Annotated in this window: 56 protein-coding genes and 2 pseudogenes (2 of these 58 running past the window's edge); 42 read left to right on the forward strand and 16 right to left on the reverse strand. The window is 39.1% G+C overall.

Features of this window, described 5'->3' with window-relative positions:
- The 10 genes from V179_RS0123775 to V179_RS0123820 all read left to right on the forward strand — a co-directional run.
- Positions 1-271, forward strand: partial view of a MetQ/NlpA family ABC transporter substrate-binding protein gene (locus tag V179_RS0123775; RefSeq protein WP_034302379.1) — the final stretch only. Its footprint begins 587 nt before the window's first position; the window shows 271 of its 858 coding nt (coding positions 588-858); its start codon lies off the left edge, out of view; its stop codon occupies positions 269-271.
- Between the two features lie 1,075 nt (positions 272-1,346).
- Positions 1,347-2,132 carry a Fe-S cluster assembly ATPase SufC gene (gene sufC, locus V179_RS0123780; RefSeq protein WP_028393687.1) on the forward strand — a complete coding sequence of 262 codons (786 nt, stop codon included), beginning with the start codon at positions 1,347-1,349 and terminating at the stop codon, positions 2,130-2,132.
- A 15-nt stretch (positions 2,133-2,147) separates the two neighbouring features.
- Positions 2,148-3,455 carry a Fe-S cluster assembly protein SufD gene (gene sufD / locus V179_RS0123785; RefSeq protein WP_028393688.1) on the forward strand — a complete coding sequence of 436 codons (1,308 nt, stop codon included), beginning with the start codon at positions 2,148-2,150 and terminating at the stop codon, positions 3,453-3,455.
- Positions 3,455-4,684: a cysteine desulfurase gene (locus V179_RS0123790; RefSeq protein ID WP_028393689.1), complete on the forward strand. Its 1,230-nt coding sequence runs from the start codon at positions 3,455-3,457 to the stop codon at positions 4,682-4,684. Before sufD ends, V179_RS0123790 begins: the two co-directional genes overlap by 1 nt.
- Entirely contained in the window at positions 4,674-5,102 is a 429-nt protein-coding gene (gene sufU / locus V179_RS0123795) for a Fe-S cluster assembly sulfur transfer protein SufU (RefSeq protein WP_028393690.1), read from the forward strand. Before V179_RS0123790 ends, sufU begins: the two co-directional genes overlap by 11 nt.
- A gap of 200 nt (positions 5,103-5,302) precedes the next feature.
- Positions 5,303-6,700: a Fe-S cluster assembly protein SufB gene (gene sufB / locus V179_RS0123800; RefSeq protein WP_028393691.1), complete on the forward strand. Its 1,398-nt coding sequence runs from the start codon at positions 5,303-5,305 to the stop codon at positions 6,698-6,700.
- A 99-nt stretch (positions 6,701-6,799) separates the two neighbouring features.
- On the forward strand, positions 6,800-7,648 hold the full coding sequence (locus tag V179_RS0123805) for a DUF72 domain-containing protein (RefSeq protein ID WP_028393692.1): 849 nt from the start codon (positions 6,800-6,802) through the stop codon (positions 7,646-7,648).
- Between the two features lie 170 nt (positions 7,649-7,818).
- Complete coding sequence (locus V179_RS0123810; protein WP_028393693.1) at positions 7,819-9,192, forward strand: bifunctional metallophosphatase/5'-nucleotidase; 1,374 nt, start codon at positions 7,819-7,821, stop codon at positions 9,190-9,192.
- 67 nt (positions 9,193-9,259) lie between these two features.
- Complete coding sequence (locus tag V179_RS0123815) at positions 9,260-9,565, forward strand: YunC family protein (RefSeq protein ID WP_028393694.1); 306 nt, start codon at positions 9,260-9,262, stop codon at positions 9,563-9,565.
- Positions 9,566-10,149: 584 nt separating this feature from the next.
- Positions 10,150-11,238 (forward strand): HD-GYP domain-containing protein, encoded by a 1,089-nt coding sequence (locus V179_RS0123820; RefSeq protein ID WP_028393695.1) that lies wholly within the window; start codon positions 10,150-10,152, stop codon positions 11,236-11,238.
- 525 nt (positions 11,239-11,763) lie between these two features.
- Here V179_RS0123820 and V179_RS0123825 read toward each other — a convergent pair.
- Entirely contained in the window at positions 11,764-12,741 is a 978-nt protein-coding gene (locus V179_RS0123825; RefSeq protein WP_028393696.1) for a M23 family metallopeptidase, read from the reverse strand.
- 199 nt (positions 12,742-12,940) lie between these two features.
- Here V179_RS0123825 and lipA point away from each other — a divergent pair, with 199 nt between their 5' ends.
- Complete coding sequence (gene lipA / locus V179_RS0123830; protein ID WP_028393697.1) at positions 12,941-13,858, forward strand: lipoyl synthase; 918 nt, start codon at positions 12,941-12,943, stop codon at positions 13,856-13,858.
- Between the two features lie 111 nt (positions 13,859-13,969).
- Here lipA and V179_RS0123835 read toward each other — a convergent pair whose 3' ends face one another.
- Positions 13,970-14,617, reverse strand: coding sequence for a YhcN/YlaJ family sporulation lipoprotein (locus V179_RS0123835; RefSeq protein WP_028393698.1), 648 nt, complete (start codon positions 14,615-14,617; stop codon positions 13,970-13,972).
- A 110-nt stretch (positions 14,618-14,727) separates the two neighbouring features.
- Here V179_RS0123835 and V179_RS0123840 point away from each other — a divergent pair, with 110 nt between their 5' ends.
- Positions 14,728-15,000: a YutD family protein gene (locus V179_RS0123840; protein WP_028393699.1), complete on the forward strand. Its 273-nt coding sequence runs from the start codon at positions 14,728-14,730 to the stop codon at positions 14,998-15,000.
- 245 nt (positions 15,001-15,245) lie between these two features.
- Here V179_RS0123840 and V179_RS0123845 read toward each other — a convergent pair whose 3' ends face one another.
- Entirely contained in the window at positions 15,246-15,533 is a 288-nt protein-coding gene (locus V179_RS0123845; RefSeq protein ID WP_028393700.1) for a hypothetical protein, read from the reverse strand.
- Between the two features lie 337 nt (positions 15,534-15,870).
- On the opposite strand from V179_RS0123845, the gene V179_RS0123850 reads away from it, so the two are divergent.
- Entirely contained in the window at positions 15,871-16,308 is a 438-nt protein-coding gene (locus V179_RS0123850; RefSeq protein ID WP_028393701.1) for a DUF86 domain-containing protein, read from the forward strand.
- A gap of 26 nt (positions 16,309-16,334) precedes the next feature.
- Entirely contained in the window at positions 16,335-17,102 is a 768-nt protein-coding gene (locus V179_RS0123855) for a TIGR01457 family HAD-type hydrolase (protein ID WP_028393702.1), read from the forward strand.
- 185 nt (positions 17,103-17,287) lie between these two features.
- On the opposite strand, the gene V179_RS0123860 is transcribed toward V179_RS0123855, so the two are convergent.
- Entirely contained in the window at positions 17,288-17,782 is a 495-nt protein-coding gene (locus V179_RS0123860; RefSeq protein WP_028393703.1) for a phosphatidylglycerophosphatase A family protein, read from the reverse strand.
- Between the two features lie 218 nt (positions 17,783-18,000).
- On the opposite strand from V179_RS0123860, the gene yutH reads away from it, so the two are divergent.
- From yutH to thrB, 5 genes are all read left to right on the forward strand, one after another.
- Positions 18,001-19,002 carry a spore coat putative kinase YutH gene (gene yutH / locus V179_RS0123865; protein WP_028393704.1) on the forward strand — a complete coding sequence of 334 codons (1,002 nt, stop codon included), beginning with the start codon at positions 18,001-18,003 and terminating at the stop codon, positions 19,000-19,002.
- Between the two features lie 81 nt (positions 19,003-19,083).
- Positions 19,084-20,052, forward strand: a complete 969-nt coding sequence (locus tag V179_RS0123870) for a 2-hydroxyacid dehydrogenase (RefSeq protein WP_028393705.1) — start codon at positions 19,084-19,086, stop codon at positions 20,050-20,052.
- Positions 20,053-20,330: 278 nt separating this feature from the next.
- The gene (locus V179_RS0123875; RefSeq protein WP_028393706.1) at positions 20,331-21,629 is read left to right on the forward strand and encodes a homoserine dehydrogenase; all 1,299 of its coding nucleotides are present in this window, start codon (positions 20,331-20,333) and stop codon (positions 21,627-21,629) included.
- Positions 21,626-22,690, forward strand: a complete 1,065-nt coding sequence (gene thrC, locus V179_RS0123880; RefSeq protein ID WP_028393707.1) for a threonine synthase — start codon at positions 21,626-21,628, stop codon at positions 22,688-22,690. Before V179_RS0123875 ends, thrC begins: the two co-directional genes overlap by 4 nt.
- 14 nt (positions 22,691-22,704) lie before the next feature.
- Positions 22,705-23,622, forward strand: a complete 918-nt coding sequence (thrB, locus tag V179_RS28630) for a homoserine kinase (protein ID WP_235179222.1) — start codon at positions 22,705-22,707, stop codon at positions 23,620-23,622.
- A 168-nt stretch (positions 23,623-23,790) separates the two neighbouring features.
- Here thrB and V179_RS0123890 read toward each other — a convergent pair.
- Positions 23,791-24,042 (reverse strand): annotated as a pseudogene (locus V179_RS0123890) (NifU family protein); the annotation flags it as partial.
- A gap of 135 nt (positions 24,043-24,177) precedes the next feature.
- Between V179_RS0123890 and V179_RS0123895 the strand changes: the two are divergent.
- Positions 24,178-24,510, forward strand: coding sequence for a YuzD family protein (locus tag V179_RS0123895; RefSeq protein WP_028393709.1), 333 nt, complete (start codon positions 24,178-24,180; stop codon positions 24,508-24,510).
- A gap of 141 nt (positions 24,511-24,651) precedes the next feature.
- Here V179_RS0123895 and V179_RS0123900 read toward each other — a convergent pair whose 3' ends face one another.
- Positions 24,652-25,719, reverse strand: a complete 1,068-nt coding sequence (locus tag V179_RS0123900) for an NAD(P)/FAD-dependent oxidoreductase (protein ID WP_028393710.1) — start codon at positions 25,717-25,719, stop codon at positions 24,652-24,654.
- 291 nt (positions 25,720-26,010) lie between these two features.
- Between V179_RS0123900 and V179_RS0123905 the strand changes: the two genes are divergently transcribed.
- Positions 26,011-26,247 (forward strand): YuzB family protein, encoded by a 237-nt coding sequence (locus tag V179_RS0123905; RefSeq protein WP_028393711.1) that lies wholly within the window; start codon positions 26,011-26,013, stop codon positions 26,245-26,247.
- 459 nt (positions 26,248-26,706) lie between these two features.
- Here V179_RS0123905 and V179_RS0123910 read toward each other — a convergent pair whose 3' ends face one another.
- On the reverse strand, positions 26,707-27,420 hold the full coding sequence (locus V179_RS0123910) for a DUF2225 domain-containing protein (protein ID WP_028393712.1): 714 nt from the start codon (positions 27,418-27,420) through the stop codon (positions 26,707-26,709).
- 187 nt (positions 27,421-27,607) lie between these two features.
- Between V179_RS0123910 and V179_RS0123915 the strand changes: the two genes are divergently transcribed.
- Entirely contained in the window at positions 27,608-27,970 is a 363-nt protein-coding gene (locus tag V179_RS0123915) for a HesB/IscA family protein (protein WP_028393713.1), read from the forward strand.
- A 612-nt stretch (positions 27,971-28,582) separates the two neighbouring features.
- On the opposite strand, the gene V179_RS0123925 is transcribed toward V179_RS0123915, so the two are convergent.
- Positions 28,583-29,578 (reverse strand): NAD(P)/FAD-dependent oxidoreductase, encoded by a 996-nt coding sequence (locus V179_RS0123925; RefSeq protein WP_028393715.1) that lies wholly within the window; start codon positions 29,576-29,578, stop codon positions 28,583-28,585.
- Between the two features lie 536 nt (positions 29,579-30,114).
- On the opposite strand from V179_RS0123925, the gene V179_RS0123930 reads away from it, so the two are divergent.
- From V179_RS0123930 to V179_RS0123940, 3 genes are all read left to right on the forward strand, one after another.
- Positions 30,115-30,597 (forward strand): NUDIX domain-containing protein, encoded by a 483-nt coding sequence (locus V179_RS0123930; protein ID WP_028393716.1) that lies wholly within the window; start codon positions 30,115-30,117, stop codon positions 30,595-30,597.
- A gap of 533 nt (positions 30,598-31,130) precedes the next feature.
- On the forward strand, positions 31,131-31,448 hold the full coding sequence (locus V179_RS0123935; RefSeq protein ID WP_028393717.1) for a YuiB family protein: 318 nt from the start codon (positions 31,131-31,133) through the stop codon (positions 31,446-31,448).
- Positions 31,449-31,590: 142 nt separating this feature from the next.
- On the forward strand, positions 31,591-32,277 hold the full coding sequence (locus V179_RS0123940; protein WP_028393718.1) for a 3D domain-containing protein: 687 nt from the start codon (positions 31,591-31,593) through the stop codon (positions 32,275-32,277).
- Between the two features lie 188 nt (positions 32,278-32,465).
- Here the strand turns inward: V179_RS0123940 and V179_RS0123945 are convergent, their stop codons facing one another.
- On the reverse strand, positions 32,466-32,945 hold the full coding sequence (locus tag V179_RS0123945; RefSeq protein ID WP_028393719.1) for a divergent PAP2 family protein: 480 nt from the start codon (positions 32,943-32,945) through the stop codon (positions 32,466-32,468).
- Positions 32,946-33,570: 625 nt separating this feature from the next.
- Between V179_RS0123945 and V179_RS0123950 the strand changes: the two genes are divergently transcribed.
- The 6 genes from V179_RS0123950 to kapD all read left to right on the forward strand — a co-directional run bounded on the left by V179_RS0123950 (position 33,571) and on the right by kapD (position 40,422).
- Complete coding sequence (locus V179_RS0123950) at positions 33,571-35,073, forward strand: leucyl aminopeptidase (RefSeq protein ID WP_028393720.1); 1,503 nt, start codon at positions 33,571-33,573, stop codon at positions 35,071-35,073.
- Between the two features lie 759 nt (positions 35,074-35,832).
- Positions 35,833-36,588: a GTP cyclohydrolase II gene (locus V179_RS0123955; RefSeq protein ID WP_028393721.1), complete on the forward strand. Its 756-nt coding sequence runs from the start codon at positions 35,833-35,835 to the stop codon at positions 36,586-36,588.
- Positions 36,585-37,685, forward strand: a complete 1,101-nt coding sequence (ribD, locus tag V179_RS0123960; RefSeq protein WP_028393722.1) for a bifunctional diaminohydroxyphosphoribosylaminopyrimidine deaminase/5-amino-6-(5-phosphoribosylamino)uracil reductase RibD — start codon at positions 36,585-36,587, stop codon at positions 37,683-37,685. The genes V179_RS0123955 and ribD overlap by 4 nt, the downstream gene beginning before the upstream one ends.
- A gap of 204 nt (positions 37,686-37,889) precedes the next feature.
- Positions 37,890-38,468, forward strand: a complete 579-nt coding sequence (locus V179_RS0123965) for a 5' nucleotidase, NT5C type (RefSeq protein ID WP_028393723.1) — start codon at positions 37,890-37,892, stop codon at positions 38,466-38,468.
- Between the two features lie 119 nt (positions 38,469-38,587).
- Complete coding sequence (locus tag V179_RS0123970) at positions 38,588-38,986, forward strand: hotdog fold thioesterase (RefSeq protein ID WP_034302387.1); 399 nt, start codon at positions 38,588-38,590, stop codon at positions 38,984-38,986.
- Between the two features lie 812 nt (positions 38,987-39,798).
- A complete protein-coding gene (gene kapD / locus V179_RS0123975; protein ID WP_028393725.1) occupies positions 39,799-40,422 on the forward strand; it encodes a 3'-5' exonuclease KapD in 624 nt (207 codons plus the stop codon).
- A 37-nt stretch (positions 40,423-40,459) separates the two neighbouring features.
- Here kapD and V179_RS0123980 read toward each other — a convergent pair whose 3' ends face one another.
- On the reverse strand, positions 40,460-40,846 hold the full coding sequence (locus V179_RS0123980; protein ID WP_028393726.1) for a kinase-associated lipoprotein B: 387 nt from the start codon (positions 40,844-40,846) through the stop codon (positions 40,460-40,462).
- Positions 40,847-41,142: 296 nt separating this feature from the next.
- Between V179_RS0123980 and V179_RS0123985 the strand changes: the two genes are divergently transcribed.
- The 3 genes and pseudogenes from V179_RS0123985 to V179_RS0123995 all read left to right on the forward strand — a co-directional run bounded on the left by V179_RS0123985 (position 41,143) and on the right by V179_RS0123995 (position 43,249).
- Positions 41,143-41,733 (forward strand): peptidylprolyl isomerase, encoded by a 591-nt coding sequence (locus V179_RS0123985; protein ID WP_028393727.1) that lies wholly within the window; start codon positions 41,143-41,145, stop codon positions 41,731-41,733.
- A 171-nt stretch (positions 41,734-41,904) separates the two neighbouring features.
- Positions 41,905-42,800 (forward strand): annotated as a pseudogene (locus V179_RS32585) (AAA family ATPase).
- Positions 42,801-43,024: 224 nt separating this feature from the next.
- The gene (locus V179_RS0123995; RefSeq protein ID WP_028393728.1) at positions 43,025-43,249 is read left to right on the forward strand and encodes a hypothetical protein; all 225 of its coding nucleotides are present in this window, start codon (positions 43,025-43,027) and stop codon (positions 43,247-43,249) included.
- Positions 43,250-43,344: 95 nt separating this feature from the next.
- Here the strand turns inward: V179_RS0123995 and V179_RS0124000 are convergent, their stop codons facing one another.
- Both V179_RS0124000 and V179_RS0124005 read right to left on the reverse strand, forming a co-directional pair.
- Positions 43,345-43,983, reverse strand: a complete 639-nt coding sequence (locus V179_RS0124000) for an NAD(P)-dependent oxidoreductase (RefSeq protein WP_028393729.1) — start codon at positions 43,981-43,983, stop codon at positions 43,345-43,347.
- Positions 43,984-44,063: 80 nt separating this feature from the next.
- Positions 44,064-44,474, reverse strand: coding sequence for an Rrf2 family transcriptional regulator (locus V179_RS0124005; RefSeq protein WP_028393730.1), 411 nt, complete (start codon positions 44,472-44,474; stop codon positions 44,064-44,066).
- A 250-nt stretch (positions 44,475-44,724) separates the two neighbouring features.
- Between V179_RS0124005 and V179_RS0124010 the strand changes: the two genes are divergently transcribed.
- A complete protein-coding gene (locus tag V179_RS0124010) occupies positions 44,725-45,477 on the forward strand; it encodes a TraR/DksA C4-type zinc finger protein (RefSeq protein ID WP_028393731.1) in 753 nt (250 codons plus the stop codon).
- Between the two features lie 617 nt (positions 45,478-46,094).
- On the forward strand, positions 46,095-46,610 hold the full coding sequence (locus V179_RS0124015; protein ID WP_028393732.1) for a superoxide dismutase family protein: 516 nt from the start codon (positions 46,095-46,097) through the stop codon (positions 46,608-46,610).
- A 121-nt stretch (positions 46,611-46,731) separates the two neighbouring features.
- On the opposite strand, the gene V179_RS0124020 is transcribed toward V179_RS0124015, so the two are convergent.
- Positions 46,732-47,901 carry a MalY/PatB family protein gene (locus V179_RS0124020; RefSeq protein ID WP_028393733.1) on the reverse strand — a complete coding sequence of 390 codons (1,170 nt, stop codon included), beginning with the start codon at positions 47,899-47,901 and terminating at the stop codon, positions 46,732-46,734.
- A 293-nt stretch (positions 47,902-48,194) separates the two neighbouring features.
- On the opposite strand from V179_RS0124020, the gene V179_RS0124025 reads away from it, so the two are divergent.
- Positions 48,195-48,455: a DUF1871 family protein gene (locus V179_RS0124025; protein ID WP_028393734.1), complete on the forward strand. Its 261-nt coding sequence runs from the start codon at positions 48,195-48,197 to the stop codon at positions 48,453-48,455.
- Between the two features lie 454 nt (positions 48,456-48,909).
- Here the strand turns inward: V179_RS0124025 and V179_RS0124030 are convergent, their stop codons facing one another.
- A complete protein-coding gene (locus V179_RS0124030; protein WP_051405115.1) occupies positions 48,910-49,728 on the reverse strand; it encodes an alpha/beta fold hydrolase in 819 nt (272 codons plus the stop codon).
- Between the two features lie 397 nt (positions 49,729-50,125).
- Between V179_RS0124030 and V179_RS0124035 the strand changes: the two genes are divergently transcribed.
- Both V179_RS0124035 and V179_RS0124040 read left to right on the forward strand, forming a co-directional pair.
- Complete coding sequence (locus V179_RS0124035; protein WP_028393736.1) at positions 50,126-50,629, forward strand: Lrp/AsnC family transcriptional regulator; 504 nt, start codon at positions 50,126-50,128, stop codon at positions 50,627-50,629.
- Entirely contained in the window at positions 50,626-51,792 is a 1,167-nt protein-coding gene (locus tag V179_RS0124040) for an aminotransferase (protein WP_028393737.1), read from the forward strand. Before V179_RS0124035 ends, V179_RS0124040 begins: the two co-directional genes overlap by 4 nt.
- Positions 51,793-51,918: 126 nt before the next feature.
- On the opposite strand, the gene V179_RS0124045 is transcribed toward V179_RS0124040, so the two are convergent.
- The gene (locus V179_RS0124045) at positions 51,919-53,262 is read right to left on the reverse strand and encodes a sodium-dependent transporter (protein ID WP_028393738.1); all 1,344 of its coding nucleotides are present in this window, start codon (positions 53,260-53,262) and stop codon (positions 51,919-51,921) included.
- A 289-nt stretch (positions 53,263-53,551) separates the two neighbouring features.
- On the opposite strand from V179_RS0124045, the gene yugI reads away from it, so the two are divergent.
- From yugI to V179_RS0124065, 3 genes are all read left to right on the forward strand, one after another.
- On the forward strand, positions 53,552-53,959 hold the full coding sequence (gene yugI, locus V179_RS0124050) for a S1 domain-containing post-transcriptional regulator GSP13 (protein ID WP_028393739.1): 408 nt from the start codon (positions 53,552-53,554) through the stop codon (positions 53,957-53,959).
- A 324-nt stretch (positions 53,960-54,283) separates the two neighbouring features.
- On the forward strand, positions 54,284-55,447 hold the full coding sequence (locus V179_RS0124060; RefSeq protein ID WP_028393740.1) for an iron-containing alcohol dehydrogenase: 1,164 nt from the start codon (positions 54,284-54,286) through the stop codon (positions 55,445-55,447).
- A gap of 188 nt (positions 55,448-55,635) precedes the next feature.
- The gene (locus V179_RS0124065; RefSeq protein ID WP_028393741.1) at positions 55,636-56,988 is read left to right on the forward strand and encodes a glucose-6-phosphate isomerase; all 1,353 of its coding nucleotides are present in this window, start codon (positions 55,636-55,638) and stop codon (positions 56,986-56,988) included.
- A gap of 87 nt (positions 56,989-57,075) precedes the next feature.
- Here V179_RS0124065 and V179_RS0124070 read toward each other — a convergent pair whose 3' ends face one another.
- Positions 57,076-57,671, reverse strand: the 3' portion of a protein-coding gene (locus tag V179_RS0124070) for a potassium channel family protein (protein ID WP_028393742.1). The gene runs 388 nt beyond the window's last position; 596 of the gene's 984 nt are visible here — the last part of the coding sequence; the start codon falls outside the window, past its right edge — the gene reads right to left on this strand; it ends in the stop codon at positions 57,076-57,078.

The following is a 57,671-nucleotide window of genomic DNA, read 5'->3' on the forward strand; positions in this document are numbered from 1 at the left end:
AGCGGCATTACTTCCACAGGTCTTTAATAATGGTGAAGGGGATGCTGTAGTTATCAATGCAAACTATGCATTAGATGCTGGACTTGATCCGATAAATGATCCAATTGCAGTTGAGTCAGCAAAAGACAATCCGTACGTAAATATTATTGCCGTTCGTGCTGGTGATGAGAAACGTGAAGACATTAAAGCATTAGTAGAAGTTCTACACTCAAAAGAAATTCAAGATTTCATTATGGAAAAGTATAAAGGAGCAGTTTTACCTGCTGAATAATAATTGTGAAGAAGGGTGTCCCAACAAATGGGCCAAGCCTCGACTGCTGTTTACAGTTTAAAATAAGTGCTGAATCACTTATAAACTGTTGAATAAGCTCGGGGTAAGGTCATTATGGGACACCCTTTTTTCGTAAATTTTGCAACTAGAACGGGATTAACAATCAGTGTGGGATCAAGAAAACTCCACTGATTGAAGTTTTACATTATATTGCATAGCATTGTTCCGTAATAGTAAGAATATTAGTTATATTCTCTAGCTGATCATGTGTAATCGGCTCTGTGACGGGTATATGGATTTTGAAAAGTAAATTGCTGAGATGTTACACTAAAATCCAATAAAAAATGGAAGGATTGATTCATTATCAACTCTCTAGAGTTAAACGTAACGAGCGAAATGGAAAAGGCGATGCAACAATCACACGGAATAGGCTACAGTGAGTATAGCAGGCGATTGGATATTCGGCTCCAGGTCGAGAAACGAAGAGAGAAGGATTATGAAGAAGGCAACCGAATCGTGAATAATCTGCAACGTCAGATATATTAATAATTCCATTTGATAAGTAGTCGAAAGATCGGTCGAAGTCCACGTAATGGATAACGGCCGGTCTTTTTTGATCTCTGTAAATATAATTTGTTTGAAGGTCATTGAGACGGGGATTTACGATTTAATAATATAGCTAAGCTACTTAGCTGGTATATGTTATAGATCATGCTCTAAACTGTTACCATTGTGATTAGATATGTGTAGCGTGCTACATGATTTTATCGAATGGTGGCGTTTTAAAGTCAGCCAGATTTTGTATGAATAATTACAATGAATCGAATCATTATTCATTTTTTTGGGAAAAATAAATGGATGTATGTAGGAAAACTCTTGTTATGGGCTTTACTTGCAATGTGTACCGGAAAACACTATCCTTTATAGTAGAAAAGCATTTTAATTAGTTGCTTACAGTTTAAATTTGATATAAGATTATAATGAGAATAAAGTGAGAATCATTTTAACGGTCATAGAAAAGAAGGTATCTTACTTTCTAGCTATAAAATAGGATTTAGATCACGGAGGTATTACTATGTCAGGTTCAACATTAACGATTAAAGATCTTCATGTTTCAATTGAAGGAAAAGAAATTTTAAAAGGTGTTAACCTTGAAGTCAAAGGTGGAGAAATCCATGCAATCATGGGACCTAATGGAACAGGTAAGTCTACTCTTTCTTCAGCAATCATGGGACACCCTAAGTATGAAGTAACTAGCGGAAGCATTACATTTGACGGCAAAGATGTTCTTGAAATGGAAGTTGACGAACGTGCCCAAGCTGGTCTTTTCCTTGCTATGCAATATCCAAGTGAAATCAGCGGTGTAACGAATGCAGACTTCCTTCGTTCAGCGATTAACGCACGCCGTGAAGAAGGCGATGAAATTTCACTTATGAAATTCATTCGCAAAATGGACGAGAAAATGGATTTCCTTGAAATGGATCAAGATATGGCTCAACGTTATTTAAATGAAGGGTTCTCAGGCGGAGAGAAAAAGCGTAATGAAATTCTACAATTAATGATGATTGAACCAAAAGTTGCAATCCTAGACGAAATTGACTCTGGGTTAGATATTGATGCTCTTAAAGTTGTATCAAAAGGGATCAATGAAATGCGTGGCGAAGATTTCGGTTGCTTGATCATCACTCACTATCAACGTCTATTGAATTATATCACTCCTGATTTTGTTCACGTTATGATGCAAGGACGTGTTGTTAAATCTGGCGGTCCTGAGCTAGCACAACGCCTTGAAGCAGAAGGATACGAGTGGATTAAAGAAGAATTAGGCATTGAAGACGAAACTGTTGGCCAAGAAGCGTAAGTAGGAGGATTTGCCATGACTACCGAAACAAAACTACCAGTTGAACAAGAGTATATCAGCTCTTATTCACAACAAAACAACGAACCAGCTTGGCTGACAGAACTTCGAGTTCATGCATTTGCAGGACTAGAAAATCTGCCGATGCCAAGACCTGATAAGACGAAAATAGATAAATGGAATTTCACTTCTTTCAAATCTCATACTGTTGAAAGTGAAGCATTCACATCATTGAATGACCTTCCTGAAGCTGTGAAATCACTTGTTGATTTAGAAGAAAGCAAAAACTTATATATCCAACGCAATAATACACCTGCATTTTTCAGCTTATCAGAAGAGTTGAAGGCTCAAGGAGTTATTTTTACAGATATCTTCACAGCAGCTCGCGAACATGGAGAACTTGTACAAAAGTATTTCATGAAAGACGGTGTAAATGCTGATGAGCATCGCCTTGTAGCATTCCATGCTGCGTTAATGAACGGTGGAGCATTTTTATATGTTCCGAAAAATGTTGAGATTAAAGAGCCGATTCAATCTATTTTCTTAGTGGATCATACAGATACTACATTATTCAACCATGTATTAATTGTAGCGGATGACAATAGTTTAGTAACGTATGTAGAAAACTACATTTCTACGGTTGAATCAGCATCTGGAATTGCAAACATTGTGACGGAAGTCATTGCTAATGCTAATGCGAAAGTCACTTATGGAGCTGTTGATACACTTTCTTCAGGATTTACTACGTATGTGAACCGACGAGGTGTAGCAAGTCGTGATGCTCGAATTGAGTGGGCGCTTGGGTTAATGAATGATGGAGATACGATTTCTGATAACACAACTTATTTAATGGGCGATGGTTCATTTGGAGATACGAAGTCAGTTGTCGTTGGCCGCGGGGAACAGAAGCAGAACTTCACAACGCAAATTATTCATTATGGAAAACGCTCTGAAGGATATATATTGAAGCACGGCGTAATGAAAGAGAGTGCTCAGACAATTTTCAATGGTATTGGAAAAATCGAACACGGAGCAACAAAAGCGAACGCAGAGCAGGAATCACGCGTATTAATGCTTAGTGAAAAAGCTCGCGGAGATGCGAATCCAATCTTACTTATTGAAGAAGATGATGTTACGGCAGGACATGCTGCATCAGTTGGTCGTGTAGATCCACTTCAATTATACTACTTAATGAGCAGAGGAATTCCAAAGACTGAAGCAGAGCGCTTAGTCATCCATGGTTTCCTTGCACCAGTAGTAAGTGTACTTCCAATTGAAGGTGTTAAGAAGCAACTAGTTGAGGTAATTGAAAGGAAAGTTAGATAATGAATCCATACGAAATTCGTAAGCTTTTCCCAATTTTAGATCAAGAAGTTAATGACCAGCCTCTAGTTTATCTCGATAGTGCTGCGACTTCACAAAAGCCTAGCGCAGTTATCCAATCCATTGAAGATTACTACCGCGGCTACAACTCCAATGTACACCGCGGAGTTCATACACTTGGAACAAAAGCTACGGATGCGTATGAAGGAGCCCGTGAAAAGGCTCGCAAATTCATTAATGCCTCACTGATGGAAGAAGTTATTTTCACGCGAGGCACTACAACTTCTTTAAATATAGTAGCGAAAAGCTATGGTGGCGCCAATCTATCAGAGGGTGACGAGATAGTCATCTCTTATATGGAACACCATAGCAACATCATTCCATGGCAGCAGATTGCTAAGCAGACGGGTGCTGTCCTGAAGTATGTTCCACTTCAGCTTGATGGAACAATCTCTATTGATGACGTTAAAGCAACGATCACAGATGCAACAAAGATTGTTTCAATCATGCATGTTTCAAATGTATTAGGTGTAATAAACCCAGTTAAAGAAATTGCGCAGATTGCTCATAGTCATGGAGCGATTATGGTGGTAGATGGTGCCCAAAGTACACCGCATTTAAAAGTAGATGTTCAAGATTTAGATTGTGACTTTTTTGCTTTCTCAGGTCATAAGATGGTCGGACCGACTGGTATCGGCGTATTATATGGCAAGAAAGAGCATTTAGAAAAAATGGAACCAGTTGAATTTGGCGGAGAGATGATTGATTTTGTAGGTCTATATGAATCGACATGGAAAGAGCTCCCTTGGAAATTTGAAGGGGGAACTCCAATAATAGCTGGTGCCATTGGTCTAGGAGCAGCCATTGACTTTCTTACTGAAATTGGCTTAGACAATATTGAGGCTCATGAGCATCATTTAGCTGCCTATGCACTAGAGAAAATGGCAGAGATTGAAGGCTTAATGATTTATGGTCCGCTTGATCCGATGAAGCGAGCTGGAGTCATTACGTTTAATATTGCTGACGTTCATCCACATGATTTAGCAACCGTGCTTGATATGGATGGAATTGCCATTCGCGCAGGACATCACTGCGCACAGCCATTAATGAAATGGCTTGATGTATCAGCAACAGCACGTGCCAGTTTCTACCTGTATAACACCGAAGAAGATATTGATAAGCTTGTACAAGGGCTTGTCAAAACAAAGGAGTATTTCAGTAATGTCCTTTAATAACTTAGATACACTTTATCGACAAGTCATTATGGACCATTATAAAAAGCCTCGTAATAAAGGCGTTTTGGAAGATGGAAACTTAACTATTGATATGAATAACCCGACATGCGGCGACCGAATCCGTTTAACGATGAAAGTGGAAGATCAGAAAGTAGTCGATGCGAAATTCGAAGGTGAAGGGTGTTCGATTTCAATGAGTTCAGCTTCGATGATGACTCAGGCGATAAAAGGGAAAGATATTGAAACGGCAGTCAAACTTTCAAAAACATTTTCCGAAATGATTCAAGGTAATGAATACGATGATACTCTAGACCTTGGTGATATTGAAGCCCTTCAAGGAGTTTCGAAATTCCCTGCTAGAATTAAGTGTGCAACATTAGCTTGGAAAGCGATGGAAAAAGGGTTGAAAGAGTGAAACTTCCATTAGTGGGGGGCATCTCCCATTGATGGTTAGTTGACTGCAATTACGGATTTACAGGCTGTTCATCGACACCAGATGGGGTATTACAGCCTATTAACCTGGAATAAATAAACACAATGAGTAAGAAGCGTCTCTGATGAGGGGTAGACTCTAATGAGACATCCTTGCCATTTTGAAATGGAGGAAAACGAGCTATGGCTAAGAAAATGCCTGATATCGGTGATTATAAATATGGCTTTGCGGATAGAGATGTATCGATCTTTCGTTCAAAACGTGGTTTGACAAAAGAAATCGTCGAAGAAATCTCTCGTATGAAAGAAGAACCGCAATGGATGCTTGATTTCCGATTAAAGTCATTGGAACTTTTTTATAACATGCCAATGCCACAATGGGGCGGCGACTTAAACAGCTTGAATTTCGATGAAATTACGTATTACGTAAAACCATCTGAGAAATCTGAGAAATCTTGGGATGAAGTTCCAGATGAAATTAAACAAACGTTTGATAAGTTAGGAATTCCTGAGGCAGAGCAAAAGTATTTGGCTGGGGTTTCAGCTCAATATGAATCAGAGGTTGTTTACCATAACATGAAGCAAGATCTTGAAGACTTGGGAATTGTTTTTAAGGATACTGATTCAGCGCTTAAAGAAAATGAAGATATTTTCCGCGAGCATTTTGGAAAAACTATTCCACCATCAGATAATAAATTTGCTGCGCTAAACTCAGCAGTATGGTCTGGTGGATCATTCATCTATGTTCCTAAAGGTATTAAAGTAGATACGCCACTACAAGCTTATTTCCGAATCAATTCGGAAAACATGGGACAGTTCGAACGTACACTAATTATCGTTGATGAAGGCGCAAGCGTACACTATGTTGAAGGCTGTACAGCACCAGTTTATACAACAAATTCACTTCATAGTGCGGTTGTAGAAATCATCATTAAGAAGGATGCTTACTGCCGTTATACGACGATTCAAAACTGGGCAAACAACGTATATAACCTAGTTACGAAACGGGCAGTATGTGACGCGAATGCGACGATGGAATGGATTGATGGAAACATCGGATCTAAATTAACGATGAAATACCCTGCTGTTATTCTTAAAGGAGAAGGCGCACGTGGTCTAACATTATCGATTGCAATCGCAGGTAAAGGACAGCACCAAGATGCAGGAGCGAAAATGTTGCACTTGGCACCGAATACGTCTTCTACTATCGTATCCAAATCAATCTCGAAACAAGGCGGAAAAGTAACGTACCGCGGAATTGTTCACTTTGGACGTAAAGCGGATGGTGCTCGTTCAAACATCGAGTGCGATACGTTAATTTTGGATAATAGTTCAACTTCTGATACAATTCCTTACAATGAAATCTTAAATGATAATATTTCATTAGAACATGAAGCGAAAGTATCTAAAGTATCAGAAGAGCAATTGTTCTACTTGATGAGCCGTGGAATTTCTGAGCAAGAAGCTACAGAAATGATTGTTATGGGCTTCATTGAACCATTTACAAAAGAACTGCCAATGGAATACGCCGTAGAAATGAACCGTCTTATCAAGTTCGAGATGGAAGGATCTATCGGATAATACTTCCTAAACCACGAAACCTGCCGATTCACTCGGCAGGTTTTTCTTTCGGGAAATAAAACTGGGAAATGGGGTCTGACCCCTTAAAGGAGAGGTTCGATGATTTATATTGGTGTGACTGGTTGGGGGGATCATGATAGTTTGTATGGGGCTGGGGTTTCGAAACGTGATCGGCTACGGGAATATGGGGCGCATTTTCCGACGGTCGAGGTCGATTCGTCGTTTTATGCAGTGCAACCCAAACGGAATAGTGATAAATGGGTCGCTGAGACGCCTGCATCCTTTCAGTTTGTTGTGAAAGCTTATCAAGGGATGACAGGACATTTGCGCGGAGAAAACCGCTATGAAAGTAAAAAGCAAATGTTTGATGCATTTCACGCTTCTCTCGAGTCTTATCAAAAAGCAAATAAACTCGCAATGGTCTTATTTCAGTTTCCGCCATGGTTTGAATGTAATCGTGAAAATGTGAATTACTTACGCTGGTGTAAAGCCGAAATGGGTGATGTACCCATTGCTCTAGAATTTCGCAATCAAAGCTGGTTTGGACCGGGGATGTATGAGAAGACACTTTCGTTTATGGAAGAAGAGGGTTGGATACATACAGTTTGTGATGAACCACAAGCAGGAAATGGTTCGGTGCCACTTGTTCTCGTGACGACTGATCAAACAAAAGCACTTGTCCGATTTCACGGTCGGAATGTTCATGGTTGGCAAAAGGCAAGCGGTGGACAAGATTGGCGTGAGGTCCGCTATCTCTACCGCTATAACCACGAAGAATTGCAACAATGGGTAAGCAGGCTCAGAAAACTTGAAGAAACGGCTAAAGATGTGTATGTTTTATTTAACAATAATTCAGGTGGGGACGCGGCAGATAACGCGAAACAAATGATTGACTTACTCGGAATTGAGTATGGTGGATTAGCCCCTAAACAGCTGGATTTATTTTAAATATAAGATTAAACGCCCACATGGTATGAGCTCTATTCCGTATTAACGGGCAGTCATATATAATGGGTCCATATCCGTATTCTTTCTAAGAGGATAACTTTAGAGGAAGTATGCCTTAGCTGGGCTTTAAATTATTCGGAGGCATATTTGGATACATAGGGGGAAAAACATTGTCAGAGATCATCCATTTATATCACACAAATGATGTCCATAGCCATTTTGAAAATTGGCCTCGTATCGCTCATTTTTTACAAAAAAGAAAAAATCTGCATCAGGAGACTGGCGAAGAGATCCTCCTTCTAGACATCGGTGACCATGTTGATCGATGGCATCCCTATACAGAAGGGACACTCGGTAAGGGAAATGTAAGTTTGTTGAATGAATCAGGGTACCAATACGTAACGATTGGTAATAACGAAGGAATTACACTCCCGAATGAAGTATTATCTACTCTTTATGATCAAGCAGAATTTAAAGTTCTAGTAGCAAACTTGTATAATAAAAAAAGAATCCGTCCGAAATGGGCACATCCATATTTCATACATACTACTAATCATGGTACGAGGATCGCCTTGATAGGAGTCACCGCTTATTTTCATAAATTTTACGAGAATTTAGGCTGGTATTTAAATGAGCCTTTTGCTGAATTACAAAAACAACTTAAAGCTATTCATAATCAAGCGGACTTCGTTGTCGTCCTATCACATTTAGGCATTCATGACGATGAAAGAATGGCTGCTGAATTTCCCGAAGTGGATGTGATACTTGGAGCACATACCCATCATATTCTACACCAAGGAAAAATGGTTGGAAACTCACTTCTATGCGGGGCTGGGAAATATGGTCAATTTGTCGGGCATGTTGAAATCGAGCTGGATGCAAATCAATCGATCATTCGTAAGAAAGCACAGTTATATGATACGAATGAGTTGGAAGAAGCACCGAACGAAGATCAATGGGTTGAAAATGTACGTAATGCCGGTGAGAAGGAGCTTGAAGATGTAATAGCTATCCTGCCAGAACCTATTGAAAATGACTGGTTTCAACCATCTCCGCTACCTAAACTACTCTGTGAATCGTTAAAAGAATGGACAAATGCAGACTGTGCTTTCCTCAACGCTGGTCTTCTTTTAGAAGCATTGTCGAGAGGACCTGTGACAAAAGGGGATATTCATAGAACCTGTCCTCATCCTATTAATCCATGTGTAATTGAACTAAATGGTGCAGAATTAAAAGAGGTTATTTTGCAATCAAGAGATGAAGAATGGCCACACATTCAGTTAAAGGGATTAGGCTTTAGAGGGACCATCATGGGCATGATGGTGTATGAAGGGATTGACTTTGTGGAGAATGATGAAGGACTTATAAAAAAAGTCATGATTAATGGAAATGAACTACAGGCTGATCAAACATATAAGCTAGCGATTCCAGATATGTTTACTTTCGGTCGTTTTTTTCCACAGATCAAGCGGACGGAAGCAAAAGAATATTTCATGCCAGAATTTCTGAGAGATCTTTTAGCCTGGAAATTAGGTAAAGAATAAGCTTGGACAATAACACATAATGGCCCTTTTATTCATACAGTATGATGAATGAAAGGGGGCGATTACATTGATGAATGTAACTCCTATTACGATAGCTGGTAAGACATTTATCGGTATTTCTGTAGCCTTGCCGAAAACAAACTTACTGGCTATTGCTTCAGAAACAGGATATATCATGTGTGGTGCATTAGATGTTGCTTTGCTCAATGAAAAATTGGGCGCCCGCAAAATTATTGCTGGTCGTGCAACAGGTGTACGTACACTTGAACAGCTGCTTACGGCGCCGTTGGAATCGGTAACGGTAGAGGCAGAAAGATTGGGAATTTCCGTTGGCATGAAGGGCAGCGACGCATTATTGCTCATGCATGAGTGACATATATAGCAATGTGAAAGAGGGCGACTATAAGGGCCTAACTCTTACAAAATGATCTGTATTAAACGTTTGTTTGATACTAGATATTGCAATGTGGAGTCTAGCCTTAGCTTTAGTCGGCCTTTTCTCTGTGGAAATGGGGCGGGGCCTCACAAAATCAGCTCCGAACCGCCACCTTTATAAGGTATTACGCTTCATAGAACCTGAACATTATTCATCGTTAGGCTTTAGAGAAGGAGCTCATGGACGTTTCATATGTAAAAGTTAGGGAAAAAATTAGAATGGCTTAAAAAAATGTATGTAGTACCGATAAAATACAATGTAGATAATAAAAAATGAATGATGATGTATGTCATATTTTTTGTCATGAAGGGCATGAGGACGGAGCTTCGCGACTAACTAAAATAGTCAATCTACTATGTAGATCTACTTCCTTTATTAAGAAAGTACTCCAAAATCCAGCTCAGAACCGCCACCATTGTGATAGGTGGAGTGCGTGCTACAGGATGGACCTTCATAGTAAATGGTGGCGTTTTGTATGAAAATTTCAATGTTTCAGTTATAGAGAGGATACAGAACATGTTATGAGGCTACTGAAAACACAAGCGTTAAAGCCGGGGATGCGGCTAGGAAAAAGTATTTTTAATGACCGGGGAACGATTCTACTAGGAGAAGGCTGTGAAATATCGGACACAATTAAACGAAGATTACTCTCATTGGATGTTTCTTTTGTTTATGTCGCAGACGAGCGAACGAAAGATATTAAAGCAGAATCTACCATCTCGCACGAATTGAGAAGAAGAACTGTTAAAACCATTGAGAATATTTTTCTTGATGTTAAATCCAAGAACATGCAGGAGTGTTCGTTTGTAATTGAAGGGAAAACACAACGAATTAGTAAATTACTTGGAAACATTACAACTGAAATCAAAAATAGTGAGAAACTTTTGACATTGCTTTCAGATGTTTATATTCATGATGATTATATCTTTAACCACTCTATAAATGTGACATTATATACTTTAGCAATTGCTAAAGAAATGAAAATGAAACCTAAACAAATGGAAATTCTCGGTCTCGGTGCAATCCTTCATGACGTTGGAAAAATGCTAGTTCCGCCAGATATATTAAAAAAGCCAGCAAGATTATCTGAGGAAGAATATTCTATGATTAAACAGCATTCTGAATTTGGATTTCAGCTGCTTAGAAAAATTCACTCCGTTCCACTTTTAGTTGCTCATTGTGCCTATCAACATCATGAGCGTTTAGATGGTTCAGGCTATCCTCGTGGTTTATATGCAGATGATATCCATTTTTTTGCTAAGATTATTGCTGTTGCAGACGTATTTGATGCCGTCACATCGAATCGAGTATATCGGCAAGCAATGCTCCCGCATGAAGCTCTGGAAATTTTATATGCAGGCTCTGAAACTCAATTTGAAGCAAAAATTGTCGAAGCATTTCGGCGCTCGGTTACGATTTATCCAGATGGCTTAACTGTGCAATTGAACGATGGGCGAAAGGGAGTCGTCTCATCGCAAAATGCTGGAATAAGTGATCGACCAGTTCTGCTAATCATTGAAGAAAATGGTATAGAACTTGAACATACATACTTCTGTAATTTAAAAGATCATAATCATTTGTTGATTACGAGCTGTTTAGTAGATGATTGAAGAGAAAAATGAGACGAGTACTTAGTAACTTATTTTAGATGAGCAATTTGATAGGGAGGTACGCCCTGATCAAGATTGCTCATCTTATATTAAGGCTCTTTTCGTAAAGATTGGTGTTTTTAGCAAGTAACAAATTTGAGCAGATATTGATTGTCGTGGAAGGTGGGTGACACCTGCTTAGAGAAGCGTGTTGAGGGAGACCCTGCAAGTACGAAGCACTGAGGAGGCTCCTAAGTCCGCCAGCGGAAAGCGAGTACCTGTAACGGAAATCAATCCAAGTCGTGTAAAACAGCCTATATTAACGAAGTCCCTCAATAAGCGCTTTGGATTTTATCCCGCATGACAGAAAGTAAAACCCTCACGTTAAGGCTTACAGGAATCGAGGAAGCAGAGGGTGGGGGATAACAGCCTGATTGATGAGATACAGGGAAACTTACAGATACGTGAGCAGGAGGTTTAGAAGAACGAGACTAACAACCAGTGGGAGAAGAAGAAAACCCCACTGATTGAAGTTTCACTTTATTGTTACTTTGACAGTTCTTTTCGTTCCCATGCACGGAGATGTGGTGTAGGATCAAAGCTCCATTCAATTTTTCCATTATCTTTATACATTCCGAAATGAAGATGGGGAGGAAACTTACCGGAAGTTCCTGGAGGTCCATAGCCTGTACTGCCTACCCCACCAATTACTTGTCCTGGTTTTACGATATCTCCCACCTTAATCCCATCTTTAAAGCCATTTAAATGGGCGAAGTAATGATACGTATTATTAATATCTCGAATGCCAATTCGCCATCCGCCGTATTTATTCCATCCTTTCATTTCAACTATTCCATAACACGTAGCGCGTACTGGTAAACTATAGTGGGCAAAGATGTCTGTCCCTTCATGAGATCTCCGACCGCCCCAACCGCGTGCAACTCCCCACGTACTGCGATACGTATAGTTAGTCTTTACCGGGACAGGAAATGCTTTTTCTTGTAAATCTATCCGATTGAATTTCTTGAATAATTTTGCATTGCCCATAATAATCCCAACAGCTTTATCTCTTTTATAAAAATTCCATAAGCCAATTCGGATATTATCCTCATCTGACCCATATGCCAATAGAAAATTAGCGAATGTAAATAATAAGTCTTCATCATTCGTAAGATCGGCAACGTGATCGCCATTTCCGTCCTTTCCTATGCCATTGAATACGGAGATGGAATATGGATTTGTGTCCTCTTGATTCGGATTTAAGGCACCGCTCCATTGGGCCGGCTTTATATGAATAGAAATATTACCCTTTACGGATTCTACATCATTTCTTGCCTGTCGAATACTGCGTTCATATTGGTCGGCAGCCGCAAGGTAATACCATGGAAGTTGAACAGCGGTTTCCATATTTTTAAATAATTCTAATCGCTTTTCCAGCATTTCCTTTTCTGATATTGCTGTTGATGAAGCAACAGAATGGCTTTCAGGAAAACTAAGTATGGAAAGCAGCAGAAATGATAGCATGATTTTATGCTTCACTTTCTAATTCTCCCTTCTGATGGTAATGAATATCGTTAGTTTGCTGAAATAACAGAGAATTAATTTAATTAATTTTTCCCAATTGACCGATTTAGTTGTATCCGCTTGCTTTATTATGATATTGTGACACTAGTAGGCAATGTAACCCAACTTTTTCTAATAAAGAAATGGAGTGAGCATCTTCATGACCACCAAAGAAGAATATCTTCGTAAACCAGATTGGTTGAAGATCAAACTGAATACGAATGAAAATTACACTGGCTTAAAAAAAATGATGAGAGAGCAGAACTTACATACAGTATGCGAAGAAGCAAAATGTCCTAATATTCACGAATGTTGGGCCGTTCGTCGGACTGCGACTTTCATGATTCTTGGGGCGATCTGTACAAGGGCTTGTCGCTTTTGTGCTGTAAAAACAGGTCTTCCAACTGAATTGGATTTGGCAGAGCCAGAACGTGTTGCAGATTCAGTGGTAACGATGAACCTAAAACATGTCGTTATTACTGCTGTAGCTCGCGACGATTTGAAAGATGGAGGCTCCGGTGTATTCGCTGAAACCGTGCGTGCCATTCGTCGAAAAAACCCATTTACTACAATTGAAGTATTGCCTTCAGATATGGGGGGAGTTTACGAAAACTTAAAAACCCTTATGGATGCAAAGCCAGATATTCTAAATCATAATATTGAGACAGTTCGTCGCTTATCTGATCGAGTCCGTGCTCGTGCCAAATATAATCGCTCACTTGAGCTATTACAGAGAGCGAAGGAAATGTACCCAGAAATTCCAACGAAGTCGAGTCTTATGATTGGTTTGGGCGAAACGAAAGAAGAAATCATTGAAACGATGGACGATTTACGGGCGCATGATGTTAATATTATGACAATTGGCCAATATCTACAGCCATCCAAAAAACATTTAAAGGTGCAAAAGTATTATAGCCCTGAGGAATTTAACGAATTAAAAGAAATCGCTTTGACAAAAGGATTCAGCCATTGTGAAGCCGGACCATTAGTGCGTTCTTCCTATCATGCTGATGAACAAGTAAATGCTGCTGCGAAGCATATGCAAGAACAAGGTGAGAAAATTCTTGAAGCGAAATAAATAGATTAACAAAAGGGTCAGACTCTACAGGTACTATATACCGTTAAAAACAGTATATAGATTGTAAGGTCAGACCCTTTTGGGGCCGCTTTTTTTGATATGGTATGAAGATTATCGATTCGTATTCATACGCTCATCTTTTTGATGGATCATTTCTCCGTTTTCATTTTCTCCTTTGCTATAATCTTTTCCTTGTGGTGATTTCAACATATTTTGAATTGTTTTGTCGATAGTATGGTCGATATTATTTTGATCGGAACCTCGAGTTGCGAAGTTTTCGATATCTTGAGCAAGTTTCCAATTATCACTTACATATGCGTGATAATAGCGGGGAACAACTGACATAGCAGTTCTCTTCACTTGATCAGCGGTTTCCGATCGGTTTGATGAGTTGGTTTCATATACGACAAGAACATCCTCATCTGTAACAAGTGAAGCCGCACGTTTTACGTTCGGCAGTGATGCTGTAAGCGAAGTAATAACACTAGCCAATTGTTCCCGATCAATGGCTACATTTTTATTTGCGACGTTTGCAATATTTTTGCCGTTAATATTTGTACTGTCCATTCGAGTAAAGCCAAAATCAGATCCTTGATTGGTGCTATTGTTATAATCTTCATCATAGTATTTGGTTGGTGAGTTAACTTTAACTGGATTTGAGATGTTGTCGGTTACTTCACTTCCTTGTTCCTTAGGAGCGGAGCAACCTGCAAATAACGTAATAGAGCATAAGCTTAACGCTAGAACTGCTTTTTTCAATAAAAACACCTCCTAAGAGATAGGATGAGCAAATACCGCTAAATTTCGCTTAGTAATTGCTGGCTAATCAGTTATAATTTAAGTAGGAATTGGAATAAGAGGTGAGATGGATGATAAGCATCAATAATTTAGCCTATGACATTGTAGAAGAACGAAGAGATGGCTACAATGAAGAAGCATTTAAAGCTCGTTATAGTGAGATATTGACTAAATATGATTATATTGTGGGTGATTGGGGATATGGACAATTACGTCTGCGCGGTTTTTTTGAAGATGATAACCAAAAAGCTACGTTTGATACAAAAATTAGTACATTAACCGAATACCTTTATGAATACTGTAATTTTGGTTGTCCATATTTTGTTTTAAAGAAAATAAAGTGAAACTTCAAACAGTGGGGGGCTTCTACCCCTTCTGCCTGTAAGTCCCGTTCTACTGTTGATCAATTAATCGACAGTACGGACCCGATTACCTCTATCTCACCAATCGGGATTTTACTGCATGTGAATGCAGGATAAACTAAACAAGCACTAGAAAAGGGTCTGACGTCACACTCTATCTTCCGTTTTAAACGGTATGTAGTAGATGTGGAGTCTGACCCTTTCTTTAAGTGACAGTTATTCTTCCTCTAATCAGGAGTTGTAGAATGTGGAGCTTGTTCGTGATTGTCAGGATCGTCATGGGGTGGGTGGGCACCATCCATTTGACGAGGCAGACTTTCATGAAGCGATTTGTATTCGTAATTGAAGGCACTCGTATAGCGCTGTCCTTCTTTCCATGGAGAGCTTTTATTTTCAACAGATGTCATCTCCCCACGTGGGGCTCCATAAGGTCCTTCAGGCAGTTCTTCAGGAAGTAAATCATTCTTTTGTTTTTCCACATTTGAGATCTCGTGGAAACGGTTGTTATCATTCATATCCAACATCCTTTCTACTTCACTGTAAATCTTAGGTTGTCCTTTTCTGTTGAAAACATGAGGTAGTGCATTACTTTTTTCAAACATAGACTTTATACAACAATTGTGAGAACTATGATAAAATTATAGTAGTATCATCTTGCATTATGCTGAAATCTAACAAGAATATAGTCGTTTAATTAAGTTGCAAACAGATATATTGTGGGGGTTTTTAAAAGATTTTAATAATCCTACATTAGTCGAATAAGAACACATAATACATAGAAAATTATGTTTACGCCAAGACTAGAGAAGAGGGACACGGTATCCTTTTCAAATTAGAAAGGATTGAATATCTTTGTATTTTGTTGACAGACAGCAAATTGAAAAACATTTACTACATTTGGAACAGCGGCTTCGCATTTTCGAGGAACAGTCGAATTGGGATAATGAGCTTGCTAGCCTTGCGCTTTGCCGACTTGTTCAGACTTCCATTGATGCTATGTTAGATACAGGGAATGCGATTATTGATGGCTTCATTATGCGCGATCCAGGAAGTTATGAAGACATCGTGGACATTCTATTGGATGAAAAAGTAATTGATGAAAAAATGGCCCATCAATTTAAGCACATTCTTCCGCTTAGAAAAATGTTGGTTCAGGACTATTTAGTAGCAGACACGAAAACGGTGGCTACCGTTTTTAGCGAAAATATCCAAGCATTTATCGAATACCCTAAAGTCGTAAGGAATTATTTAATAAATGAACTAGGTCCAGTTTCAGCATTCAAGAATTAACAGAAATGAAGAACGAGAGGGATCATATGAAGAAAGAATATAAAGGCTATCTGATTGATTTAGATGGCACTATTTATCGAGGAACTGAAGAAATTAAAGAAGCAGCTGGTTTTATTGAAGGCTTAAGAAGCCGAAATATTCCTTATTTATTCGTGACAAATAATGCATCTAGAACTCCAGCGCAGGTGGCTCAAGTGCTTTGTGATTTTGGGATTGAAACGGCAGCTGATCAAGTTTTCACAAGTGCGATGGCGACTGCGACCTTTATTGCAGAACGTCAAAGCGAGGCCTCTGTCTATGTTATTGGAGAAGAAGGGCTTTTGAATGCAATTCAAGAAAAAGGATTTACCTTAGCTGATGAAAACCCTGATTTTGTCGTAATGGGCATTGATCGTAAAATCAATTATGAAAAGCTCGTAAAAGCTTGTCTTGCGGTACGGAATGGTGCAACCTTTGTTGCGACAAATAGTGATGCAGCACTTGTAACTGAACGAGGTCTTCTTCCGGGCAATGGCTCGATTGCCTCAGTCATATCTGTATCAACAGGGATACAGCCTATTTTTATTGGCAAGCCGGAATCCATTATCGTTGAACAAGCATTAAAGGTTCTTGGTGTTGATAAGAAAGATACCATTATGGTCGGCGATAACTATGATACAGATATTCTTGCCGGGATTAATGCGGGGATAGATACATTGTTAGTACATACTGGTGTTACAACGAAAGAATTATTGAAAAATTATCAAGAACAACCGACACATGTTATTGATACATTAGCTGACTGGAAGTTCTAAAAAGAAGAAGCTTGGGTATGTTACTCTACGTCCAAGCTTCTTTTATTTGTTCTAATAATCATTTTTGGATAAAGTGAAACTTCAATCTGTGCCGCTATCTTCATCCCCGATCCTATGCTTCAATCGATTCTTCTAAACCTTAAAGTAGGGATTTACTGCCCATTAATGCGGGATAAACACTCTAATTACTTTTTGCTTTTAGCTCGGTGCGCCAATCTACTTGAAGCGGCAGCGGCAATGGCACCGACGATATCATCGAGAAACGTATGGACTTTTCCTGTACTTTTATCATTCAAATACTTCAGAATACCTGGTTTTTGCTTATCGATATAACCATAGTTCGTAAAGCCGATTGATCCGTATACGTTTACGATGGAAAAGGCAAGGATTTCATCTACACCATACAAACTTTCATCTATTTCCACGATTTTTTGCAGAGGTTCTTCCAGCATCTTTTTTTCAGCAAGGACATCGAGTTGGATGCCGGTCAGAATCGCATTTTGGACTTCGCGTTTTGATATGACCCTTTCTACATTTTCAATACAGTCTTTCATTTCAAGGTTTTCATGGTAACTTGCTTGTAGATACATCACGAGTTCCGCAATATCCTCAATTTTTACGCCTCTTTCTTTTAACCATCTTCTTGCTGTCTGTTCAGATACGTTAATAACTTCATCCATTACAGATCACCCGTTTCGTGTTTGATAGTGGTAACTATGTATAAACATGTTTATTCTAATTTTTTAATAAACATTCAGAAAATTGAATGTTCTTCATATATATAAGGAAAAGTACATATTATTCTTGTGTTTGTACCTTTAAATTGCCCGTTTTCTCGGTTTATATCCTTCTTGAAAAACTTAAATGAGTATCACATAAATGAAAGGTGCGGATAAATGTGATTGAGGAGATTATATTTGAATCGTATGGGATTACGCCAGAACGTGAGGAAGTTTTAGGGAAATACCCTTCCTTTATTTCTGGTCCAACCATTTACAGTATTATTCCGCTTGGCGAAGTGGATCAAGAAGAATTGCAGGAAAGAAAGATGATGGCCGATCAATTAATTCAGCAAGGTGATCGATATATAGCTGAATTTGTAATGGCGAATCATGGTAGTTATGTATCGGAGGCAGAAGAACAGCCATTCGTACTTGTGGCCGTTCGAACTTTACATGAACCGAGAAGTCAACAGCTCGGTAGGAAAATCGCTAAATTTCATTATCGAGCACGCGGTATTCCTACGGCTATTAAAGCTTGTTCGAGAATTGGTCAGTGGAAAGAACTTTGGGAACAGCGGATTGATCAGCTTGAGCAAATTTGGAATGAGAAACTGAAGGCGCATCCGAATAATCCATTTGAAAAAGAATTTATTGACTCCTTTCCTTACTATATGTCATTAGGTGAAACCGCGATTCAATATTTGGTTGATACCGAAATTGATGATACACCAATAGCTAGTGATAGTGGTACGGTTTGCTATGATCGATTTACATCTGAGACGTGGAGCGGGAAATATTGTATAAAAAATCCGTTTGATTGGATATTTGACCACGCAACCAGAGATGTAGCGGAATGGGTTCGCCATCATTATCTACATAATCAACATACGTATCAGCCGGGTGTATCCACATTTATGCGTGAATATCAAACGATTGGACCACTTTCAAGCTTTTCTTCTCGATTGCTTTATTCACGTTTATTGTTTCCAATCCACTATTTTGAAGTGGTAGAAGAGTATTTTTCAAGTCCTAAAGAGGCGAGAGCGAATGAATTGGAAGAACAAATTCAAATGATCGCAAATACTTCTGCTTATTACCAAGAATTCCTTCGCAGTTTTTATGAGATTGCCCAAATCCCATCCAAACGGCTTCAGCTTCCAGATGTAAGTTGGTTGTGAATGATGCTTACATTTTTATCCATACATTCCTTCTCTTATGATATGATGAGTGAGAATATAAGAGAGAAGGATTTGAGTTCAATGAGGAAACCTTATGTTTTTATTACAAGAAAGATTAACCGAGAAGCATTGATAGGATTGAACGAATCATTCGTCGTGAACATGTGGGAATACGAGGAGCAGCCTGTCCCACGAGACATTTTACTGGAAGAAGCAGCAAAAGCAGATGCATTATTGACCATGCTATCTGATAAAGTCGACCTAGAATTGTTGGATGCTGCGAGAAATTTGAAAGTTATCGCGAATCTTGCCGTTGGATATGACAATATAGACGTTGCAGCTGCAACTGAAAGAGGAGTCACTGTATGCAATACACCTGATGTATTAACGGATACAACGGCAGACCTGGCGTTTGCGCTATTAATGGCAACTGCAAGAAGAATTGTTGAGGCGGCTGAAATCGTAAAAGCAGGGAAATGGACGGGATGGAGTCCGCTATTACTTGCGGGTCATGACATCCACCATAAAACAATTGGGATCGTAGGAATGGGGAAAATTGGCGAGACTGTTGCAAAACGTGCTACAGGTTTTGATATGGAAATTCTCTATCATAATCGTAGCAGAAATACAGAAGCTGAGGAAAGATTAGGTGTTCGTTACACAAGCTTTGAAGAGTTAATTACAACGGCTGATTTCATTGTTTGCCTAACGCCATTAACAGATGAAACAGCAGGAATGTTCAATAAAGAAGCATTTCAGAAAATGAAGCAGTCAGCAATCTTTATTAATGTTTCCAGAGGTGCAGTTACGGATGAAGACGCTCTATTCGAGGCACTTGTGAAGGGTGAAATAGCAGGTGCTGGTTTAGATGTATTCAAGCAAGAACCGATTGGTAGCGACCATCCATTACTTACTTTACCAAATGTCGTTGCTTTGCCCCATATCGGTAGTGCGAGTGCAGAAACGCGTCAAGGAATGATCATGCTTTGTATAGAAAATATTTCGCGTGTCCTTTACGGCGGGCAGCCTAAAACGATTGTGAATCCCTAAAAAAATTATTAGCCATCACGAGAGATGGTGTCCTAAAGGGTCAGACTTCACACTTTATATACCGTTTTATCGTGTCATTCACGATAGATTAACGATATATAGATGATGTTGGGGCTGCCTCTTTCACTTTATGGCATCTTACTTTCTGGCTTATAACAAATTCGTAGAATTATAGAAAAAACATTATCTAACTATTGAAAAAATAAAAAAATACAGATATAATGTCTACTATACAAAAACAAATGTATTTTCTATAAAAACAAATGGGGTGGAGCCGTATGAAAGCAATATCAATTGGATTATTAGGCCTCGGTACGGTCGGATCTGGGGTTGTCAAGATTATTGAACAACATCAAGATAAGTTGATGCACCAAATTGGGTGTGCTATAAATATTAAGAAAATCCTTGTGAAAGATTCTACGAAAGATCGTCAGGTTGCTATAGATAAGAGCATCTTAACATCCAATGTAGATGAAATTTTAGAGGATCCTGAGATCGATGTCATCATTGAGGTTATGGGGGGAATTGATGAAACGAAGGATTATCTTCTTCGTGCAATCAGAAACAAAAAACATATTATTACAGCCAATAAAGATCTAATGGCCTTATATGGGTCACAGTTATTAAAAGAAGCAACTGCGAATGAATGTGATTTATTTTATGAAGCAAGTGTTGCTGGGGGAATTCCGATTCTTCGCGGACTTGCGGATGGACTGGCCTCTGACAGAATTACGAAGATGATGGGAATTGTGAACGGTACAACGAATTTCATCTTAACGAAAATGAGTCAAGATGGAAGCGCCTATGAAGAGGTATTAAAGGAAGCTCAGAGCTTGGGATTTGCAGAAGCTGATCCTACAGCTGATGTGAGCGGACTGGACGCTGCAAGAAAAATGGCGATTCTTTCTACGCTTGGATTTTCGATGACCATTGATCTTGAAGATGTTACGGTGCAAGGGATTACCGAAATTTCTGAAGAAGATTTAGCATACAGTAAGAAGCTTGGTTATACGATGAAGCTGATCGGTTTGTCCTCAAGAGACGGCGAAAAGGTTGAGGTTAGCGTACAGCCTGCTCTATTGCCTGAACATCATCCGCTAGCATCTGTGCATAATGAGTATAATGCTGTCTATGTGTATGGCGAAGCGGTCGGTGAAACGATGTTCTATGGTCCAGGTGCTGGTAGTCTTCCAACGGCTACTTCTGTCGTGTCTGATTTGGTCGCTGTGATAAAGAATATGCGACTTGGTGTGAACGGCCGTAGTGCAGTTGCACCACAATACCCGAAAACGATGAAAGAACCATCTGAAATCCATGCGAAATTTTTTATTCGATTACATGTGAAGGATGAAGTGGGTGTGCTTGCCAAGATCACGATGCTGTTTGCAGAGCACGGAGTAAGTTTTGATAAAATCCTTCAGCTTCCGTTAAACGAAAAAGGTTCATCTGAAATTGTCCTTGTTACACATCACGCAACATTAACTGAATTTGAAAAAATCCAACAAAAACTAAATGATTATGAAATGGTTAAAGAAATCAAAAGCACGTATCGTGTTGAAGGAGAGAATGGCAAATGAGCTGGAGAGGCCTATTAAGCGAATACCGAGAAATGTTACCTATGAATGAGAACACACCTGATTTATCCCTACATGAAGGAAATACGCCTCTCATTAAATGTGAAAACCTTTCTAAGGAATTGGGAATTGAGCTCTATGTAAAATACGAAGGCTTGAATCCAACTGGCTCATTTAAGGATCGCGGTATGGTGATGGCTGTTGCTAAAGCAGTTGAAGCAGGCAGTAACGCCATTATCTGTGCATCAACAGGAAATACTTCCGCTGCTGCTGCTGCCTATGCAGCACGTGCGAATTTGAGATGTATCGTTGTCATTCCAGAAGGAAAAATTGCGATGGGCAAGCTTGCACAAGCCGTGATGTATGGGGCGGAAATCGTCTCTATTGAAGGTAACTTCGATGACGCTTTGGAAATTGTTCGAAGTATTAGTGAAAAAGCGCCGATTACACTTGTTAACTCTGTAAATCCATACAGAATTGAAGGACAAAAAACGGCAGCATTTGAAATTTGCGATGTTCTCGGTTCGGCTCCAGACATCTTAGCTCTTCCGGTTGGAAATGCCGGAAATATTACGGCCTATTGGAAAGGGTTTAAAGAATATAACGAACAAAAGCAAACAGGCCTACCGGAAATGCGGGGATTTGAAGCAGCAGGATCAGCTGCTATTGTTCATAACCGTGTCATTAAAGAACCGGAAACGATTGCGACAGCGATTCGTATTGGCAATCCTGCTAGCTGGAAATTCGCTGTTGAAGCTGCAAATGAGTCAAATGGAAAAATTGATGAAGTGTCAGATGAAGAAATTCTTGAAGCGTATCGCTTACTTGCACGTTCTGAAGGTGTATTTGCTGAACCGGCTTCATGTGCTTCCATTGCAGGAATCATCAAACAACTACAGAATGGTGAAATAAAAAAAGGCAGCAAAATTGTCGCTGTCTTAACAGGAAATGGATTGAAAGATCCGAATGTTGCCGTCGATCATAGTGAGATTAAACCACAATTGCTGCCAATGGATGAGAAAGTGATCTTAGAACATTTGCAACAAGGCTTGGTTCAGTCATGATTGGAGAAAGTGAAATGTTTTACATCCGGGTCCCAGCAAGTACAGCGAATCTAGGACCTGGATTTGATTCAATTGGTATGGCGCTCGGTTTATATTTAGATATTCAAGGTCAATATACGGATGAATGGAATATTATCGCTTTGTCGAAAGAACTTGAGAGTTTTCCTAGTGATGATTCAAATTATATCGTTACGATTGCTAAAGAAGTTGCTGGACATTATGGAAAAGAACTGCGACCATGCAGGTTGGAAATTTCAAGTGAAATCCCGCTTGCAAGAGGTTTGGGTAGCAGCGCATCTGCAATCGTTGCTGGAATAGAACTGGCCAATATTGCTGCTGATTTGAACTTGTCTACGCAAGAGAAATCAAGGCATGCTTCTATTTTCGAAGGTCATCCTGACAATGCTGCAGCATCAGTAATGGGGGGACTAGTTGTTGGCTGGCATTCTGATGATGAGACAGATGTGCTTTCATTTCCAATTGAAGGAATTAAGGCCATCGCTGTTATCCCAGATTATGAGTTAAGGACAGAGGACTCGAGAAATGCACTTCCTGAAAAATTGGTATTTAAAGATGCCATTCATGGGAGTGCAGCTGCCAATGTTTTTTTAGGAGCTGTTCTGTCGGGGAATTGGCCATTGGCTGGAGAGATGATGAACCGTGATCGCTTTCATCAAACTTATCGGGCTCATTTAGTACCGCATTTACCACGGATCGAAGCAATGGTAAAAGCTAACGGTGCTTATGGTACTGCTTTAAGTGGAGCTGGTCCAACGGTGCTATGTCTAGTTCCAGAAAATGCTGCTTGTAACGTCCAGAAATCGCTTCAAAATGAATTCCCTGATTTCGATGTTAAAGTTTTGGATATTGATAACGAAGGCAGCAAAACATTCGTTTTAGCTGACGAACATACAAAACTTGAATGGCGTTAATACTCATCAGTTATTATGAAGGGTAAATTATGAAGCAGGCCACATTCGCTTAATCATAATGGTGGCGGTGCGAGCAGATTATGCGAAGCCCCGTCCCTTTTCCATAATAAAAAGCTGACTACCGTTCATGCGCAATGCAAAGGTGTCAGCTTTTATTCAATTATCCTATTAGAATACTTGTTCTACTTCAACTACTCCTGGAACTTCTTCTAGAAGAGCACGCTCTATACCGGCTTTTAGGGTAATTGTAGAACTCGGACAGCTTCCGCATGCACCAAGCAGACGTAATTTAACGATCCCATCCTCTACATCTACAAGTTCACAGTCACCGCCGTCACGAAGAAGAAACGGACGAAGCTTATCAAGTACTTCTTGTACTTGAACTTCAATCGTTTGTTCAGACATTACAATCGACTCCTTTCATACTCTTATTATAATAGCATGATATGAAAAAATCCAACGGAAAGATTATTGGAATTTTGGAACCTTTTTATTATCGTTTTAGTAAAAATCAGGTAAAATGAAAGTAAGAATACATGTAAAAGGGAGAAAGATATGGAAAACAAGCTGATTGAAATACAAGTGTATGGAGCTGAACAGATCTGTGCAAGCTGTGTAAATCTGCCATCGTCAAAGGACACGTATGAATGGCTGGAAGCAGCTCTATCCAGAAAGTTTCCCGGCCAGCCATTTGCCATTACTTACATTGATATCTTCCAACCGCAAGAAAATCCTAAACGTCAGGAGATGGCTGAAAGGATTATAGAAGAAGACTTATTTTATCCGCTCATTCTCATTGGTGATGAAATTGTTGGTGAAGGAAATCCGCGCCTTAAAGCAATTGTAAAGGAAATGGAGAGGTACGGGTATCAGACTCTCGAAGCATGAAAAAAATAGAGGGTATCCCAAAAGGTCTGATCATGCACTCTATAACAAAGTTCATAGTAGCACTTTAGCTTAATATGAACTGTATATTGTAGTGTGGGGTCTGACCCTTTCGTTATAGGGGATATCCTCTATATCAACTAATTATCCATTATGATACTTGTATAGCCATAGAATACCTGATTTTAATAAACGTGCCATTCTTCCTGTGATCGGGCGTTCACCGACAAGACCGAAGCCATGTTTGCTACCAAGAGAGCCAAGTGTTCCTTTTAGTTTAATGACTGGGAAGCTTTCAGGTAGTGGCTCGTTTGCCCATTTTTTCACTAAAACAGTAACGATTTGTTCCGCTTGACCTTCGGCTAATTGAGCACTTGGAGCTTGCGGTAAGCTTGCGCAGTCACCTACTACAAATACGCTGTCGTCATTTGGAAGGAAATGCTGTGGTGTAAGGATAACCCGCCCTTGTTTGTCTTTTTTAACATCAAGGTCGCGGACAATTTTACTCGGCTGAATACCGGCTGTCCAGACGATTACATCACTATGAACTGGCTCATCGCCATTATAAAGTGTATTCGGTTCAACTTTGGTGATATTTGAATGATGAACGATATCGATCGTGTGTTTCTTAAACCAGCTTTCAACGTACGTGCTTAATCGTTCAGGGAAGGCCGACAGAATATGCGGACCGCGGTCAAATAACCGAACATGTAAATCAGGACGGCTTTCAATTAGCTCACTTGCTAATTCTACTCCACTAAGCCCACCGCCAACGATGGAAACAGTAGCACCATTGCCTAAGTTATTCAAGGCTTGATATGTTTGGCGTGTTTTATCTATTGTTTGAATGCTATGTGTGTATATATCTGCACCTGGAATGTTATGGAACTTATCTTCACAACCTAAGCCAATGACTAAATCATCATAAGAAACAGGATCTTGATCTTTAAGAATAACTTGTTTATTTTCTAAATCTACAGAAATAATTTCTCCATATACGGAATGAAGCTTAGGGTGTTCTGGAAAAGCTACCCGAATATGGTGATCTGGAATTGTTCCTGCAGCAAGTCCATAATATTCAGTTTTCAAGCAATGATATGGGTTGCGATCGATGAGTGTAATGGACATATCGTCTGGAAGTTGATTTGGAAGTAACTTTTGCAGAATTCTAATTCCCCCATATCCACCGCCAAGTATAACTAAATTCTTCATTGTGAATATCCCCTTTGTTTGTTTTGCATAATAATTATAAAGCTCTCTTAAAATGCCCAGTAAAGGTTTCGCTCCTTTTTGGACATCTCCACTTTACTATGTTCTACCTACCCCTGATTGTTTCTTGTTTCTATGCTGTTGCATCGTATATATTCCAATAAAAAGTATAACGAAGTTAGGCTAAAACTACAACCGCATCGACTAAATTAAAAGAGATTTACCATTGTGTTTTGTTTGACTAATCTTTGGAAGTAGAGTAAGATGTTCTGTTAGTAATAGTGAGGTGAGGGAATGAAACCGCTAATTGAATTTTGTGTCAGCAACTTGGCAAGCGGTTCGCAGCAAGCAATGGAGCAGTTAGAAAGGGATCCGGATTTAGATGTAATTGAATACGGCTGCCTCAATTTCTGTGGGATATGCGCGCGTTCCATGTTTGCCCTTGTAGATGGAGAAGTTGTTACAGGAGAAACGAATGAAGATCTTGTGAAAAATATCTATCAACAAATTGAAGACAATCCGTTGTTTTAATATATAGATCGATTAAATAAGAAGAGGTGTCCCAGAAGATTAGGCCAAACCTGCTGTAAACCGTTATTGTGTCATGTACACTTTAAACGAAATATAGTAGATGTGGGGTCTGATTCTTTAAGTTGTGGAACAACCTCTTTTTTGTTTGCAGGACATGGGGACGGGGCTTCGCGACTTACTTATCTAGCCCATCTACTTGGCAGATATCCGTACTTTATTAAGAAAAGACTTTAAAATATGGCTCCGCACCGCCGCTATTGTGATTAGGTGAGTGTAGCGTGCTGTTGGATGGATCCTTCATGGTAAATAGTAGCGTTTTAACGCCGTATTCGTTTTGTGTGAAGCAACAAGGACCGACTTGGTTCACTTGCTTTACAGATCCACCCCTTAGTAGGATTAGTTATTTTATCTTCAACTAGTATAGTGGTGTTTTAACATCATGTTTTCTTCAGGATGTTTTTACGAGTTGATGAGTTCGTGGTCTTGGTTATTGTCCCGTTGTTCTCGAATGTCCTGCCAGCGTTCTTTGGCCATTTTAATAATGGTTGTTTCAGTAGCTCTGCTTTGTTGCTCAATGATTATGGAAAAATATTTAACCGCTGTTTGTATATCAGAAATGCGTCGGGACAGTTCACCGATTAAATATAGAATCCGCACTTCAGAAACTTGCGTACCCTTAAAGTCATCTGTTGAGTAAGATTCCATATATTCCTGTCGGGCGATTTTTAAGAATCGTATTTCTTGCTCATGATCTTTTTTTCCTCGGTATAGCCAGGCGAGACGTAAGAAAATTCCAGCTATTGTGATGTGCTTTTCCTTTTTCAAAATCGCAGAATAGCCAGCTAGTTTATATGTACTGATTGCATCTTGAATGGTTCGTTTGTCTCCGAAGTGGTGTGGAACCCAGTGCGCGGATATCTTTGTTTGAATTTCTTCCTTAGTAAGCGGAGGGAAATATTTTGAGAAATCGTCTGAACTGGAAAAGCCGCAACATGGACAGACGTGAATATTATAATAAAGAGCATTACTTTCTTCGTCATTGTATGAAGGGCAAAAGTCAGTATCGTATGCGATTACTTTCACAAACCGTGAGCGGATTTTCTTAGATGTAAATGAATGTTCACACATTAGGCATTTCAATTGTTTATCGTATAACGGTTGTATTGTCTCCACAATGCCCACCCCTTTAATCAAAAATAGTTCTATATACTTGGTCTTATATTCCTATTATAGAGGATGTTTAGAAAATATGCTGTACTATTTTCCTATAGGTATATCGGAAAGTTGAGAATAAAGGTTTTGATAGTATATACTAGTTGTAAAGCATTCCTTATGTAAAATGAAAAAAGGAGGGTTTATCATGAGTCAAGTTGTTACAATTACGGAAGCAGCTTCTTTTCAAATAAAAGAAATGATGAAACATAACGGTGAAGAAGGTTCTTTTTTACGAGTTGCTGTAAAAGGAGGCGGCTGTACGGGGCTTTCTTATGGAATGGGCTTTGAGCCAAATGCTGGTGAAGCAGACGAAGAGCTTGAACAGTTCGGAATAAAAATCCTTGTTGATAAAGAAGATGGTCCAATCTTAAACGGGACAGTCATTGATTATAAACAATCGCTAATGGGCGGCGGTTTTACGATTGAAAATCCTAATGCAATCGCATCATGTGGTTGTGGTTCTTCATTTAAAACGGCCAAAAATGCTGGTACACCTGAAAACTGTTAACAATATTGATATAGATAATGAAGGTGTCCCAAAAGGGTCTGACCTTGCACTCTAGACACAGTTTATAGTAGTAAAATACTAACTATAATCTGTATATAGTCGTTGCTGGGTCTGGCCCTTTCGTTATGACAGCTTCTTTTTTTATTTTTCCATTTGTTTTCGAAATCATAGCTATCAGAGGAAAAATATTCACGACCATTATCATTGCAGGAATCATTGGATTAGTCATATTTATTATTGCTATTAATAAAAGGCTCTTTTCGTAAAGATTGTTGTTTTTAGCAAGAAACCAATTCGAACAGATGTTGATTGTAGTGGAAGGTGCGAGACTCCTGCGGGAAAAGCGTGTTGAGGGAGACCCCGCAAGTGCAAAGCACTGAGGAGGCTTCTGAGACCGCCCGCGGAAAGCGAGTACCTGCAACGGAAATCAACCCGGGTTATTAGTGTAAAAATGATTGAAAAGCAACAAAGTATGTGAAAACAGCCTAATAAAAAGTAAAATGAAGGAGTTCTTTTTTGATTTCCTCGTTTTACTTTACAATATTTTTTAACAGAGCCTTAAATAAAAATGAGACAGGTAAGTATCCTATCCTGTCTCATTGCAGTTTCACTTTATTCAAACATCGAAGTACTATGCAGCGGCTGAACTCTTGCTTTAGGGTCCATATATTGCTTCGCATTGTTAACGGCTGTTGGTGCTTCACCAAATCCGCTTGCGATTAGCTTGACTTTTCCGTCGTATGTGCAAATGTCACCTGCAGCATAAATGCCAGGAATATTTGTTTCCATTTTGGAATTTACGACGATGTTATTTTTCTGGATGTCAAGGCCCCAGTCTTTGATAGGACCAAGAGAGGATACAAAGCCATAATTGACAATAACTGCGTCCACATCATGAACTTCACGATCTTCACCCTTAGCATCTTGTAGTACGACTTGCGTAATTTCAGTGCCGTTACCAATGAACTCAGCTGGCACGTAAGGTGTTTTGATTTCGACTTTCGAATTCTTTAAGTTTTCTACGCTGTGTTCATGCGCACGGAATTTATCGCGACGGTGAACAATCGTTACTTTTTCAGCAATCGGTTCAAGCATAAGCGCCCAGTCAACTGCTGAATCGCCGCCGCCGAAAACAACGACTTTCTTACCTGCGAAATGGTTTAAATCATTGATAAAGTAGTGAAGATTGCTTTTTTCGTATTGAATGGCATCTTCGATTTCGATTCGGCGCGGTTGGAACGCTCCATTTCCAGCTGTAATAATGACTGTTTTCGTAAAGTGGACGTCATTTTCAGTTGTTAGCTTGAAGACACCATCCTCTTGTTTCTCCACCGTTTGCACAGCTTGTTCGAGCACAATCGTTTGTTCGAATTTCGCCATCTGCTCTTTTAAATTATCAATTAACTCTTGAGCACGTACTTTAGGGAAACCAGCGATATCATAAATATATTTCTCTGGATATAGCGCCGATAATTGTCCGCCTAGTTGTGGTAAACTTTCAATTATTTTTACAGAGGCTTGTCGCATTCCGCCATAGAATGCTGTGAATAAACCGACAGGACCGCCCCCGATTATTGTAATATCGTAAACCTTTTGATTTTCTTCCAACATGAATCCCTCCATTTAGCGTATCAACTTTTCCTGGATTAACAGGCTGTAATACCCTCGCATCAATTTTTGTACAAAGAAAAAATAGGTAGAGATAAACAGCCTGTTAATCCCCGATTGGTGAGATACAGTTGAACCAATCGGGTTCGTAGTGTCGCTAAATAGAAGCAGTACCTGCGATTTAACGACACTAGAACGGGACTAACCATCAGGGGGAGCCCCCACTGATGGAAGTTTCACTTTATGATAGTATTTTAACATAAAACAAGGGAAGAACAGCATGATAATTACATAATATAGATGGAATGTTCGGGAAATTATCTAGAAAAACATAAATTTGCTTGAAAAATGCAAGCATAAATATCTTTTCGAGGAATAGCTTTTCCAAAAAGTAGAATGAATATAAAACTTTACACATTTCTCTTGATTAAGAGAATCTTTCATAACTGTCTCACAATATTTTTATATTCCTTTTCACATTATATGATGAACTCTACAATAAGTATGGGATAACTTGTAAAAGGAGTGAGTAAGAGATGAAAGAACGTTGCCGCAATGTATGGCTCGCTGTATCTGGGCTTGTGATTTTGAAAGATGGAAGATGGTTAGTTGTGAAAAAGAAATACGGTGGTTTAAAAGGAATGTGGTCGCTACCGGCTGGATTTGTAAAATATGACGAAACGGTTGATAAGGCCATTGTGAGAGAAGTTCTTGAAGAAACGGGAATTCATACATCAGTAGCTGGATTAATAGGTGTAAGGAGCGGAGTTATCCGCAACGAAATTAGCGATAATATGTTAATCTTTCGGCTAACACCTTTAAGCTTCGATATTAGAGCTCAGGAGGAAGAGTTATACGAAGCTAAATTTGAAGATCCGCATCTCTTAATGCAAGAAGGCAACCATTCTGTATTATTGGATCAACTTCTTTCTTATAAAAATGAGAGTATGCAGCAAATGCTCGATGAAATGAATCCAGGTAATCAATTTGAATACACGTCATATAAGCTATTTTTATAAGTGTTGAATAAGGATATGGGACGGGGCTTCGCGGCTCACTAATAAAGCCATCTACTAAGCGCGTATACATATTATTAGAATAGAAGGCTGTTTTCGTATACGTTGTTGCTTTTAAATAATATGTACACTACTATCCTGAGTTGATTTCCGTTACAGGTACTCGCTTTTAAGTGGGCGATCTCAGGAGCCTCCTCAGTGCTTCCCACTTGCGGGGTCTCCCTCAACACGCTTCTCAAAGCAGGACTCTCGCACCTTCCGCTACAATCAACACCTTCTCGAATTCGTTAGTTGCTACAAACAACAATCTTTAGCAAAAAGGGTAAATAGATTCCCTTATATCCGGCTTCAAACCTCCACTATGGTGATTAAGTGAGTGTAGCGAGCTACATGTTTGTGGATAAAGGGGGTTTTTAGTGCTAATCAAGTTACTCAAAGTGTTTGCACAATTCATATATTTCGATGTATTCCATTGACGTGTCCTGACTCATTAAGTACACTTAGAGGGAGGCTTTTTGAGGAGGATATGAGAGAATATGGCACTTCCTACATTAATTATTTCTGTTGTACTTTTCTTTATCTTGTTTTTTGGCATCGGTTTTTTATTGAATATGCTATTCCGCTCTTCTTGGATAATGGTCATAATTTTTCCGATTATAGCCATTTATATTGTAAATGAATTAAAGTTGATAGAGTATTTTAGACATCCTGGTGAAGCCTTTGGCGGCTTAGGCGAAAAGTTGGCTGGCCTTTATGCAGCAGATATAACTATTTTATTAAGTGGGCTGGTAGGTGCAATTTTAGCTGGGGTTATTATTAAAGTCTTGAGAAAGAAAGGCTATCAAATGTTTTAAACAAGCAGGCTGTCCTTTGGGCATCCTGTTTTTTCTATGATTTTTTTAGTTATTTGATTGATGATAAAGCTTTTTCTTCTTACATGAATATTTCATTTCTATTCAGGAAAGAAATATAAGATGTGGGAGGAGAGTTTATTAAATGAATAGTATTAAAGTGATTTTGAAAAGAGTAGTAGTTGTATTCTTGTTTGTATTTGCGCTTCATTCTACGTTTTATCATATTACAGGTGTAGAAGCGAAAATCGTAAATAAAGTGATAGCTAATTATAAAAGCAAATGGGAAAAAGCTTTTTCGTTCAATTCGTTGAACGTATTTCATAACAAGGTGCAAGCTTCTTCAAGTGAAGCGAATCAAGATGTGGCCATAACAGAAACTCAAAAAAACTTACAAGATCCAATAAACATTAGTCAATATCCTGTCAAAACAATGGTTGCGACAGGATATACAGCAGGCTATGAATCGACAGGGAAAAATCCAGGACATCCTCTATACGGCATCACTTATTCAGGTGTTAAAGTAAAGCGCGATTTATATTCTACGATTGCTGCTGATCTAAACGTGTTCCCAATTGGCACAATTTTATGGATTCCGGGATATGGCTATGGAGTCGTTGCGGACAAGGGAAGTGCTATACAAGGAAATAAACTAGATTTGTATTATGACACGGTAGAGGATGTCTATGAAAATTGGGGCAAAAAGACATTGGATGTATACATAGTGAAAGAAGGAGAAGGTGTACTTACTGAGGATGCCCTCACTTTACTAAATGAAGATGAAACCATCCAAGTGTTCCGTCAGCAATTCAGGAAAAATATATCAAATTAAATAATGAGACTTCAATCAGTGGAGGTTTCATTATCCCGCTGATTGTTAGTCCCGATCTAAAGACGCTAATTGTAAAAACCCCAGTTCTCTAAAAAAGTAGCTGGGGTTTCTTTATGTGCATTCATAATACCGAATCCAGGCATTCGAGATTGTCGGCATAAAGTTGTACTAGTTTCTAATGAAGGCCCTTATATAAATACGAAAAAGTATAAAATAAAAGCAATGAAGATTCCTGTCAATCCGCCGAAGAATACTTCAATGGGCTTATGTCCAAGTAATTCTTTCAGTTTATGTTGTTTTTGCTGTTCTTCTTTCTTTTGCCAGTCTTTTGCTTCTTGAACGAAAACATTGAAATCAGCCACAAGTTTATTGAGGACAACAGCCTGTTCACCAGCTTGTCGTCTAACACCCGTTGCATCAAACATTGTGATGATAGCAAATACGGCTGCAACTGCGAAAATAGGTGAGGAGATGCCTGACTGAATGCCAACACCAGTCGCAAGTGCTGTTACAGCAGCAGAATGAGAACTGGGCATTCCTCCAGTGGAAGTAAGCAAGGACCAGTCGAGTTTACGCAGTGCAATATAGTGAATAGGTACCTTAATAAATTGAGCAAAGAAGATTGCAATAAGTGATGCAACGAGAGGGAAATTAAAGAATAATTCCATAGATGTCCGCCTACTTTCTTTTTAAAGTGTCCTTTTTTGGGAGTGTTCAAAAGGTCGGATAAATGGCTTGCGTATGCCTTAGTCACCCTGGCTTTCACACGGGAGAAAAACGCTCACCTATGCCTCAATTTTTATCCTCTTTTTAAACACGAACTTCCAGCAAAATATTCATTCGATCTAAATAAATGATAAGTGAAGTAAACTTTTTTATATTCCCCTAAAACGGTTCGATACCTTTAGAGTCATGAAGTTTTACTTTTTAAAACTAGATTATGTATTATATGTATGCCATGATTCTATATTTTTCCTAACTCTATGTTTATATACCAAATGAATATAGCGTTAAAACGCCATTTTTTACGATCAAGGATCAATCAAGTAGCACGCTGCACTCGCCTAATCCCAATGGTGGCGGTGCGGAGCCGGAATTTTGGATGTTTTCTCGATAAAATAAGTATACCTACTAAGGAGATTGCCTAATTTAGTAAATCGGGAAGCCCCGTTCCCATATCCTTATACTAAAAGTTAATCATGTAAACTTCAAGAGTGGCTAGAGACGGAAGGATTCATTCGAAACAGATTGTAAAATTAGCTATAATAGAGAATAACAGGAGGAGAAGTTACAATGTTTATCGTGAAAAATGAGTTGGATTTCAATCAGCACGAAGAGTGTTTATTAATCGGTGTGTTCGAGAAACCGGTAAAATTTGCAGGGCCGGGTTTATTAGCAGATCAGCTGTTAGATGGTCAGTTAACGGAATTAGTGAAAGATGGTGAGATTTCTGCAAAGAAGAAATCCATCTCAAAAATACATACATTAGGTAAGGTTAGAGTTAAACGTTTTATTTTCGTAGGCCTAGGAAAAGAAAAGGAATTAACCTTCGAAATATTACGTGAGGCTCTTGGAAAAGCATTCAAAACTTTGAAAGATGCAAAAATGACGACAGCGGCAGCTGCATTAGATACATTTATTACTGAAAAAGTCGATATCCTAGATGCAGCTCATGCATTAAGTGAGGCATTTGAGCTTTCGACTTATCAATTTGCAGGCTATAAACAAAAATCAAACGCCGTTGAAAAACGAATTGAATCTTTTACCATCTATAGTGAAGAGGACGGAGATGAGATCCTCTCTTCATTACAAGTTGGCCAAGTATATGGAAGTGCTACGAATTCAGCACGTACGCTTGTGAATACGCCCGGAAATTTATTAACGTCAACTGATCTTGCTGAATATGCCCGCGAGCTCGGGGAAAAATATAATTTTGAAGTGGAAATTCTTGAAAAAGAAGTTATGCAAAAACTTGGGATGGGTGCTATTCTTGCTGTAAATCAGGGATCCGTTGAACCTCCTAAAATGATTGTTCTAAAATATCAAGGCAAAGATGATTGGAAAGATGTAATCGGTCTAGTAGGGAAAGGAATTACCTTCGATACAGGTGGATACTCCCTGAAAACGAAGGCGGGCATTGTCGGTATGAAAACAGATATGGGTGGTGCAGCAGCCGTTCTTGGTGCAATGGAAATTATCGGTGAATTGAAACCAGAGCAGAATGTTGTGGCAGTCATTCCATCTACCGATAACATGGTTAGTGGAAACGCCTTTAAACCGGATGACGTAATTACTTCGATGAGCGGAAAAACTATCGAAGTTCTGAACACAGACGCGGAAGGAAGACTTGTTTTAGCAGATGCCATCACATATGCCTTGCATCAAGGGGCAGATTATCTTGTTGATATCGCTACATTAACAGGTGGTGTGATCACTGCACTTGGAATGGATATGACCGGGGCTATGACGAATAATGAGGCATTCTTTGAAGAGGTGCTATTAGCTTCTTATGAAACAGGAGAACCAATGTGGCGTCTTCCTATTACTGAAAAAGACAAAGAACGCGTGCGAAACAGCAAGATTGCTGATTTGAACAACTCACCGGGCGCCGCAGGACATGCGATAATGGGTGGAGCATTCATCGGTGAGTTTACCGAAAACAAGCCTTGGGTGCATCTCGATATTGCTGGTACATCTGTAACCAATTCAGCATCAGACTTAGGTACTTCTGGGGCAACAGGTGTTATGGTAAGAACATTAGCTACTCTCGTAGAACGTTTTGGTTTAGAAGATTAAGCAAAAGAGGTTACCTAACGAAAGTTTAGACCAAACCTCATGGTGTAAATGGAGGATGTCTCATAAGGATCTGACCCCGCACTCTAACATATTAGTGTTGTAATACACTTGCCTTATACTGTATGTAGTTGTTGCGGGGTCTTACCCTTTGCTCTCAACATGAAAAAGACTGATTCGATGGAATATTTTATGAATCAGTCTTTTTTTTAGAACTATCTCATCTTGATTGAAAATTTAACATTTAAAGCGATAATATGTCAGCCGTCTTCATGGTGTTTGGTTGGAAACCAAGTGGATTCCATCAGGGTTAAATGTCGTGTCTGGAACTGTTTTAGAGTTAGTTTTACGGATCATATCTGTTAAAGTAGCTGTTTTTGATTGCTGCGCCGCTGCCATAAGCCGCTCTGAAAATGGACGAGACATGGCGAAAGTATTGACAACTTTCTGTGTATTAAACTGTGTTTGCCGATAGAATGAGTAAGCCTGGATTAACAGAAGGAAACTGGCGAAAATACATCTTGATGATGGGAATATGGGTAGTCATCAGAAAACCTTACATGATTTTCTGTCAAAAAGACCTTACCTTTCAAGCTGTTCTTATATGACGAAAATCCAAATGGTATCCTGCTCTACAAAAAGGAAAAATTTTTAAATTCGTGCATCATTATTTGTATTTTAAATGTATTAGGTTTATGATATTATTAATACCTAGTTACAAAAAGTAAGGAATTTGAAAATCCTAAAGGTCAGGTGATCGATATGATTATAACTCCACAAATTAAAGAAATATTAATAGATAAAATGCAAATGATACAAAATCCAGGTAAGGGAGAAATATGTCTTGTAGGACCCGTAAACCTTCCTGTTGAACAAGGTGATTTTTCAGCTGTATTCCAGTGGTACACATGGCTTGAGCTTGATGAAAAGGTTCAAACAAAAGAAGATGTCCTTGAATCGTTAGCAACGGCTAACTTAGCTTTCGCTCAACAATCTTCTGTGCTAGTTTATGGTGATTTTAAGCATTCTGAACAAGCGTTAGTGAGAATGCATAGCATCTGCCATACCGGCGATATCTTCGGAAGTAAGCGGTGCGATTGTGGCTACCAGCTTCATCAATCGATGAAAATGATAACAGAGCATGGTTGTGGCGCTCTCTTTTATTTAGCTGACCACGAAGGGCGAGGCATCGGTCTGTTCTCGAAATCACTTGCCTACATTTTGCAGCAAGAAGGATTAGACACAGTAGAAGCGAACCACGCGTTAGGATTTGAAGATGATACGCGTTCTTATGAGGGCGCCATCCGAGTACTTGAAGAACTGAGAGATAAACCAGTCGTTCTCATTACAAATAATCCGAAAAAACTAGAAGCATTGCGAGATCACGGCTTGACTGCTAATGAACATATCCCGTTATGGGGCGGCTTGACTGAAACAAACAGCTTTTATTTAGATACAAAAATAAAGAAATCAGGTCATATTCCACAAGAAGACTATATAGGAGCACTGATAAAGTGAAAACAGATCATGAATATATGCAGTTGGCGCTTGATTTAGCAGCTACAGCCAAAGGAAAGACGAATCCGAATCCTGTTGTCGGAGCGGTAATTGTAAAAGATGGAGTGATCGTAGGCACTGGAATTCATCGGAAAGCAGGAGAACCCCATGCAGAAGTACATGCGTTTAAGATGGCTGGGGACTATGCACGTGGAGCAACTCTATATGTAACACTTGAGCCTTGTTCACACTTCGGAAAAACACCACCTTGTGCCAATTTAGTGAAAGAGTCTGAAGTAAGTCGTGTGGTCGTAGCTACTCAAGATCCGAATCCATCTGTGGCAGGAAGAGGAATTCGATTACTAAGAGAAGCAGGAATAGATGTTGAAGTAGGCGTTTTGGAGCACGAGGCAATATTACTCAATGAACGGTTTATTCATAATATGAAAACAAAACGACCTTTCGTCATCTCTAAAACAGCTATGACGCTAGATGGCAAACTTGCAACTCACACAGGCCATTCGCAATGGATCACTGGAGAAGAAGCGCGCCGTTCCGTCCACCAGTTACGTAATGAAGTCGATTCGATTTTGGTCGGGATAGGTACCGTACTGGCAGATAATCCTTCGCTTACAACCCGCTTACCTGAAGGAGGCAAGAGCCCAATCCGCATTATTGTAGATAGCCAATTGCGTACGCCGTTAGAAGCAAAAGTGACCGAATGCAAAGAGGCAAAGACTTGGATTGTCACGTCAGAGGGAACAGATGCTGAGAAAAGAGCGGCCTTAATCGATAAGGGAGTTGAGCTCATCGATGTGCCGTTAACTGAAACGGGATTGAATCTGGAGTATCTATTAAACGAACTTTATCGTCGAGGTGTTACCGATGTCCTAGTTGAAGGTGGCGGAGAAATCAATGCTTCTTTTCTGCGGGCTGGTTTGATTGATAAATATATTGTGTATGTAGCGCCAAAGGTTCTTGCTGGCAAACATTCACTTACTCCTTTTGCCGGTGCAGATTCAGAAACGATGGGTGAAGCGAGAGATCTAAGCTTCCATCATATTGAAAAAATCGGTGAAGATTTATGCATTACAGCCTATCCTACTATCAAGGGATGAAAGAGGAAAGAATGTAGTTACTATGAACGGGTTAACTGCCCGTAAAAGCCCGATTGGTGGGTTACACAGACGATAGACCAATGGACGCAGTGCACTTAGTCTGTGTCTCGTTGAACCTTAGCGACAGTAGAACAGGACTAACCATCAGTGGGGAGGAAGAATACCCACTGATTGAAGTTTCAGATTATATGGGGAGGAAACAAGTTGAAATTTGGTTTCGATATCGATGATACTTTAATCAATTTACGAGAGCATGCCTTTCATTTATATAACAAAAAATTAAACAAAAACGTGGAATTATCGGCATTTAAAGCTTTGAACACATTGGAAATTCATGAACCGTTTGGACTAACTGCACAAGAAGGCGGAGCAATGTGGAATAGTTTAGCAGAAGAAATTTACTATACAACTTGCCCTGCATTTGAAGGAGCAATTGAAACGTTGCAGCAGCTTGTCAAGGATGGCCATGAGGTCTTCTATATTACTGCAAGGAATGCTGAGCATTGCGAACGGACTAAAGACTGGCTTATTCAAAATCAATTTCCAGTAAAAGAAGGACATTTCTTTTGCGGGATGAAGGATAAAGAAAAAATCCGAATTATTGAGGATCTACAATTAGATTATTATTTTGACGATAAACCAGCTGTACTAGAAACTTTATTGGATGTTCCGACAAAAGTATTCGCGATTGACAACAGTTATAACCAAGAATTGAAGATTCCGAGGCTTTTGAGCTGGTTTGATTTACAGGAAATCATTGCTGATAAAAAACCTAGCCTATAAGCTTTCCGGTTTAGGCCAGGTTTTTTGTCATTTACCTATCGTGTAAACGATATAATAGATGTGGGGGCAAGACCCCTTCGTTACTTTCATTTAATACTGATGAAAAAGGGGGAAAGTCTATGGAATACAATATTGAAAAATCAATGTTGAAATCATTAGGGATTGAAATAATAGAGTTGAGTAAAGGGAAAGTCATTGCCACGATGCCAGTTGATGAAAGAACATGGCAGCCAGTTGGATTACTTCATGGTGGTGCTTCCGTGGCACTTGCTGAAACCGCTGCGAGTATTGGTGGCTATGAGCTTGTAGACAAAACAAAAGAAGCTGTTGTTGGACTCGAGATCAATGCCAATCATATTAAAGGAAAACGTTCTGGTATTGTAACAGCTGAAGCGAATATTCTTCATAGAGGAAAAACAACGATGGTTTGGGACATTAAAATTCGTGATGAAGAAGACCAGCTTATTTGCGTATCCCGCTGTACATTGGCAGTTATTGTACTGAAACAGAAAAACTAACACATCTATCAATTTACGACAGGGTCTAACTTAGTACTCCATCACACAGTTTAGCGTATTATTCCCCTTCAATTAAACTGTATGTAGCAGTTTGCGGGTTCTGACCCTTTCGTAATGAACTCCCCCTTCAAACTTTCCTGCGCATTCTTACCTTTTACTACCCTTTCAAAGCATCTTATAACAAGTTCCGCACAAGCGGTCTAGCCGCTAATAGGTTTTATCTCGCATGAACAGGCGTCCCCCAATTCAAGGCTTAGAGGAATCGAAGAAGCTAACAAGGTAAAGACGTGAAATGACTTCATGCTGAACTAGGCTAATCATAGATTTATTATGTATGATAGAAAGAATTTATTTAATAATTCTTTCCCCCAAGCAACGAGACAAGCTGATGCGTATGATGCTGTATAACGACTGTAGCATCTTCTGCTGTTAGTATTCTTCAACTAATTTTTTTAGTAACAAAGATATAGGTGGGGGACAATTGCCCATAGCCTGATTGGTGAGCTACTGTGAGTGCTTTTTACGGTTTTTGATGAGGCCGATAGGATGAAGGTCAAATTGACGAAAGACTAAAGAAGCGGCGCATTTAGTCTGTGATTCACTGAATCTTAGTTCGCACTGTTCGATTGATCGAAGTTGAAAGCGAAGATCTTAGCGACAGTAGAACGGGGCTAACCATCAGTGAGGGTAAGTTCTAACAAATTGGAAGAGGAATTGTTGATAGAGATGTAGAACAATGTTAGGGAAAGAAAAAAACTAAATTTTTTATAATATTCTGTTATAATACAACAATAAGTTTTTAGAAAAGGGGGATGAAAGACATGGAACAATACTTATTCATTGACTTTGAGTTTACCATGCCAGAGGGAAAGGGGAAGCCTGAGGGTTTTTATCAGGAAATTATTGAAGTCGGCTTTGTTTCTGTAATAGATGATAAATTAGGTGATCAATTTTCTTCGTTTGTTGTTCCTAATAAGTTTTCACATTTAACAGAGCGCTGCAAAAGATTTCTTCATATTTCTCAAAGTCAGGTAAATCAAGGTATTAGTTTTGCCGAACTTGTAATATTATTACAAAGTTATGATCAGAAGTGTCCAACAAAGATCGTTACATGGGGAAATATGGATATGAAGGTGTTGCGTAATAATTGTCAAAAAGCTGGAGTGGAGTTTCCTTTTACTGGGGAACAAATTGACTTATCAATGGAGTATAAACGCTTTTTTGGAGATCAAAACCAAACAGGTCTGTGGAAAGCGGTACAGGCTTATGGAAAAGAAGGAACAGGACGGCACCATCGTGCTCTTGATGATGCGATGACAACGTATAATATTTATAAATTAGTAGAGAAAGATAAAAGCTATATGAAAAATCACCAGCCTACAACGATTGGGGATCGGATTGATTTGTCTAAAGTTTTAAATAAACTTGTATTATAAAAGCCAAATCATAAGAATTGATTTGGCTTTTACGCATTTATTTAAAATAGTCTTTCTCTAGTTCTTCGATCTGTTGCAGACTTCTTTGATTCCAATCGTCTTGAGTCTCTGACAGCTTTTGTTTCATCGCTTCAACCGATTGTTGCAGCGATTGTTTATAATCGGGAATCTCACTTGTGTACGCTCTAACCATATTTTTAGGCACATTCATTTGTTCACGGAAAGCGAGTGCTCGGCGCTGATGGAACAAGGCGACATCAACTTGTTTTGGATGGTGTAAATCACCTTGCATAGGGTGCTTGGCAACAGCAAGAACACGGACAAGATAAGCGTTTGGCCTCTCTTCAGTAATTTCCCCTAAATATTTCCCTGTTTTATAAATCGCGGAAACCTTGTCCCCAACTGAAAATTTCTCTTCACTCATTTCTATTCCCCTTTTCCTACTAAACTTTCTTCATCATACAAAATTTAAAGAAGGCTTTCAAATACTGGGAGAGGAAGATATAAATTAGGGTTACTATTGTGTATTAATAAAATGGACAAGATGTTAATTAAATCCTTTCAAGTAATATAAAAAAGAGACAAATCTAGTCGGAATTCATCATTACCGGCAAGTCGCTTGCACTTTGCTAATGGATTCGTGTAAAGTGTACAATTGAAGCACATAATAGTAGATTCATTATTATGGACGGATTATTTATAGGAAAGAAGGGATTTTAAATGACGAACTATCCACAATTAACATCTGAAGTATTAGAAAATGAAAAAGCAGTCATTATGGAAACGAGCCAAGGAAATATCAAAATTAAATTTTTTCCTGAATTAGCTCCAAAAACAGTTGAGAACTTCTTAACACACGCTGAGAACGGCTATTATGACGGGATTATTTTCCACCGTGTAATTAAAGATTTCATGATTCAAGGTGGGGATCCACAAGGAACTGGTATGGGTGGAGAAAGCATTTGGGGAGCTCCATTTGAAGATGAATTCTCTATGCAATTATTCAATCTGCGTGGCGCATTATCTATGGCCAATGCTGGACCAGGGACGAATGGAAGTCAATTCTTTATCGTTCAAGCACAACATGTTGACTCAAGAATGGGTGAACAAATGAAACAAGCAGGCTACCCAGAAGAAATTATTGAAGCTTACATGTCAACTGGTGGTACTCCTTGGCTTGACCATAAGCATTCTGTTTTTGGACAAGTTGTGGAAGGCATGGATGTAGTCGATGCCATTGCTAATGCAAAAACAACTTACGGTGATAAACCAGCTGAAGACATCGTGATTCAATCGATTAAATTAGTCTAAATTCTAGAGAAACGGGAGAGATTGGTCTCTCGTTTCTTTTTTTGATCACCACTTATTTCCTCATGAAAAAACCTCTAGGTGCTTTTATAAAATGGCTGTGGTAAAGAATCATATTCTTACAATGCACATTCAAGTTTAACAGAGCCAAAAATAAAGATAAGGAGCGTAGACATGTTGCCTCTAGAAAGTTATATTCGAAGAGTTGAGTTGAAGAGAGAGGCTATTCCTTCGTTTGATACCTATCCGTTCAGTTTGCCGGCCGTTCGTCCTTTGACTAATGTTGAACTTCATCCCAATATTACATTTTTCGTCGGCGAAAATGGTATGGGGAAGTCCACTTTACTGGAGGCGTTTACTGTTGCTTTCGGTTTTAACGCGGAAGGAGGCACGATTAACTTTAACTTTTCTACGAAAGAGACCCATTCTAATTTGTACGAATATGTAAGGCTTGTGAAGGGGACGAAAAAGCCGAGGGATGGTTTTTTTCTTCGTGCTGAAACGTTTTATCCCGCATTAACGAGCAGTAAGTCCCCCACCTCAAGGTTTAGGGGAATCGAAGAAGCGTAGGTGGGGGATAACTGCCCGTAAAAGCCCGATTGGTTCAACTAACAATCAGTGGGGGAAGAAAGACCCCGCTGATTGAAGTTTCACTTTATAATGTCGCGTCTACGATTGAAGAATTGGACATAGGTGGCTTCGGGCCGAGAATAATCGATTCTTTTGGCGGTAAGTCCCTTCATGAACAATCTCACGGGGAATCATTTTTCGCCGCTTTTACGAACCGATTTAGCGGACAAGGTATTTACATATTGGATGAGCCTGAAGCCGCCTTATCTCCACTTCGACAACTTTCTTTGCTATCGAGAATGCAGGAGCTTATTCAACTTAATTCACGGTTTATTATTGCTACTCATTCACCCATCATTATGGCGTATCCCGATGCGAAGATTATCGAAATGACAGAAGAAGGGCTGAGCGAGACAAAGCTTGAGGACACGAATCATTATACAATCATGAAGCAGTTTTTTGAAGATAAAGATCGCTTGCTTTATCATTTGTTAAAATAACTAGGGAGATTTAGCTACATACTGGTTTGACGCCTGTATTTTGAATTCGACTCATAAATATTTTACAAATTCAACGCATAATTCCTCGATTTTGACACGTATTATGCGTTTTTAAGTTCTAACTGAAGCCTTCTTATAACTCTATTCAATTTAAGTCGCGAAATGGAAAAGTAGTTGTTATAATTATGATACAAGAATTGGTATTTTTAGAAAGGATGTAATCAATGAACGTTCTTTTACCTACTGTACTTGGCTTGTTTCTCTATTTTCCAGAAGATAAGTCAGAATATTTCCCCGCTGCCATTTCGTTTACCATTTTCATGATTGCTTGTGTTTTTACGATGAGGTGGATCATCAAAAAATCACGGAAAGAAGAGCTAAAAACGAAGAATTTAGAAGAAGAAGTAACCCGTAGAAATCAACATTTAAAGAAAAACTCGTTGCATTAAAGCAGAATAAATAATCAAAGGATCTCCTAAAAAGAGCCAGACCTCGCACTTGTAGTTACGAGATCTGGCTCTTTGCTTTTAGAACATCCTTTTTCTTATGCTTCTTCAGAAACGACAGTGAATCGTTCGTTTACATGTTTAGGATTATCAAGTTCATCAAGCACAGCGATAGCGTAGTCTTCGTAGCTTACATAGCTATTTCCTTTTGAGTTCGTGAGCAAGTGATCTTTACCTGCTTGATAAGATCCTGTTCTTTTGCCGACTGCAAATAATGCGGAAGGACTTAGGAATGTCCAAGTAATGGAATCCGTTCCTTGCAGGATTTCAAGATTTTTTCCTTGATTCGCTGCAGTAGCCTTAAACATATCTGGGAAGTCAGGGGTATCAATCACACGGACTTTTTTATCTGGATCAACAAACAAGCTACCAGCCCCGCCGACTACGAATAATTTTGTATTTGGTGCTCCTTTTAATGCTTCGATAAGAACATTTCCAGCATCAACATGTAAATGCTCCTCTCCAAATGGTGCACCAAAAGCGTTGACTACAACGTCAAAATCTTTTAGATCAGCAGTCGTTAAATCGAAAACATCTTTTTCTAAAATAGCGACTCCTTCTACTTGAAGTTTTGCAGCGTCGCGAACAATGGCCGTTACTTCATGATTTCTTTCTAAAGCTTCCTTTGCAATGCGGCTTCCCGCTTTTCCTGTTGCTCCAATTACACCTATTTTCATAATTATTATACCTCCTAGTAATTGTCTATTTGTAACTACTTTTGTTACATCTTAGGGGTGAAGAAGAGGCTGACTCTAAATCAAAGGGTCATCCTCGTTCTGATATCTTGTAACGATTTGCTTGCCAGTTCCTTTTCCATTGCAGTCTGTGCTGTATGAAACGTATCTTCTAAAGCAGATTGGATGTTTTTACCGACAGGACATTGTGGATTTGGATTTTCGTGCATCGAAAATAAATCTTCTTTTTCTTGAACGGCTAGGTAAATGTCTAAAAGTGAAATCTCTCCTGGATCTCGGGTCAAGACAGCCCCTGGTGTTCCGACTTGCGATTGAAGAAGACCTGCTTTTTTTAGCATTCCTGTGATCCTGCGAATGACAACTGGATTGGTATTCACACTGCCAGCAATATATTCTGAAGTAACCTTTTCTCGCGGACCAGATGCAACAAGGGAAAGAATATGAATGGCAACAGCAAAGCGGCTGTTAATCATCGCACTCACCACCTATGTAACCATTATAGTTACATTGAATTTGATTGTCAAATAAAATTTAGCTAGTGTTCCGCTAACATATAAGTTACCCATTTTCGGGACTTCTAATTTTTACACTGAACATAACTTACTCACTCTAAATGAGGCATGCCTTTTTTTATGGGAAGAAACTTCCGTTAGTGAAGAGTAATACTTAGGAAATACTACAAGAAGGAAATCCATTTGGTCTAACCGAGAAAGGATGGAGTATATGCCTTCAAAAGAACAATTAAACCAATTGAAACAGCAATTACAGCAGTCTAAACAGGAGCTAGAAGAAAAATTAAGCGATAATGGTAACTTAGGATTGCTTAGAAGCTTTGCTCATGATTCAACAGGAGAATTATCAAGTTTTGATAACCATCCAGGTGATGAAGGTACAGAATTATATGAGAGAGAAAAAGACATCGCGCTTTATGAACACGCACGCCAATATGTAGATGAAATCAATCATGCGATACAAGCGATGGAAGCGGGGACGTATGGGAAGTGTGAAGTATGTCAAGCGGAGATTCCGCTTGAACGATTGCAAGCGATTCCGACGACAACATTTTGTAAGGTGCACTCACCTTCCCAGAACACTTCCCAAAATCGACCTATTGAGGAAGAGGTAATATCGCCTCCGTTTGGGAAATTCGATAATGATGATCAGAATGAATCGGTCATTTATGATGCCGAAGATACTTGGCAGGAGGTAGCTAGTTTTGGGACTTCAGAATCGCCATCTGACTTTGCCTATCCTCCTGATGATTATGAGGATATGTATGTAGAATCAGAAGAAAACATCGGCTATGTGGAAGATTATGAGAACTTTGTTGGTGTTGATATAGACGGTAAGAATATTACGGTGTATCCGAACTCACAACATGAGAAATATGAGGATGCTTTAGATGAGGAAGGGATTATGACTACATTCGGTGACCTGCCGCAGTATGAACATGAACCTTACGTAGAAGAAGACTGATTTCCTATAAGCGTAAAAGCCATTGTGCTTTTGCGCTTAATTCCTTTAAAGAAATCACTACCACGCATAAATCTCATTTCAGGCACGCAAAGTGTTTAATCTCGCGCGCAAAAATTGATTCAGGCACGAAAGGGCAAAGTGTTCCATCTAGCTCAAAGTCTTAATTTATGGCTCTTTTCGTAAAGATTGTTGTTTTAGCAAGAAACCAATTCGGACAGATGTTGATTGTAGTGGAAGGTGCGAGACTCCTGCGGGAAAAGCGTGTTGAGGGAGACCCCGCAAGTGCAAAGCACTGAGGAGGCTTCTGAGACCGCCCGCGGAAAGCGAGTACCTGCAACGGAAATCAACCCGGGTTATTAGTGTAAAAATGATTGAAAAGCAACAAAGTATGTGAAAACAGCCTAATTTATAATCATTTTTAAGTCGGAAAATTTCTCCGATGGCTCGGTCTTTTCACATATCTGCTGTAGTCTAAAATCATTCGAAAAAAAAGGGATTTAATCATTCAATATTGGGAAACAATTTTTTTAGTATACCTTTTTCACTTTAGGAAAAAATAGATGGGATAGAGTGAAACTTCCATAAATGGGGGTATTACAGCATGGACGGGAGGTAGTATGTTGAAAACAAGATTGAGTATTATGATTATGTTGCTTATGCTAGTTGGTTGTGCAACGGAAAGTCCAAAGAAAATTGACGTAACGATGCGAAATGCAGACGGGGACTCACTGGGGAAAATTACTGTTCAGGAGCAGTCTAAAGGTGTTTCGCTTGATATTGATTTAAAGGGACTGGAGCCTGGTGTACATGCCATTCATATCCATAACAAAGGTTCATGTAAGGCTCCTGACTTTATTTCAGCTGGTGATCATTTTAACCCAGATAAAAAAGAACATGGTTTGCTTTATCCGAAAGGGGCACATGCGGGAGATCTACCAAATTTAATTGTCAAAGATGATGGAAAGACGAAAGTGAAATTGGATGCTCCAAACGCCACGCTTAAAGACGGGAAAAATACTCTCCTTACTAAAGACAAAACATCTATCATCATTCATGCGTCACCAGACGACGGCATGAGTCAGCCAGCGGGGAATGCTGGTGATCGAGTTGCTTGTGGGATTATTAAAAAATGAAGCATGTCATAGAGATTAGTTTTTTTATGCGTCAAATCTGGGATATTATGCGAAAGAGCAGATGCCAATATGATTGTTGGTGTCTGCTCTTTTTAATAAGGATGTCAGAAATCTAAACTAGTTAAGTCAATGCCCGTTTCAATCTTTCCAGTCCTTCTAGAAGGACTGAACGTGGGCATCCAACGTTCATTCTCACAAAACCTTCCCCACCTTGACCGTATTTCAATCCAGGTTCAAGAGCGAGCTTTCCTTTATTTAGTAAGGTGTCTTGTAGTTTTTCATCCGTCCAGCCTAGACTGCGACAATCAATCCAAATTAAGAAAGAAGCATCAGGATTCATAACGTTAAGAATTGGCAATTCTTTTGCGATGAAAGATTCGGCAACTTGAATATTTTCCTCAATATAAGGAAGTAATTCATTTAACCATGGTTCGCCAAATTTATAGGCTGCTTCCATTGCAGTTAAGCCAAGCAGATTGATCCCATGAAAGGCATTTTTCATTTGAATTTTTTCAATTTGTTTCTTGTGTTCCGGATTGCTGGCAAGGAGAAGTGAAGCCTGTAGCCCGGCGATATTAAATGTTTTACTTGGAGCCATTAAGGTAATGGTGCGATTAGCTATACTGTTGCTTAGAGAAGCGATGGGAATGTGTTTGCTATGTGACAGAGCTAAGTCCGCATGAATTTCATCACTGACGATTAGGACGTCGTATTGCTCACAAAGTTCCCCGATTTTTATTAGTTCTTCTTTTGACCAAACTCGTCCACCTGGATTATGTGGGCTACAAAGCAGGAATAGCTTGACTCCGGATATTAATTTTTCTTCAAAGTCGATAAAATCAATTTCAAATCTTGCGTTTTTGATTAATAAAGGACTATTGACTACCTTACGATCAAGATGTTCAATCATATCAAAAAAAGGCTTGTAAACAGGGCTTTGAATTAATATTTGATCACCAGGATTTGTAAAAGCGCTAATGGCGGTTCCGATTCCAGAAACAACCCCGGCGCTATAACCAATCCACTCACTCTCAATTTGCCAATCATGGCGGTTTTTCAACCAATTCTGGATTGCGCTTCCTATCGCGTTTGAAGGAAATGTGTATCCGAACACAGGATGACTAATTCGAGCATATAATGCCTCTTGAACTTCTTTGGGACTGGGGAAATCCATATCGGCTACCCACATTGGCAGCGCGTCGCTTGTCCCGTAAACTCTTGACAATGCATCCCATTTTTCTGAACTTGTATTTTGTCTATCAATCACTTCATCGAAAATTGATTGCTTCATCAAATCCACCTCTAAAATTTAAATTATCCCGCAATAACAGGCAGTAAGCCCCAACCTCAAGATTAGGGGAATCGAAGAAGTATGGTTGGGGATTAATGCCCAATCTATTTACGATTCCTAGCCCTATTTAAAGTCTAAGCTGTAATACTTTTTGGCAAACTACGCCACGATGTATTCCATCTTATGCTTGTCTGACTAACAATCAATGGGTGAAGAAATCCCCACAGATTGAAGTTTCACTTTATGATACTATAATAACATGTGTAAACCATTTTAAAGTAGGTGATAATTGGATGAATACGCAACAAGTAAATATGGCGATGGCAGAAGTGCTCAGAAGCTGGGATCCATTTCAGGAAGGCGAGGATTTTTACGAAACTGAAATTGCGGATGTGCTTCTAGCAATCAGAGATATCGAGACCGCTTCAGAGCTTGCTGGGAAAATTCAGGGGATTTATGAATTTTCATTTGAACAACAGCTCGCTTTTGACGATTGCTTGAACATAGCTGAACAGCTATGTAGCATTAAAGGAAATGAAAGCTGTACGCTATAATACATGAACCTGTCCGAAAAGAGTTTGACCACACATTCTATACACTGTTTATCCGGCTATAACGGTCAATACCTCCCACCTCAAGAATCAAGGAAGCGTAGGTGGGGATAACTGCTTAATCTAGTTGCGTCTCCTAGCCCTAACTTAAGATCATAAGCTGTAATACTCTGTAGCAAACTACGCTAAGCCGTATTCCATCTTGTGCTTGTCGGACTATCACAGGATGTGGGTCACACAGACATTGCCGCACAACGCGGCATACTTAGTCTGTGATTCATTGAACCCTAGTTCGTACTGTCGATTGATCGTAGCGAAAGTGAAGATCTTGCGACAGTAGAACTGGACTAACAATCAGTGGGGGTGAAGAACCCCCTGATGGAAGTTTCACTTTTTGTGTCATATAAACGAAATATAGTAGATGTGGGGTCTGAATCTTTCGTTGTTTAACTACGTATTATTTTCTTAAAAAATCATGGATGTAGTTGTACACTTCTTCTGGCTTTTCTTCAGGAATCAAATGTCCTGCTTCTTTTAGGATGATAAGCTGTGCGTGAGGCAGATCTTTCTGCAGCCTTTTTCCGATTGAGAGCGGTACAACTTGGTCATGTTCACCCCAAATTAATAAACAATCAGTGTTAATAACTTGTAAATCATCTTCAGACAAATCTCCCTCAAAATGTCGTGCCATTCTTCCGAGCGCTTGAAACATTCCTTTTTGTAGAAAAGGTTCTAAATAACCGTTTCTCATTTCATCATCAATCATCTTCTTGTCATACACAACATTGTGTAGATTTTTTTCGATTCCCGACTTTCCGAGATACCAACGTATAAGAAGTGGGAAAAAAGGAAGATAAGTCGCTGTTCTTACAGAGGGTCTCATCGGAGCTAAGTAGCTAGAACCTGACAGTAGCACAGCTTTTTCGACAAGATCAGGTCTTCGTTTACAAATTTGCAAACAAAGTTGGCCGCCCATAGAATGACCAATCAAGATAACCTTTTTTAGGTTTCTCGTTTCTAAAAAATTGATAACGGAACAGGCTACATTATGATAAGAATACGTATAGGAAGAAGACTTTTCACTTTTTCCAAAGGGTGGATAATCAATAGCGAGTATATTGTAGTCTCCTTTGAAAAAAGGAGTGAGCTTACGGAAGCTGAAGGATGAGGATAAAAAACCATGCAGCAACACGAGTGTTGGAGCATCAGCATCATATCTTATACATTCACAATACAGCTCGATTTCGGATTTTGTCTCTACTGTTAGATCTATCATGGAGCTCATCTCTCTTTGTTAAATTTTTTTAAATTTGTCTATACTTTGTAAGACCTTATTCTATCTATGATGTGCATTAGGTTTAGCGATATCAAACTGAATTAACCGATATTTGGAAGGAAGGTAGACCCCCTGATGGAAGTTTCACTTTATATAACAAATTCTACCCCAATTTGCTATAATAATTAAAGAATTCTGCTATAACAGAATCTTTATCTCGCCTTAACGGGCAGTGAGCCCTTCCTCAAGCAGAGGAACAAAGTAGACAGGTGGGGCAACTGCCCGTTAAGGTCCGATTGGTTCAACGAACAATCAACGGGGGGGAAGCCCCCCACTGATTGAATATTCACTTTATCTTTATACATAGTTCTCGAATGAGACTAAAGGAGGCTGTACTATGCATTTAACGGAAAAGGAATTGGAAATACTACAAATTATTGAACAAAACAGCCGTATTGATTTTAATGACTTAGCGAAAATGGTGGACGCAGAAGAATCAGAAATTGCGGATACTGTACAGAAGCTTGAAGATATGAATGTTATCGTTCGTTATGCGACAATCATCAACTGGGCGAAGGTAGACACATATCACGGTTTAACGGCTATGATTGATGTAAAGGTAACGCCAAAACGTGGCGTTGGATTTAATGAAGTGGCACAAAGAATTTACCGTTTTAATGAAGTGGAATCGGTTTATTTAATGTCTGGTGCATATGACTTGTCTGTTGTTGTGAAAGGACAGTCAATGAATGAAGTGGCTCAGTTTGTATCGGACAAACTATCTACTTTGGATTCGGTTATTTCTACGACCACTCACTTTATTTTGAAAAAATATAAACATGATGGAACAATTTTTGAGCCAATTAATGAGGAAGACAAAAGAATCGTGGTGTCACCATGATCCAGACAAGCTTTGTATCGAAAACAATTGCTGATCTTAAACCATCAGGAATTCGTCGCTTTTTTGATTTGGCTGTTAATATGGAAGGCGTTGTTTCACTTGGTGTAGGCGAGCCGGATTTTGTGACGTCATGGAATGTAAGGGAAGCTGCAATCTTATCGTTGGAAGAAGGTCGTACATCTTATACTGCAAATGCTGGATTGATAGAACTTCGGCAAGAAATCGCTTCATATATGAAAAAAAGATTTGCTGTCTCGTATCAACCAGATTCACAAATTATTGTGACGGTCGGTGGGAGCCAAGCGATTGATATTGCACTTAGAGCGATTTTAAATCCCGGTGAAGAAGTTTTGGTTGTTGAGCCTTGCTTTGTTGCTTACAGCCCGCTTGTAACATTGGCGGGAGGTGTTGCTAAAACAATTCAGACCGTTCGGGAAAACGAGTTTAAGCTTACAGCTGCTGAGCTTGAAGAAGCCATTACGCCAAATACAAAAGCAATTATCATGTGTTCGCCTAATAATCCGACAGGAACCCAACTTAGGAAAGAAGAATTAATTGAAATTGCAAAAGTTATTCAAAAGCATAACTTAGTGGTCATTTCAGATGAAATTTATGCTGAACTTGCTTATGATGATGACTTTACTTCAGTGGCAGCTATAGATGGTATGATGGACCGTACTATATTAATTAATGGTTTTTCCAAAGGGTTTGCTATGACAGGTTGGCGTCTTGGATTTGTTTGTGCACCAAAAGATATTACAGAAGCGATGTTGAAGATCCATCAATACACAATGATGTGTGCATCGACAGTAGCTCAATATGCAGCTTTAGAAGCACTGCGTAATGGTATGAATGATGTAGAAGAAATGAGAAAAAGCTATCGTCAGCGTCGAAATTATATTGTGAAATCGTTCAATGAAATTGGACTAGATTGTCATATTCCAGGCGGTGCATTTTACGCATTTCCATCTATTGAGAGAACTGGATTGTCTTCACAAGAGTTTGCTGAAAAGCTTTTATTTGAAGAAAAGGTTGCTGTAGTTCCAGGTAATGTGTTTGGTGAAAGTGGAGAAGGACATATCCGATGTTCCTATGCATCCTCTCTAGAGCAGCTTCAAGAAGCAATCAAGCGGATGAGCCGGTTTGTTGAAAAGTATAAATAAAAAGATAGGATCTCCTAAAAGTAAAAGTGTAGACCTGCCATTTCTATCAACCGTGTACATGTTGTTAAGTAACACGATAAACGTTGATGGAAAGCGAGTCCCCCTTTTTTAGGAGATCCTATTTTTTTAAATAATACCAAGCGAACTCAGTAGAACAAGTATAATTCCAATTGGTGCGATGTAGCGGATGATAAAATACCAAATCTTAAATACTTTAGATGAAATGGTAGAACCAAGCTCTAGTTCATTTTGGACATTTATTCGTTTCATTTGATACCCAATAAATAGTGAAATGAACAGTGCACCGACGGGAAGAGCAATATTACTTACAAGATAGTCTGCTAAATCGAATATTGATTTGTCGAATATCGTAACATCAGAAAGTACACCGAAGGAAAGCGCGCTTGGAATGCCTACGATAAATACTAAAATACCAGCAATCCAAGTAGACTTTTTTCGCTTTGTTGGATCATTTTTTGACATAGCTGCGACAATAATTTCAAGAATCGAGAAAGCTGAAGTAAAGGTCGCAAATGCAAGCAGGATGAAGAATATCAGCATGAATAAACTGCTGAGAGCCATTTCATTAAATACAGCAGGAAGGACGACAAAGACGAGTCCAGGTCCGCTCGCAGGATCAAATCCAAGTGCAAATACGGCTGGGAAAATAACAAGTCCAGCAAGAAGACATATGAAAATATTCAAACCAACAACCGATAATGCTGATTTTGTTATATCTTCCTGTTTCCCTAAATAAGATGCGTATGTTACCATGACAGAAATCCCGACACTAAGTAGGAAAAAGGCTTGTCCTAACGCCAATAAAACCGTTTGTCCTGTTAAAATAGAAAAATCAGGCTTTAAAAGAAATTCAACACCAGCATAGGCTCCTTTAAGTGTCAATGAACGAACCAGCAACACAAGAAAGAGAATGAAAAGTGCAGGCATCATAATTTTATTTGCTTTTTCGATGCCGTTTTGAACCCCGCCCTTTACGACAACAATCGTTAATATCATAAAGACAAATTGTGCCAGTACTGTTTCATAAGGATTACTAATAATTGTTTCGAACAACTGTCCGTATTCATTTTGAGATAACCCTGAAAGGGAACCTGTTATGCTTCGGCTAATGTAAGAAAGAATCCAGCCGCCAACAACACTATAAAATGAAAGCAGGATAAAAGAAGCGACAACGCCGCCATATCCAACTAGTACCCATGCTTTACCTGGAGCGATGGATTTGTAGGCACGTACTGCATCTTTTTGGGAATGCCGGCCGATAATAAATTCGGCGATTAAGATGGGTGCTCCAATTAATAAAGTGAATAGGATGAAGAGCAAGAAGAACATGCCGCCTCCATTTGTTCCAGTCATGTAGGGGAACTTCCAAATGGCACCTAAGCCAATTGCAGAACCAGCAGCTGCAAGGATAAACCCAATCTTAGATGTCCATTGTTCTGGTTTTGACATAGATATATAACTCCTTTTGCATTTATTATCGTCAAAATACATAAAGCGATTAATTTTATTATCGTACTATTTTATTGTCGAAATGTGTAGACTTTTTTTAAAAGATAGTCTATTTCCAACAATTCCCCTTTGATAATATGGTTAAAGGTAGTACAAAAGAGGAAACTTTAAAATAAGATTCGCTTTTTTGAAAATGAAGTTTGTTACCTTTGATTATTTTTAAAATCTATGATATAATTTTTTATTGCATGTAAAGAGAAAAAATTTACTTAAAAATAGGAGTGTTACAATGTCTACTAATTACGAAATTGGAGCAGTTGTTGCTGGTAAAGTTACTGGTATTCAACCTTATGGTGCTTTTGTTGCTTTAGATGAATCTACACAAGGTTTAGTTCATATCTCTGAAATTACTCATGGATATGTTAAAGATATCAATGACCATTTAAAGGTTGGCGATGAGGTTCAAGTGAAAGTTCTTTCAATTGACGAAGCTAAAGGGAAAATCGGTCTTTCCATCCGTGCTACTGAAGAGGCTCCTGAACGTACAGAAGCTCCTGCTAATAAAGCCCCTAAAAAGCGTCAAGCAGCTGTTAAAACTTCAACTAACACTGATTCTTCTGAAGGCTTCAACACATTGAAAGATAAACTTCAAGAGTGGATTGAACAATCTAAACGCGAAGATTTAATCAAGAAATAATGACGAGTAAGCTGGTGGTCCGTTTGGATCAACCGGCTTTATTTTTTGCTTTGGCTATGTTAAAGCTCGTTGTTGATTTTGGTACTGTGTTGATTGGAGCGGAAAGTGTACTCCGTTCGTTTCATCAATAGCCAAGTTTAACAGAGCCTTGCTTAGAAACGATACATAATTTATCTTACATTTTGCCCCTTTAAATTGTGCGTTGTGTTGAATAGGTCGCAGATTTGTTGATAGTATCATCTGATCAGTAAAAGGTTCTAAACCAATCTTTTGTAATTATCAGAGTTCTTGTAGATAATAAGAGTAGAAAAAGGAGGGAAAAGTGTGGAGAATTTTATATATAAAAATCCGACTAAGCTTATTTTTGGAAAAAATCAGCTTGCTCAGTTAAAGAAGGAAATACCATCATTCGGTAAAAAGGTACTCATTGTTTATGGTGGGGGCAGTATTAAGAAGAATGGCTTATATGAAAAAGTAATGGCAACCCTAAATGAAATCGATGTAGAGACGTTTGAACTAGCTGGTGTGGAACCAAATCCGCGTATTTCGACTGTTCGTAAAGGTGTAGATATATGTAAGGAACATAAGATTGACTTTATCCTTGCTGTTGGCGGCGGCAGTGTAATTGATTGTACGAAGGCGATTGCAGCTGGTGCGAAGTATGATGGAGATGCATGGGATTTGGTGACGAAAAAATCACCAGTCGAAGCAGCTCTACCTTTTGGAACTGTGCTTACACTTGCTGCGACCGGTTCTGAAATGAATGCTGGCTCGGTCATTACGAATTGGGAAACAAAAGAGAAATATGGCTGGGGAAGTCCAGTCACGTATCCGCAATTTTCAATTCTAGATCCAGAGAATACTTTCACAGTACCAAAAGATCAGACTGTCTATGGAATCGTTGACATGATGTCGCATGTGTTTGAACAATATTTTCATCCAGCAGCAAATGCACCTTTGCAGGACCGTTTTTGCGAATCACTGCTCATTACTGTAATGGAAACAGCTCCGAAGCTTTTAGAGGATTTAGAAAACTATGAGCATCGAGCAACGATTTTATATTGTGGTACGATTGCGTTAAATGGCTCTTTAGGAGTTGGGTACCGAGGGGACTGGGCATCTCATAATATTGAGCACAGCGTCTCAGCTGTTTATGACATTCCACATGCAGGAGGGCTTGCGATTCTATTTCCGAACTGGATGAAGCATGTTCTACATGAAGATGTTAGTCGTTTTAAACAATTTGCTGTCCGAGTATTCAACGTAGATCCAGAAGGCAAGACAGATGAAGAAACTGCTCTTTTAGGAATTGAGAAGCTTCGTGAATTCTGGTCAAGCATTGGGGCACCTACAAGACTTGCAGATTATAATATTGATGATTCTCAAATTGAAACAATGGCAGATAAATCAATGGTATATGGTGAATTTGGTACGTTTAAATCTTTAAATCGTGATGATGTATTAGCAATTTTGAAAGCCTCTCTATAAGTGCTTTTTACTTGAATAAATGGCCTAGTCTATCAGTTTCATACTTGATAATTTATTAGGTTGCAGGTATTTGTAAAAACATTCAGATAAAATTTTATATGGGTACGCTTTCACTGAGCCGAAGTCTTGATTATCAGGGAAGCTTTCGTTAAAGTGAAAGAGTAATCTAAAGAGATGGAGGAACGATAATGACACATGTACGTTTTGATTATTCAAAAGCATTGTCTTTTTTTGGCGAACATGAAATTACATATTTACAAGATGCAGTAAAAGCGGCACACAATTCCTTGCACGAAAAAACAGGAGCGGGAAATGACTTTTTAGGCTGGATTGACCTTCCTGTTGATTATGACAAAGAGGAATTTGCTCGTATTCAAAAAGCAGCAAATAAAATTAAATCGGATTCTGATGTCTTGCTTGTTATCGGAATCGGAGGTTCTTATTTGGGTGCACGTGCTGCACTTGAAATGCTGCAACACAGTTTTTATAATGCGCTTTCTAAAGAACAACGTAAAACACCACAAATTATCTTTGTCGGCAATAATATTTCTTCTACTTACATGAAAGATGTTATGGACTTGCTTGAGGATAAGGATTTCTCAATCAATGTGATTTCAAAATCTGGTACGACGACAGAGCCTGCTCTTGCTTTCCGTATTTTCCGTAAGTTATTGATTGAAAAATATGGAAAAGAAGAAGCAACTTCACGTATTTTTGCAACAACTGATAAAGCGAGAGGTGCTTTAAAAACTGTTGCCAATGAAGAAGGTTACGAAACATTTGTCATTCCAGATGATGTTGGTGGACGTTATTCTGTATTGACAGCTGTTGGCTTGTTGCCAATTGCGGTTAGTGGTGCAGACATTGAAGAAATGATGAAAGGTGCAGCTAGTGCCCGCACAGACTTCAGCTCTCCAGAATTAACGGATAATGCTGCATATCAATATGCGGCAGTTCGTAATGTTCTGTATAACAAAGGTAAAACAATTGAAATGCTGATCAATTTTGAACCAGGACTTCAATATTTCTCAGAGTGGTGGAAACAGTTGTTTGGTGAAAGTGAAGGAAAAGATCAAAAAGGAATTTTCCCAGCTTCTGCAAACTTCTCAACTGATTTACATTCAATGGGACAATATGTACAAGAAGGGCGTCGTGACTTGTTTGAAACGGTCATCAAGGTTGGGGAAGCACGCCATGAATTGACAATTGAAGCAGAAGATAATGATCTTGACGGTTTAAATTATCTTGCAGGTGAAACTGTGGATTTCGTAAATAACAAAGCGTTTGAAGGTACATTGCTTGCACATACAGACGGAAACGTACCGAACTTAATTGTAAACATCCCTAAAATGGATGCATACACATTTGGATACCTTGTCTATTTCTTTGAAAAGGCTTGTGCGGTAAGCGGCTATCTATTAGGCGTTAACCCATTTGATCAACCAGGGGTAGAAGCATACAAAGTCAACATGTTTGCTCTACTAGGAAAACCAGGCTTCGAAGAAAAGAAAGCGGAACTTGAAAAACGACTTCAACAATAAGATTGACTAAAAAGCACAGTCGACCGACTGTGCTTTTTAGTAATATCTTTAGGGGTCAGACCCCATTTCCCAGAGTATTTCCCAAATTTAGCGCATGACTAGTAGGATGTCGTCGAAAAATACTTTAGTTTCAAGGGGGGGAGGTAGTAAGTTCTTTCCTTTGCGTATGATTCCAACCACGATAATATGTTCTTCAAGCAGTAAAATGGTTAATTCTTTGTATGTAAGCTGTTCCCATCCATTTTTTAAAGCAAGTGAGCCTAAAGAAACTGTCGAATCATCTAACAACTCAGTAACGTCCAATTCCCCCATTAATTTTTTGAGCATATAATCACTAGCGAAGCGATTCGTCTCGATTAGCCCATCAGCTCCGGCCCGCAAAGCATTTTCACGTTGATCGACTGTTAAAATTTCCACTAAACAAAATAGATCTTTGTTTAACCCTTTGATGGCCAATAATGTCAAAATAGAAAACATGTCTGTTTGAAATTCATTTTGTCTTAAATCTGCGGTAATTAAGACACGATCAGCTTGTTCGATATTTGCTCGAAGCAAAACAGAGTCAGCGGTAGCTTTACCTTGTATGAAATGGATATTAGTCAATGGTAGAGGATGTTCTGTTAATGAATCATCGATTAATACAATTTGTAAGCGTTGTTTTCTTTCGTGCATCTCTTCAATAA

The sequence above is a fragment of the Bacillus cihuensis genome, assembly GCF_000504145.1.
In the GTDB taxonomy this organism is placed as follows: Bacteria; Bacillota; Bacilli; order Bacillales; family DSM-1321; genus Peribacillus; species Peribacillus huizhouensis.

Bases quoted from the DNA above. Each gene is read 5' to 3' on its own strand.
- sufC (WP_028393687.1), top strand. From the start codon at position 1,347: ATGTCAGGTTCAACATTAACGATTAAAGATCTTCATGTTTCAATTGAA.
- sufD (WP_028393688.1), top strand. From the start codon at position 2,148: ATGACTACCGAAACAAAACTACCAGTTGAACAAGAGTATATCAGCTCT.
- V179_RS0123790 (WP_028393689.1), top strand. From the start codon at position 3,455: ATGAATCCATACGAAATTCGTAAGCTTTTCCCAATTTTAGATCAAGAA.
- sufU (WP_028393690.1), top strand. From the start codon at position 4,674: ATGTCCTTTAATAACTTAGATACACTTTATCGACAAGTCATTATGGAC.
- sufB (WP_028393691.1), top strand. From the start codon at position 5,303: ATGGCTAAGAAAATGCCTGATATCGGTGATTATAAATATGGCTTTGCG.
- V179_RS0123805 (WP_028393692.1), top strand. From the start codon at position 6,800: ATGATTTATATTGGTGTGACTGGTTGGGGGGATCATGATAGTTTGTAT.
- V179_RS0123820 (WP_028393695.1), top strand. From the start codon at position 10,150: ATGAGGCTACTGAAAACACAAGCGTTAAAGCCGGGGATGCGGCTAGGA.
- V179_RS0123825 (WP_028393696.1), bottom strand. From the start codon at position 12,741: ATGCTATCATTTCTGCTGCTTTCCATACTTAGTTTTCCTGAAAGCCAT.
- lipA (WP_028393697.1), top strand. From the start codon at position 12,941: ATGACCACCAAAGAAGAATATCTTCGTAAACCAGATTGGTTGAAGATC.
- V179_RS0123840 (WP_028393699.1), top strand. From the start codon at position 14,728: ATGATAAGCATCAATAATTTAGCCTATGACATTGTAGAAGAACGAAGA.
- V179_RS0123845 (WP_028393700.1), bottom strand. From the start codon at position 15,533: ATGAATGATAACAACCGTTTCCACGAGATCTCAAATGTGGAAAAACAA.
- V179_RS0123855 (WP_028393702.1), top strand. From the start codon at position 16,335: ATGAAGAAAGAATATAAAGGCTATCTGATTGATTTAGATGGCACTATT.
- V179_RS0123860 (WP_028393703.1), bottom strand. From the start codon at position 17,782: ATGGATGAAGTTATTAACGTATCTGAACAGACAGCAAGAAGATGGTTA.
- V179_RS0123870 (WP_028393705.1), top strand. From the start codon at position 19,084: ATGAGGAAACCTTATGTTTTTATTACAAGAAAGATTAACCGAGAAGCA.
- V179_RS0123875 (WP_028393706.1), top strand. From the start codon at position 20,331: ATGAAAGCAATATCAATTGGATTATTAGGCCTCGGTACGGTCGGATCT.
- thrC (WP_028393707.1), top strand. From the start codon at position 21,626: ATGAGCTGGAGAGGCCTATTAAGCGAATACCGAGAAATGTTACCTATG.
- thrB (WP_235179222.1), top strand. From the start codon at position 22,705: ATGTTTTACATCCGGGTCCCAGCAAGTACAGCGAATCTAGGACCTGGA.
- V179_RS0123895 (WP_028393709.1), top strand. From the start codon at position 24,178: ATGGAAAACAAGCTGATTGAAATACAAGTGTATGGAGCTGAACAGATC.
- V179_RS0123900 (WP_028393710.1), bottom strand. From the start codon at position 25,719: ATGAAGAATTTAGTTATACTTGGCGGTGGATATGGGGGAATTAGAATT.
- V179_RS0123905 (WP_028393711.1), top strand. From the start codon at position 26,011: ATGAAACCGCTAATTGAATTTTGTGTCAGCAACTTGGCAAGCGGTTCG.
- V179_RS0123915 (WP_028393713.1), top strand. From the start codon at position 27,608: ATGAGTCAAGTTGTTACAATTACGGAAGCAGCTTCTTTTCAAATAAAA.
- V179_RS0123930 (WP_028393716.1), top strand. From the start codon at position 30,115: ATGAAAGAACGTTGCCGCAATGTATGGCTCGCTGTATCTGGGCTTGTG.
- V179_RS0123935 (WP_028393717.1), top strand. From the start codon at position 31,131: ATGGCACTTCCTACATTAATTATTTCTGTTGTACTTTTCTTTATCTTG.
- V179_RS0123940 (WP_028393718.1), top strand. From the start codon at position 31,591: ATGAATAGTATTAAAGTGATTTTGAAAAGAGTAGTAGTTGTATTCTTG.
- V179_RS0123945 (WP_028393719.1), bottom strand. From the start codon at position 32,945: ATGGAATTATTCTTTAATTTCCCTCTCGTTGCATCACTTATTGCAATC.
- V179_RS0123950 (WP_028393720.1), top strand. From the start codon at position 33,571: ATGTTTATCGTGAAAAATGAGTTGGATTTCAATCAGCACGAAGAGTGT.
- V179_RS0123955 (WP_028393721.1), top strand. From the start codon at position 35,833: ATGATTATAACTCCACAAATTAAAGAAATATTAATAGATAAAATGCAA.
- V179_RS0123970 (WP_034302387.1), top strand. From the start codon at position 38,588: ATGGAATACAATATTGAAAAATCAATGTTGAAATCATTAGGGATTGAA.
- kapD (WP_028393725.1), top strand. From the start codon at position 39,799: ATGAAAGACATGGAACAATACTTATTCATTGACTTTGAGTTTACCATG.
- V179_RS0123980 (WP_028393726.1), bottom strand. From the start codon at position 40,846: ATGAGTGAAGAGAAATTTTCAGTTGGGGACAAGGTTTCCGCGATTTAT.
- V179_RS0123985 (WP_028393727.1), top strand. From the start codon at position 41,143: ATGACGAACTATCCACAATTAACATCTGAAGTATTAGAAAATGAAAAA.
- V179_RS0123995 (WP_028393728.1), top strand. From the start codon at position 43,025: ATGAACGTTCTTTTACCTACTGTACTTGGCTTGTTTCTCTATTTTCCA.
- V179_RS0124000 (WP_028393729.1), bottom strand. From the start codon at position 43,983: ATGAAAATAGGTGTAATTGGAGCAACAGGAAAAGCGGGAAGCCGCATT.
- V179_RS0124005 (WP_028393730.1), bottom strand. From the start codon at position 44,474: ATGATTAACAGCCGCTTTGCTGTTGCCATTCATATTCTTTCCCTTGTT.
- V179_RS0124010 (WP_028393731.1), top strand. From the start codon at position 44,725: ATGCCTTCAAAAGAACAATTAAACCAATTGAAACAGCAATTACAGCAG.
- V179_RS0124015 (WP_028393732.1), top strand. From the start codon at position 46,095: ATGTTGAAAACAAGATTGAGTATTATGATTATGTTGCTTATGCTAGTT.
- V179_RS0124020 (WP_028393733.1), bottom strand. From the start codon at position 47,901: ATGAAGCAATCAATTTTCGATGAAGTGATTGATAGACAAAATACAAGT.
- V179_RS0124025 (WP_028393734.1), top strand. From the start codon at position 48,195: ATGAATACGCAACAAGTAAATATGGCGATGGCAGAAGTGCTCAGAAGC.
- V179_RS0124030 (WP_051405115.1), bottom strand. From the start codon at position 49,728: ATGATAGATCTAACAGTAGAGACAAAATCCGAAATCGAGCTGTATTGT.
- V179_RS0124035 (WP_028393736.1), top strand. From the start codon at position 50,126: ATGCATTTAACGGAAAAGGAATTGGAAATACTACAAATTATTGAACAA.
- V179_RS0124040 (WP_028393737.1), top strand. From the start codon at position 50,626: ATGATCCAGACAAGCTTTGTATCGAAAACAATTGCTGATCTTAAACCA.
- V179_RS0124045 (WP_028393738.1), bottom strand. From the start codon at position 53,262: ATGTCAAAACCAGAACAATGGACATCTAAGATTGGGTTTATCCTTGCA.
- yugI (WP_028393739.1), top strand. From the start codon at position 53,552: ATGTCTACTAATTACGAAATTGGAGCAGTTGTTGCTGGTAAAGTTACT.
- V179_RS0124065 (WP_028393741.1), top strand. From the start codon at position 55,636: ATGACACATGTACGTTTTGATTATTCAAAAGCATTGTCTTTTTTTGGC.